Genomic DNA, 57,671 nt, shown 5'->3' on the forward strand with positions numbered 1-57,671 from the left:
TTTATTTTCAAATTTCATGGTAACGTTAGCAATAGCGAACGACTTAGGAGTTTTCTTTCTGGCTATCTTGCGTTGCCACTTTGCCAATGCTTTCTCAGAAACTCCCAATATCTCTACTGCCATCTCTTTGGATACAAATATAGTTCCGTCACCTTGTGTAGGAGTGTCTTTATATTTCAGAATTAAACGGGGATTGGTCAGATAACCTCTGTAGTTCGCAATGAATGTACCTACCTTCATTTCATCAGGTTGTATTACTAGTACATATGCAGCCCCTTTTTGTCTTGCCAGCGTTACTTTCTTTCTCCAGTCGCTAGCCCACTCTGATGGTTTATCGCTATCAGTCACTAAGCTCTTTCCCTTTTTACTCTTAGGTTCACCACTCAAAATCAGAACCGCTTTATTTGTGACATCAATATTCTTGTAATCTGAATATTTCTCAGAGTCAATACCATATCCACCAAAAACTACTTCTACATTTTTTTCCTGTGGAATAGACAATGATCCAAGTAAGTAGAAATCTTTTAAAAACTCCCTTCTCTTTGTGCCTGTTTCTACGTATACCTCACCCCAACTTTTTCTTACCAGATCAAAATGCTGAAAATAGCTATCTTCACCCTCATGCTTCATTACTGGTTTTAAATGGTCATTAAAAAATTGCTCGGCGATATAATCTGCTGCCATCTTTTGACCAGGCTCTCCGGTTTCACGTCCCTGAAGACTATCAGAAGCCAGAATTTTCAGGTGTTTAGCCAGATCAGTAGCTGTAATGGTATTCGCGTATTCTACGGATTTATCTGTATTACTTTTTTGAGCAGCAACTGGCTTCATGATACTCATGAAGAAAGTTGTCAGAATAATAATTTTCTTCATCTGTTACTGTTGAGTGATAAATATTCGATTACCAAAATCTTAAAATCAGAACTGCAAGTTCTGTTTAAATTGACGGATTTCAAAGTTTTTCTATTTGGGGGGTGTCATTCTTTAAAACTATCACTTCTTCTCTACATATAGTATTAATGATAGAATGACTGTAACCACTGTTCACAATGGTATTTTATAAATACATTTTACAACTTTCTCAATAGGCTTGTAAAAACATAACTTCTTGAACCCTTCCACATTAGGAAACTGTTATATGTATAATTATTTTCTATGTATCTTTGCGCCACAAATCGCTCATCCTTATTTTATATAAAGCAGTTCTTCAAAAAAACACAAAACGGCAAGTATTATATTAAACTTCCCATCAACATTCCATGAAAATCAATTTGCGCCATTCTGAAGCCTTTGCTTCCCGGCACATCGGGCCAGACGATGTTCAAAAAGCAGAAATGTTAAAAACCATTGGAGTAGGCTCCGTAGAAGAACTTATTTCACAGACAGTTCCTGCCTCTATTCGTCTGCCTAAACCACTTCAGCTACCTGACCCTCAATCTGAATATCAGTTTTTGCAGGATTTTAAAAAATTAGCACAAAAGAACCAGATTAATAAGTCCTATATAGGTTTAGGCTATTACAATACCATCACTCCTCCGGTTGTTCTTCGTAACATTCTCGAGAATCCAGGTTGGTATACAGCCTATACTCCTTATCAGGCAGAGATAGCACAAGGTCGTCTGGAAGCACTGTTAAACTTTCAGACAGTAGTTGTAGATCTTACGGGTATGGAGATTGCCAATGCATCCCTACTGGATGAGGCAACAGCGGCTGCGGAATCTTTGCATATGTTGTACAGCATGCGTAAGGGTAGCCGTAAAAACGCAAAGACATTTGTAGTATCGACAGATGTTTTTCCACAAACAATAGATTTGTTGATTACCAGAGCTGAACCACTGGGTATTTCAATAGTGGTAGCAGACTATGCAACAATAGATTTGTCTAACCCTGATATCTTTGGTGTATTAGTACAATATCCAGCAGCCAATGGCTCTGTGTATGATTACACAAGCTTTATTGCAGCAGCTCACGAACTGGACATTTTTGTTACTGTTGCGGCAGATTTACTTTCGCTGACATTGTTAACGCCTCCAGGAGAAATGGGAGCTGATGTGGTAATAGGCTCTGCACAACGCTTTGGCGTTCCTATGGGATATGGAGGACCACATGCTGGCTTCTTCGCAACTCGTGAAGAATATAAACGACAAATACCAGGTCGGATTATTGGAGTATCTATTGATGCCCAAGGGAATCGTGCTTTACGGATGGCCCTACAGACTCGTGAACAACACATTCGTCGTGAAAAAGCAACTTCCAATATCTGTACTGCTCAGGTGTTATTATCGGTAATGGCTAGTAGTTATGCAGTGTATCATGGATCTGAAGGTCTTCGCCAAATTGCAGAACGTACTCATGGTTTAACTCAATTATTAGCAAAAGGGCTTGCAAAAGTTGGTATCACGATCACGAATGAACATTACTTCGATACTATTTCCTTCACTAGTCCTCAGCAGAGCAATATCCGCAAAGTAGCAGAAGCACACCATATTAACCTTCGTTACAGCGCGAACAATCAGGTTTCTATATCTCTTGACGAAACTACCACAGTTTCTGATGTGCAAACGCTTATATCTGTCCTGGCAGAAGGTACAGGTGCAACCAACCATATTGATCTCTCTCCCATTGCAGATTCAATTGTTTTACAATATCCAGAGAAATTAACCCGTAAATCAGCTTATCTGACACATCCTGTTTTCAATACTCATCATTCTGAACATGAGATGTTACGGTATTTGAAATATCTGGAGAATAAAGATTTATCTCTTACCCACTCCATGATTTCGCTGGGTAGCTGCACAATGAAACTAAATGCTACTACAGAAATGATCCCTGTAACATGGCCTGAGTTTGGAAATCTACATCCATTTGCGCCTGTTAATCAAACAGAAGGTTATCAGGAATTATTTAAAAACCTTAATGACTGGCTGTGTGCAGTAACAGGTTTTGCAGCAATGTCCTTGCAACCAAACTCTGGTGCTCAGGGAGAATATGCAGGTCTGTTGGTGATTCGTGCTTATCATTTGAGCCGTGGAGATGATCACAGAGATGTAGCCCTAATTCCTGCATCTGCACATGGAACCAACCCGGCAAGTGCGGTAATGGCAGGAATGAAGGTAGTAGTAGTGAAGACAGATGAGAAAGGATATATTGATTTTGCAGACCTTAAAGCCAAAACAGAACAATACAAAGACACATTATCAACTTTGATGGTGACGTACCCATCTACTCATGGGGTGTATGAAGAAAACATTCGTGAAATCTGCGATCTGATTCATCAATATGGAGGACAGGTTTATATGGATGGTGCGAATATGAATGCACAGGTAGGCTTGACAAGTCCTGCAACTATTGGTGCAGATGTATGCCATCTGAATCTGCATAAAACATTCTGTATTCCACATGGTGGTGGTGGTCCTGGTATGGGTCCTATTGGAGTTGCAACACACTTGGTTCCATTCCTTCCAGGACATGCCGTTGTCCCTGTGGGTGGAGACAAAGCTATTCATGCTGTATCAGCAGCCCCATGGGGTAGTGCCTCTATTCTGCCTATTTCCTATGCCTATATTGCCATGATGGGAGGAAAAGGACTTACCGAGGCAACAAGTGCAGCCATTCTGAATGCTAACTATATCAAAGCTCGTCTGGAAAAGCATTATCCTATTTTATATACTAACATCAATGGACGCTGTGCCCACGAGTTTATTCTTGATTGCAGAGCCTTCAAAAATGTAGGTATTGAAGTAGAGGATATTGCCAAACGATTGATGGATTATGGCTTCCATGCTCCTACAGTGTCTTTCCCTGTTGCCGGAACACTGATGATTGAACCTACAGAAAGCGAGCCTAAAGAAGAACTAGACCGCTTCTGTGATGCCATGATAGCCATTCGGGAAGAGATTAAAGAGGTGGAAGAAGGAAAAGCAGATAAGCAAAACAATGTACTGAAACATGCTCCACACACGGCAAGTGTTGTATTGGTAGAAAATTGGGATCGTCCATATAGCCGTGAAAAAGCTGTATATCCTCTACCTTACGTAAAAGCTGCCAAATTCTGGCCATCTGTAAGCCGTATTGATAGTGCCTATGGCGACCGGAATTTAGTTTGTGCCTGTGAGCCTATTGAAAGCTATCTGGATGAAACAGAAAAGCAAGCTGCTTTATAAGCATAATCTCAACATATAGTTTTATAACAAAAAAGCACCTCTTATGGAAGAGGTGCTTTTCTATTTATTGTTTCTCATCATTATTTCATCATCGCAGCTACCCAGTGTTCTTCTCCAGATAATCCGCGATTTGAAATCCAATTCTGCATCACTTTATCCAATGCAGCATTTAACTGCTGGACTGTCTTCTTACGCTTGAGGTTAAGAAATACACCATCCAGTTTTTCTTCATATATCTGCACATTGGCATCATTATAAAAATGAACAATGGTATATTGTTTTGTGTGAATATCCGACTCAGTCACCCAATATCCAGAACTTTGTCCGAGTGCAGGTGCGACTCCCACTACTCCAATACCAATTAGCAAGCTGATACTTACAATAATTTTTTTCATAGTTGTAATTGTTTAGTATGTAAAGATGATCTCCATCTGATTTATAGATCTAAGATACTTTCCACCTAAAAACGAAACAGGAATATTCTCTCAACAACAGACTTACATACAGACATAACTTTCTCAGACCTTTCAAGACCGTTTATCCATAAAAAATGTCATTCAGAGACGTTTTTATGCTGTTTGTCGACTAATAGCTAACATACAGACCTAGTAAAGCCAGAAATTGTAATTTTAATAATGCGAACTAAATTCCTTGTCCATGTACATCTTTAATTATGACTTCGTTTTCTCTAATCAATGGAGATATCGGCTTGCTCGTCATATTCTATTCTGGATAGCATTCATCCTTTTTTGTACAGTGATCTATAGTTACATGCCTGTTATTCCGGAAGGAGTCTCATACTGGAAGATCGTGTTAATGGCCTTTACCAATGCCATTATATTTACATTTAACCATATTGCTCTGAGCTATTCTATCATTTACTGGCTTATCCCCTCCTATTTGCTAAAAGGAAAATATATACACCTGGCGATTGGACTATGCCTTTGTATATTGGGATCAGGTTTCTTTTCTTTTTTTTTATCGTCTTATATAGTAAATGGTTACTTAGCGATTTTAGGATGGCCGACCCATCGTTTTCCTTTATCAATTGGCCTGATGGCAGGATTACGAGGTGGTATCACGATAGCAGGATTTGCCGCGGCCATTAAGCTTTCCAAGTATTGGTATTTAAAACAAAGCGCATTCCAACAAGTAGAAAAAGAAAAGCTAACAGCAGAACTCCAACTACTTAAAGCCCAGTTGCATCCTCACTTTCTATTTAATACATTAAATAATCTTTATGCACTTACGCTTACCAAGTCAGATTATGCTCCAGAAGTAGTAGTAAAATTGTCCGGCTTATTACGATATATGTTATATGATTGTAATGTTGCGGAAGTCTCTCTGGAAAAAGAAATACAGATTATTCAAAATTATGTTGAACTGGAACAAATGCGTTATGGAGAACATGTAGATGTATCTCTCAACTTTACTGGAGATATAACAGGTAAAATGATAGCGCCTTTACTTCTTATGCCCTTTCTAGAGAATGCATTCAAACATGGCGTCAGTGAACAAATAGATCAGGCATGGATTAGTTTAGACTTATCTGTTGACAAAAATCAAATGCGTCTAAAGTTAATTAATAGCAAGAGTGAAGAAAATCAGGTAAGTTCCTATACAGGAGGCATTGGATTACAAAATGTAAAAAAAAGGATGGAACTGATCTATCCTAAACAATATGACCTTAAAATAGTAGAACAGGATGAAATCTTTGTAGTGATACTCAATCTGGAATTACAAAATGATATAACCAAACAAACAGAAAACAGTCAACAGTACAAAACGATACAAACCCAATGGGCATGAATCTAAAATGTTTATTAGTAGATGATGAACCACCAGCACTGGAAGTATTGGAATCACATATAGGAAATGTAGATGGTCTTGAAGTTATCGCTAAATGTCATAATGCAATTCAGGCATTTAGTGTATTGCAGGAAAAAAATATAGATTTGATGTTTCTGGATATCAAAATGCCTAAGTTATTAGGTACAGACTTTCTACGTACCCTGCGAAATCCACCCAAGGTTATTTTTACTACTGCATATCGTGATTATGCTGTAGAAGGTTTTGAACTGGATGCTGTGGATTATTTGATGAAACCTATTTCACTAGAACGATTTCTGAAAGCAATAGCTAAGGTTACTAAAGTGGAAAGTAATCTTTCTTCAGAAGAAAAGAAATATCAACCCAATAAAGATGCCTTTCTCTATTTTCGTGTAGACAGGAAAATGGTTAAAGTTCTCACAGAGGATATTCTTTATATAGAAAGCTTGAAGGATTATATCAAAATTTTTACAACCAATGACTCCAAACCGTTGGTTGTGAAACAAAGCATGAATGCACTGGAAGAGATGCTTTCCGAAACAAATTTTCTTCGTATCCATCGTTCGTTTATTGTATCTCTGAGTAAAATCAAAGCCTTTACAGCTAATCATATTACTATAGGCTCTGAAGAGTTACCAATTGGCAGACTTTATAGTCATCAAATTTCAAAGGCTCTAAAAACACAAATTTAGTTGTGAATCTACAACTACCCTTTCCAAAATTCGAGAAAGCAAGTATCTTTGACAAAAATAGGTATTACTCAATGACAGTCCCAACCCTCTCCCTAGCTTATCGACCTGAGATATTTACTAAATTTCCTCATCTTATTGCAGCTCAGAGTCTAAGACATGGAGGTGTCAGCCCTGCACCCTTCACTTCTCTTAACTTAGGGCTTTCTTCAGGTGATGAAAGGGAAAATGTACTTGAAAACAGAAATCGTTTTTTCAATAGCCTGGGCTTCCAACCCGAAGACATAGCCTTATCCTATCAGGTTCATGATGACAAAGTATTGGTGGCGACCCAACCTGGCAATTACGAAGGCTATGATGCCATTGTGACAAACTCATCAGGTATATTTGTTGGCGTCTCCATAGCTGACTGCACACCTATCCTAATTTACGACTCTAGTAGTAATGCAGTTGCAGCCATTCATGCAGGATGGAAAGGAACTATGAAACAAATAGTGTCAAAAACACTGCAAACAATGACACAACACTTTGGGACAAATCCGGTGAATTGTTTTGCATATATTGGTACCTGTATTAGTGAATGTGCCTTTGAAGTGGATGCAGATGTTGCAGATTATTTTACATCTGATTACAAAAGATGGGATTCTGAGAAAAATAAGTTTTTTGTAGATCTGAAACAAGCAAATTACTCTCAGCTACTCAACGCTGGTATTCCACAAGAACAAGTTGAGGTTTCCCCCTTCTGTACTGTCGAGCATAATGATCATTATTTCTCTTATCGTAAAGAAGGTAAAAAGTCAGGTAGGATGTTTGTTGTAATTGGCTTGGCAAAATAAAGATAAACTATCGCTTTAAAAGCCCAAGAAGGGAATATTTAACAATAGCCATTGAACGCCTTTCGAATAGAGATAGCGGATATTCAAGAATGGAAGTAAACCAAAATGATAAGCCTTTCCGATATTGATGTCCTAATACCAAATGTAATGCGATATACGAATCACAGTATGAGTTGATCTTTTTCCAATAGGGAGAAAATATCTTCTTAACAGCCTCATCTTCAAATGCATACCGAAGAGCAAGTTCTTTTCTTTCAACAAGATTTCTTTCAGCGAAGTGTTTCACGCTTCTGGAATCGTGATCTATCAATGCAGCCGAAATTCTATTATCTACTTTAATACCTACATTAGCCACTACACGTAGCCATAATTCCCAATCTTCAGAACCGGCTAAAGCCCGGTCTTCTGTAAATTTGTATGTATTTGCAATATCTCTTCGAAGAAATACCCCCATACAACTTAAAGGATTTCCTTTTACCAGTACATAGATATCATCTGAGACAAGATTATTTACTTTCACTTTAGATTTCAGATTACTATCTGTCACTTCATAGGCAACATGCAATAATGGGGGATTCTCAAATTTTAAGATGCTTTCATATGCATTTGAAAGGCATTGCTCATAAAAAATATCATCAGAATCCAGAAACGTTATATACTGTCCTCTCGCCTGTTTAATCCCAAAATTTCTGGCAGCGGCCCTTTCTCCATTTTCTTTTTTATAATAACGAATATGAACATTGGCAAGTCCTTTCATCAACTCTTCTGTGTTATCAGTGCTACCATCATCAACTACTATGACTTCGTAATCTTTAAAAGTTTGCTTCAGTAATGACTGTAGTGTTACGGGTAAAAAACTCGCACGATTGTAAGTGGGTATAATTATAGAAAAGAAAATAGTGTTTTGAAATTCCATTTTATAAAGAATAGATTATCTCACGGTGTCTTGATAACCTAAAAATAAGCATTATATCAGAAAACGAGTTACCACTCCTTAGCTTCATAGGCAATCGAAGCATTTAATAAACTCAGAGACTACTTAGTTGTCCATATCTCCCACGACTTTTCTGCTTGTGCATATAACATAGGTAACCCTCCAAATATCTTTGCACCTTGTTTAGCTCCTTTTTGTAAAAAGATAGTTTGTTCTGGATTATATACAAGATCATACAAAAGGTGATCACCTGTTAGCCATTCATAGGGTAATGGAGGAAAGACATCAACTTCAGGATACATCCCAAGAGGTGTAGTATTAATAATGAGTAGATATTTGCTCAAGATTTTTTCTGTAAGATCATCATAACCAAATATATTTTCACCTGCTCGTCTCGATATGTACACATTTTCAATATCCATATCATCCAGCGCGATCTTGACAGCTTTGCTTGCCCCTCCCGTTCCTAAAATAAGTGCTTTTAATTTACGGAGGCTCTTTCCTTCTGAAATATAATTTCCGTTAAGAAAACCTTCCAATGTGGACTTAAAACCAAAATAATCTGAATTATAACCTGTAGTTGATCCATCAGGTGCGATTTTAATCACATTCACAGCCCCAATGCGTTTAGCAGCCGGATCTACATATGTTAGATAGGGAATTACCTGCTCTTTATAGGGTATAGTGACATTCAGTCCTCGTAAGTTAGGCTGGGATGAGATAAGTCCAGGCAAAAGTTTAATATCTTCCAAAGGAAATAGTTCATAAGAAGCATCTGTAATATGCTCTTTGGCAAACTTTTCTGTAAAGTATTTCTTAGAAAATGAGTGGCCTAACGGATAACCAATAAGTCCGAAAATACGCATGTATCTTTAATTATGAAGTTATGCAGCTTTTTTAACAAACCGATGTCTTACATATTCTATTACAGGAGGCAGGATCGAAATTAGAATAATCAGAATAATTACCTTTTCGAAGTTATCTTTAATAATAGAAATACCACCAAAGAAATACCCTGCTAATGTCAAACCAATCACCCAGATTAATCCGCCTATAATATTATATGAAATAAATTTACCATAGTTCATGCTACCTACACCCGCAACAAATGGAGCAAACGTACGAACAATGGGAACAAAGCGTGCGTAAATAATAGATTTCCCACCATGCTTATCAAAAAAAGCCTGTGTTTGATCCAAATATTCTTTCTTCAGGAATTTTATTTTCCCGCTAAAAGCTTTTGGACCAATGTATTTACCTATTATATAATTCACTGTATCTCCTAAGAATGCAGCAGTGAATAACAAAGGCAATAGATAGTAGATATTAAGGTCCTCATTGTTAGAAAACGCTGCAAATGCACCTGCTGCAAACAATAAGGAATCACCTGGTAGAAAGGGCATTACGACTAATCCTGTTTCTACAAATATGATAACGAAGAGGATAATATAGGTAAGGGTACCATAGTCAGAAATAAGTTCAGCAAGGTGTTTATCTATATGTAAAATAAAGTCAATGAGTTGTTTTATGATTTCCATAAGAGAAAATTTGTAGAAGGATGCCACAAAAATAAGAAAAGCCCTGAAAGAGAAGTATTCCAGAGCATTCTTTCTTTAAAAAGTCCTTTATAGAGTTATCTTCCTGAAATTTTTTTATTCTCCAGCCATACCACAGGATAATTCAACGTATCCCACTTTCGAGTATATTTCTCTGGAACAGGATAAATGGAGAGTACACAAGAGCCTAAAAGAATGTCTATATCTCCATCCTTATCTATATCACCTGTATCCATTACTTGCCAGCGACCAAAATCAAATTCAGGAAAAGTGAAAGGCTCAAACTGAAAGCTTCCCTTATTCTCTAAGTATACGAAGCTCTCTTCCGGATGTTTTTCATAATCTGGAAAATAGGCAATGGTAGCAATATCTAAATCTCCATCTTGGTCAAAGTCTACCGGGACAGCTTTCGTGATGCCATTAACAGGATAAAAATACTTTTCGGTAAAGTGATTCTCTCCATCGTTTAAATAAATCCTTACTCCATGATATGGTTTTAAAATTTGCCTGTAATCACCATTATCTCCATTGGTAGCCATAATGTCTAGTTTCCCATCATTATTAAAATCAGCTAGGGAGAATGAATTAGATCCAAATGATGGATGAAACTGAAGAATTCTCTCAGGAGATGAAAAAACACCATTCCCATTATTTGTATAGAGGTCAAAACCCTCATTACCCTGAGCCATCAGGACTAATATATCAGGTTTTCCATCTTTGTTAAAATCACTTATAGCAGATTGAATAGCTCCAGCAGAAGGATTTAAAATATGTTCCATATATTTATGCCTGACTTTTTCATACCAGTTCAAAGAACCTGTATAGTAGCCAAATCCTGATATGACAATATCTTCTTTACCATCCGCATTCAAATCATGGTAGGCAACATGTGTTGGACGACTTAAACCAGTAATAATAGCATCGGCAACTGATGAGTCTGATTGGAGATAGGTTAGTTCACCGTTTCTAAAATCAGAAGGATGAAAAGATCCCATTAATAAGATCCTATTCCCCTCCCTTCTACTATCCATTTGTACAGGGCCAGTACTTAATCTTTTAAACGCAACTATTTTCAGGAACCTGTCAGTATGAAACAACATCCCTTTTTCTCCATCTCCGAAATACAGTTTATTATGAAGAGTATCTATCTTTACCAATGACAATACAGGATTTTCAAAAGGAAATTCTGGCGTATGAACCTGAAAAAGAGGAAGTTTTTTTTGAATAGGCACGTGTGGAATCTGAGGAGGCATTTTTTCAGGTGCCAAGGTAGTGAAGTAGCGCATAACTGATCGCCATTCCTCATCTGATAAAATAGGTTTATCAGGAAATAAATAGGAGTTAAGAAACCCTTTCTCTTGCTTATAAGTAGTTCCCTCAAAACCAGTAATACCTAGTAACGGTCCCATTTTGGGAAAAACCGCTTCTTTCCATGTTTTCTTATCTACTAAATCAGGCGTGGGTAATTGATGACATGACTGGCAATATTTTTCTGCCAATCTACGATCCGCGGCTTCCCCTGGATAAGTTTCAGGTGTACTACAGGAATAAAAAAAGATACTATAGCTTAGTAGAAAGATATAAAGGGAAAGAGTAAATAGATAACGCATGAAAGTGACTTTTTTATGTAAAAATATCACTTTTTAAAGTATGATTCCAAAATATCTTTGCCCTGATAGGTACCATATGTAGCTACAGGAATAAACCGTGCAAATAGCTCTTCTTTATACCAGTTCCGGGTACGGGTCTTGTGTACAACTTCTTTGTGAAAAGTTTTCTTATAGGCAAAATTCTTTATAGCATCCGAATTTTCCCAAATACTTATAGTGGCCTGCTGAATCAATGGTAACTCCCCTACTCCAATAGAAAATAACATTCCTGGAGCACTGTGAATAACTGCCTGTACACGAGGAACATTTTGCCAGAACTCTGGTAATCGATACCAATAGATAGTAGCCCTTGTAAGAACTACCACTGGAAGCGTATTATCTGTAGTATTATATGTTTCTTCAAAAGGATTTATATGATTCCAATACCCATGTGTATGTGTTGGCAATAATACAAGGTGGTATGTTTCGTTGGCATATGTAGAATACTTCTTCGATAAATCAGAATTGAAAAACCAAGTAGCATCTTCTATAGTGTTCCATACTGTTAACAAAGCGTACCGTGTAAAGTCTGGTATCATGCTAAATCCGCCTTTTCCACTACCAAGCATCTTTCCAAAACGTAATCCTTTAGGAGTTGGATTTAGCAAAGCGGACTTTCCCATTTGTCCCAATGCCCACCAGCCTTTATTTGCAGGAAACTGAAAAATAGATAGAACTGCTACTGATTGATAAGTATCTACAGGCATTAGAAAACGAAAGTTCATAGAATCCGAAAGGGTTATTGTTATGTTTCTTTCCCCTAAAAGTGTATGCCTATTCTATCATTAAATCTTATGTCTTTCCCCATTTTTAGCTAGTGACTCATCTTTCTCCAATATGTAATCAATTAGGATGAGAAAACTTTGTGGTAAGAATTCTGCTCAGATTTTTTTGTAGTGAGTATGCACAAGACAAAATAGTGAACAGAATTATACTCAAACACAAAAACACTATTCGAATAGTTGCACAAAGTGATCAGCATTTAGGTCAAAAAAAGAGATGATCTATATTCTGATCAAAACAAAAAGTGATCGGAATTTTAGTCAAAAGCAAAACTACTATGAATAATACTCAATCTTTAGACCAATCAGTGAGGCTACCTTGTCTTTCTGAAAAGACTTTTGCCTTGTATTATGCATAGATAGGAAATCTGCTTGAATAAAAACGCATGCTTAAATTTATGATAACTTATATATAGTATAAAACAAAAGACCTTCCCGTTTGGAAAGGTCTTTTGTTTTATATAACCAAGTATCGATTATGCTTCCATCAGTACTTCATCGTGTTGGCTCACATCCAATCCTAAACGTTCTTCCTCTTCTGATACTCGTAGTGGAACGATTGCATTTGTTACAACCAACAATATATAAGATACAACGAATGCGAAAACAGATACAATTACCAATGCCAGCATATGTTTTAAGAATAGCGCTGTTTCACCAAATGCCAATCCATTTTCTACAACAGCAGAATTTACTGCGCTAGTTGCAAAAATACCTGTCATAACCATACCAACCATACCACCAACACCATGACAAGGGAACACATCCAACGTATCATCAATTTTTCCTGACTTAGCCTTCCAATGTGCAATGATGTTACTGATAATACCAGCAGCAGTACCAATAAAGATACTAGTAGGAATTGTTACAAAACCAGCAGCAGGGGTAATTGCAACCAGACCAACAACAGCACCAATACAAAAACCAAGAGCTGATAACTTTTTACCTTTAGCTACATCAAACAATACCCAAGACAGTCCAGCAGCAGCAGCAGCAATATTTGTAGTTGCAAATGCACTAACAGCTAAAGTACCTGCTCCTACAGCAGATCCAGCGTTAAAACCAAACCATCCAAACCAAAGCAAACCAGTACCTAAAAGGACAAATGGAATATTCGCAGGAGGATGAACTTCATTTTCAACCATAGATTTACGTTTCTTTAGGAAAATAGCAGCAGCCAATGCAGCCCAACCAGCAGACATATGTACAACCGTTCCACCAGCAAAGTCTAACACACCTAGTTTAAACAAAAATCCTTCCGGATGCCAAGTCCAGTGTGCAAGTGGGGAATATACAATCAAGCTAAATAATACAATAAAGAGTACATATCCTTTAAAGTTTACACGTTCTGCAAAAGAACCAGTAATAAGTGCAGGCGTGATAATGGCAAACTTTAATTGGAAGAAAGCAAATAATGCTAATGGAATAGTAGGAGCCAGAGACCAGGGAGCTTTTGCATCCAAAACGTTTCTAAACATAAAAAAAGTAGTAGGATCACCAATAAAACCTCCAATAGAATCTCCAAAGGCTAAACTAAAACCAACTACAATCCATAAAACACTGATTACACCCATGGACACAAAGCTTTGGAGCATAGTAGAGATAACGTTACGCATATTTACCATACCACCATAGAAATAGGCCAAGCCAGGAGTCATCAACAAAACGAAAGCTGTGGCTGTAAGCATCCAGGCAGTATCACCAGCACTTATTTCCCAAGGCTTTCCATCAGGGAAAGTCCCTTTTGTAAGGATTTCAGTAGGGACAGCAGGCAGGAAAACTGCTGCGAAACTCACCACAAGTAGAATAATGAGCGGCAAATAGGACTTTTGGTTCATGCAAGTAAGTGTTTAATTGACAAACAGTTAACGGTTTTAAGTTTAGAATTGGTTTTCTGTAGCTGACTATTATTACTTAAATAAGATTAGGGGCAGGATTGTTTTTTCAGGATATACTTAACAAATATACTATGTTTTAGATAAATTACCAACGAAAATAAGGCTTGTACAGATAAATTTACACTTATTTTTCGATAAACACCTAAAAAACAAAGGCTAAATTTCAAAAACACACCAATCAATATAGTAATTAAAGTAGCTTGGTCTATACAGTATAAGGACATCTACTTATAACTACCATTCTTTTACTGGACCTTTTGCCACTTTCTCCTGAACTGGATTGTATATCATGGCTTTCTTAAGGTCTGCAACTAGATTATTGACTAAAACATATGTTGCTTTTTTATTAGACTCCCAGTTTTTTTGCCATCCCGAAGCTTTTGCATCTTCTAAAGGCTTTATCTTTCCTGTAGGTACGACCTGATAATTTCTATTTTCGTGGTAATAGTGAAAAACAAAGTCTGTGAAGCGATACCGATATTTGTTTTCTTTTACTTCAATCTGAATCCTATAAGAGATTGAGCCATTTTGTCTTTTAGTTAAATACCCGGTTGCATAAACGGGGTATTCACTTATAGCAGTAAGTTTATGGCCATCGGCAGTTAATGAATCAACTATTGAGGTAAACTTCTGAGCAACCAGCCAGTTATAAGCATTTTGATGCAGCAGTTCTTTTGGAATCGAATCAGTTGAGTTAACCTCGTAAAAAACAATCTTGTTATTTTCGACAGGAAGTAGGCTTTGAGCATAAGACCAGCCAAGGATCATATTTAATCCAGCGATCAAAAGAATACGACTCCAAAAGAAACGTACTGATATCAATTTCATACTAAATAACTATTAGAACTTGTAGATGAATGCCAGAGTGAGAGTTGACTGAGTATTTTTGCTAAATACACCATCACTATCTTCAAATTTCTGATGTTGTTCATTTCCTCCACCAGATAGCTTAGGATAACTATCTAATCTGTACTCAGGCTTGATTAACAAGTGGCCATCTGCTAATGTAAAGTTTCCTGTTACTGTTACGGAATTTACGGTAGTACCGGCACCTAATCCATTTCGTACTCCTCTAACACCACTGGTGTTATCGAAATATTCATAACGAGCACCTAACCCAAACACATCCGAAATAGCAACATTACTATATAATGCTACACCTCCCCAAGTACTGGCATCTTGACCAGAGCCACCTTTTTCACTTCCCATGGCAGCATTTAATCCCATGAAGAATTTTTCTGTTATCTGGTAAGATGTAGTAAGGTCAAATAAAGAGTAATAAGCGCCATCAATGCTAGTCGATGAAGGAGCTTCGTTACTACCGATCCAGTTCAGATAGACATTCCAACCAGAAACAGGTTGCACATACAATTGGCTTATGATTGCTTTCGCACGATTATTATCATTTAGATTATCTATGTTATTGACTATCCCAGCCATTAAAGCAACTTTATCGGAGAAAGCATAGGTACCTTTTAAGCCTATGTGGTAGAAAGGCCCATTATTGAATAAGTTGGATAAGGAATAGTTGTAATTGATAGGAGCATCAATCACTTCATATCCTATATGAGTACCAAACTGTCCGGCAGTGAATGACAATTTGTCTGTTGCCTTATAAGTAAAATAAGCTTGTTTGATACCAAGCGCAGTAGAGCCTCCTCCTAAAGGACCAACATAATTTCCATAGTTACCCATATCTGCATTGGGACCAAATGTCAGATCAATAACGGCTTCAGACTTCTTGTTACTGTAAACAGCTTTTGTTTGTACTAATCCCAATGAGAATTGTCCCGCCACATAATCAAAAGCACGGGCATTTCCTCCTCCAACAGTAACTCCTTCATCTAAACCAGATGCTCCTGTATTGCGTCGTGAAAGAGGTTTATTAAAGTTACTCAGATAATAGGAATCTAAATAGCCAGAAAAAGTAAACTTTCCTTTATCCTCCTCTGTAGTTGCAGGTGTAGAATCTTGTGCGTTTGCATTAAAGAACAGAGCGGTGGCGGCCAAGGCCAGAAGTACAACTTTTCTCATAATGATAAAAGGTTCGATTTGATTACTTAATAAGGGTTAAGGGTGTAAATCATTTATGGGTTTGTATGATGAAGGAAAGGCAGGATCAAAAAGTAGATGTAAGATCTATTATGTAATAAGAGTATTCATGCTATTAAATTTTGAAAGAACTTTTAGGAGTTTATACTTAACTATTTCTCACAGCGGGAATGCTAAACTCAGAATATCTTATCAAAAAAACAAATTATATGTTAATTTTTTACCCAAAAACAATGTAAAATACTATTTTTCTAAAGAAACACCATATAAAAATGAGGCACAATCGCAGTTTTACATACATAAATTCGGATTTATACCTAAAAATTTAACTTCATATCCTCACTTTCACACAACTATCTGTCTGTTTGTTTCAAACCAGCAAAATATGTCTAAAAAATAACCTATTTAAAGAAAAAACATATAACATTCTATTTTTACAGTAGAAAATCAGTAGCAAAAATGAAAATATAAGACGTTTTTATTTCTAATAACCTTTATCATTCAGCTGATCTAGTAGGAGAAATAACTAGAAAAATCGGAGACCAATCAACACAAACCACACATTAATAAGTTTTTTTACTTATATCATTATTTTAGCAAAATATTATTCCAACAATCAGTTATTAAAAAAAAAATTATTAATCATTTTGTTGATAATCAATAAATATGAATAATTTAAGGAAGTCAAAAGTGACATCCATTAAGTATATACACCCAAGATTCACTATCAATACAGGCTAATACTACCCAAACTGCAAGAATAAAATTGAACTTTTTTTATTTTAAATTATCAAAATCAAATAATCTGATCAAAAAAAAGGCTACTCACATTGCATAACAAAATATTATATGTAATTTTCTAAACTATTTCATCAATAAATTTTATTCCGAATTAGAGTTTAACATCAAAATATAGCACCTACCCTAATGGAATCATTCAGAATTAAAGTTGGTTAACTATTTATAACCCAACTTTCGTTTGGTTTCCACTTTCCAGAGGATACTTTTTTAACAAAGAATTGTATTTTAATAAGTCAAATCATGATGAACGATCAGCACGAACAACTTCAGCCGGAGGGGCTCTATCATCCTAGTTTTGAACATGATGCCTGCGGTATTGGCTTTATTGCTAATATCAAGGGTCGCAAATCTCACCAGATTGTAGAAGATGGCATAAAAATGCTAACCCGTATGGAACATAGGGGTGCATGTGGATGTGAAGCCAATACAGGTGATGGAGCAGGAATTCTGATTCAGGTTCCACACGAATTCTTTCTGGATGAATGTACAAAACTTGGCCTGGCACTTCCTCCTTATGGAGAATATGGAGTAGGAATGGTCTTTTTTCCGAAGGATGAAAAACTACGTGAAGAATGCCGTACTATTCTAAACAGAAAGATTAAACAATTAAAGCTTGAGCTGATCGGTTATCGTGTTGTTCCAACCATGAATGGTGACATTGGAGAGAGTGCATTAGCTGTAGAACCACAGATGGAACAAGTCTTTATCAAAAGACCTCCACATATTACAAATCCAGATGAGTTTGAACGTAAACTATTTGTATTGCGTAACTACTCTACACGCGTTATTAATGAATCTGTTCAGGGACTGAAAGGTGATTTTTACTTTGCGTCCCTTTCTTATAAAACTATAGTATATAAAGGACAACTTACAACTGGCCAGGTTCGCCCTTATTTCCCGGATCTGCATAATGAAAATGTAGTGTCTGCCCTTACTGTGCTTCACTCTCGTTTTTCAACTAATACATTTCCATCCTGGAAACTGGCTCAGCCATTCCGTTATATTGCCCATAATGGTGAGATCAATACCGTTCGTGGTAACGTAACCTGGTTTACAGCAGCAGAAACTGAATTTTTCTCGGAGTTCTTTACAAAAGAAGAACTGGATATGTTGCGCCCTATCTGTAATCCAACTTTCTCAGATTCTGCCAACCTGGACAATGTAATTGAGATGTTGGTATTAACAGGTCGCTCATTACCTCATGTAATGATGATGCTTATACCTGAAGCTTGGGATGGTAATGAGCAAATGGACCCTGTACGTAAAGCATTCTACGAGTACCATGCATCATTAATGGAACCTTGGGATGGTCCTGCATCTATTACCTTCACAGATGGAAAGATTGTAGGAGCTACATTAGACCGTAATGGTCTTCGCCCTTCCCGTTTCTGTGTGACCAACGATGATATGGTTATCATGGCATCTGAAACAGGTGTTCTGGAAGTGGATGAATCTAAAGTAATTAAGAAAGGACGCCTTCAACCAGGCCGTATGTTTATTGTAGATATGGAACAAGGCCGTATCTTATCAGATGAAGAAGTAAAAGATCAGATTTCTTCACGTAAACCATACGGAGAATGGTTGAAACAGAATAAGATTAAACTGGCTGATGTGCCTGAACCAGGTGGAAAATTCCGTCCACTGGATGAGAAGACGCTTTTAAAAAGACAAATTGCTGCTGGCTATACATCTGAAGATCTTAAGTTTGTTATTGGCCCAATGGCTATGACCGGACTAGAGGCTTTAGGTTCTATGGGGCTGGATACACCTCTGGCTGTTTTATCTGATCAAAGCCAGCATTTGTCCAGTTATTTCAAACAATTGTTTGCTCAGGTAACTAACCCTCCTATTGATCCAATCCGGGAGAGAATGGTTATGTCCCTGATTTCATTCGTAGGTGTTTCCAGAAATCTATTAACAGAGACACCAGAACATTGCCATACACTGGAGCTACCTCAACCTGTACTAACCAATCAAGATCTGGAGAAGATTCGTTATATAGATCATAAAGGCTTCCAGACTAAAACTATCTATACCTATTTCAAAGCAGATGGTCAGCCGGATGCATTGGAAAGAGGTCTGGAAAGATTGTGCCGTTATGCAGAAGATGCAGTAGTAGATGGATTCGCTATTATTATATTATCAGATCGTAGTTTTGATAGCAGTCATGCTCAGATTCCGTCTTTATTAGCAACTGCAGCTGTGCATCATCACCTGATTCGTAAAGGACTTCGTGATAATGTCGGAATCATTGTAGAAGCTGGAGATGTATGGGAAACACATCACTTTGCTACGCTGATTGGGTATGGAGCCTCTGGTATCAACCCATATCTTGCTTTTGAGACTATCTCTGATATGAAACGCAAAGGCAGACTGGAAACCGAACTGGAAGAAGATTATTTGCATAAAAATTATATTAAATCTGTTGGTAAAGAATTGCTGAAAATCTTTGCCAAAATGGGTATATCTACGTTACAATCTTATCAGGGAGCTCAGATTTTTGAAGCGCTTGGTATTCATAAAGAAGTAATAGATACTTATTTCACTCGCACAGTTTCACGTATTGGAGGCTTAAAACTGGATGATATTGCACGTGAAGTATTGATTCGTCATCAACTGGCATTCCCAACAGACCCGATACCAACACAACGTTTGGAAGTTGGTGGCGTGTATCAATGGAAACAACGTGGAGAGCAACATATTTTCAATCCACAAACAATCCATTTATTACAGGAATCCTCAAAACGCAATGACTATCAATTGTTTAAGAAATACTCAAAACTAATTGATGATCAAACACAAAAGGCACTGACTTTGCGCGGTATGCTGAAATTCAAGCCTGGCAAGTCTATTCCTATTGAAGAAGTTGAACCAATCGAAAGCATCTTTAAGCGATTTGCTACAGGGGCTATGTCTTTTGGCTCTATCTCATGGGAAGCTCATACAACATTAGCTATTGCGATGAACCGGATTGGAGGAAAGAGCAATAGCGGTGAAGGAGGAGAAGACGAGCGTCGTTTTGATAAACAACCAAATGGAGACTGGTTAAACTCTGCGATTAAACAGGTAGCATCAGGCCGTTTTGGTGTAACAAGCTATTATCTAAGCAATGCACAAGAATTGCAGATCAAAATGGCTCAGGGCGCAAAACCAGGAGAAGGTGGTCAGCTACCAGGACATAAAGTAGATGAGTGGATAGGACGTACACGTCACTCTACTCCAGGAGTAGGTCTAATTTCACCACCACCACACCACGATATTTACTCAATTGAAGATTTGGCCCAGCTGATCTTTGATTTAAAGAATTCGAATCGTGATGCCCGTATCAGTGTTAAACTGGTATCTGAGGCAGGTGTCGGAACTATCGCTGCGGGTGTTGCTAAAGCACATGCAGATGTGGTACTGATTGCAGGACACGATGGAGGAACAGGAGCATCTCCACTAAGTTCTATCCGTCATGCTGGTTTGCCATGGGAGCTTGGATTAGCGGAGACACATCAGACACTGGTAAAAAATAAACTTAGAAGCCGTATCGTAGTTCAGGCTGACGGACAAATTCGTACAGGTCGAGATCTGGCTATTGCAGCATTGCTTGGAGCAGAAGAGTTTGGTGTAGCCACAGCAGCATTAGTAACTGCCGGATGTATCATGATGCGTAAGTGTCACTTAAATACATGTCCGGTTGGTGTAGCTACCCAAAATGAAGAATTACGCGCTTTATTTACTGGTAAGCCTGAGCATGTAGTGAATATGTTTACATTCCTGGCAATGGAACTACGTGAGATCATGGCAGAGCTTGGTTTTCGTACAGTAAATGAAATGGTAGGGCAGGTAGATCGTCTGGAGCCACGTGATAATATCAATCATTGGAAACACAAAAACCTGGATTTCGCCGCAATCCTGCATAAAGCACCTGTAAGTCTGGAAGTAGGTTTGTACAAACAGGAAGAACAAGATCATGGCATTGATGCCATTCTGGATCTTGAACTGATTCGTCAGGCTAAAGTTGCCATAGAAGACAAAGTTTCAGTAAAAGGCGAATTTGAAATTCAAAACATAGATCGTGCAGTAGGTACTATGCTTTCCAATGAAATTTCTAAGAAATATCTGGGAGAAGGATTACCAAACGAAACCATCCATTATAAGTTTACAGGCCACGCCGGACAAAGTTTTGGTGCTTTTGGAGCCAAAGGACTGACTCTGGAACTGGAAGGAGATGCTAATGACTATGTGGGGAAAGGATTGTCCGGAGCAAGACTTGTTATCTACCCTGATCGTAAAGCAACCTTTGTTCCATCTGAAAACAGTATTATCGGAAACGTAGCATTTTACGGAGCTACAGCTGGTGAAGCCTATATTAAAGGGATGGCTGGTGAACGCTTCTGTGTACGTAACTCAGGTGTGAAAGCAATAGTAGAAGGTGTTGGAGATCATGGCTGTGAATATATGACAGGTGGGGTTGCAATTATCCTAGGTAGTACTGGACGTAACTTTGCAGCAGGAATGAGTGGTGGTGTAGCCTATGTTTGGGATAAGGCCGGAGATTTTGAAAGTAAGGTGAATAAAGAGATGGTAAATCTGGAAAGGCTTACACCAGAAGATGAAACTATCATCCGGATGTATGTAGAAAATCATGCAACATTTACCAAATCAGAAGTTGCCAAAGATGTATTAACAAGCTGGAATGATGTTATCAAGCAGTTTGTAAAAGTAATGCCTGCTGACTTCAAAAAAGCACTGGAAAAGAAAAACATCAGCCTTTCCGAACAAATCCAGAACAAGGAAATTGTATACGGGAACTTTTTGGCAAAAGTCTGATAGTTTACCAGAATCAACTATCTGTCTTTATAACAATATGTTGTAAAGACAGATATACCCCAAACATTCAATAATTCTATTAATCAGTCATTTATTCACACAGATAAGCGATAGATATGGGAAAACCGACCGGATTCCTGGAGTTTACAAGAGAGCTGCCAGAAAAACGCAAGAAAGAAGAGCGTGTAAAAGATTATAATGAGATTGAAAAAACGTTTTCGACTGAATTAGCCGAAAAACAAGCTGCCCGTTGTATGAATTGCGGAGTTCCATTTTGTCATAATGGATGTCCGCTAGGAAATATTATTCCCGAATTTAATGATGCCGTATATGCACAAGATTGGGCTCTAGCCTATGAAATTTTAGCATCAACAAACAATTTTCCTGAATTTACAGGACGCATTTGTCCTGCACCTTGCGAATCATCCTGTGTATTGGGAATTAATAAACCTCCTGTTACAATTGAGGCAATTGAACGCTACATTATTGAAACAGCTTTTGAAAAAGGATATGTTCAGCCAAATCTTCCTAAATTCCGTACAGGCAAAAAAGTAGCCGTTATAGGTTCTGGCCCTGCAGGTTTGGCAGCAGCAGCCCAACTGAACAAAGCAGGTCATCTGGTAACCGTATTTGAAAGAGCAGATGCAGTAGGAGGCTTATTACGATACGGTATCCCTGATTTTAAATTAGATAAAAAAGTGATTGATCGCCGTGTGGAAGTAATGGAGGCAGAAGGAATCACTTTTAAAACCAATGCCAATGTAGGCGTAAACGTACGTACAAAAGCTTTACTGGAAGAGTTTGATGCAGTAGTGCTTTCTGGTGGATCTACTGTAGCCAGAGATCTTCCAATCCCTGGACGTAATCTGAAAGGTATTTATCCGGCAATGGAATTCCTTAGCCAGCAAAACAAACGAGTAGCTAATCGTCCGGTAGCAGTAGATCATCGGGGTGTTAATTACGAAAATGGAGAATTGTTAGCAACTGGTAAAAATGTAATTGTAATAGGTGGTGGTGATACAGGTTCTGACTGTGTAGGTACATCCAACAGACATGGAGCTAACTCTGTTACACAAATCGAATTGATGCCAATGCCTCCTAAAGAACGGGCAGAAAGCACACCTTGGCCACACTGGCCGATGATGTTGCGTACTTCTACTTCACATGAAGAAGGTTGTAACCGGCACTGGGCTATTCAGACAAAAGAATTTGTAGGTGATGAGAATGGCAATCTGAAAGCAATCAAACTAGTAGATCTTGAGTGGAAAGTAGAAAACGGCCGTTCTATATTTGTTGAAGTAGCAGGTAGTGAACGTGAGATTCCTTGTGAACTGGCATTGCTTGCCATGGGCTTTTTACATCCACAACAAGAAGGTATGTTAAATGAACTGGGTGTTGAATACGATGAAAGAGGCAATGTGAAAGCACAAAACTATCAAACCAATAATGTAAAAGTATTTGCAGCTGGCGATATGCGTCGTGGACAGAGTCTGGTAGTTTGGGCAATCTCTGAAGGCCGTGAGGCTGCTCGTGCCGTTGACGAATACCTGATGGGTCACAGTGAACTGGAAGCTAAAGCCGTTTCAATGCTTAATGCACAGAAATTTGACTTTGCTTAATGTATAAGTCTTCTCAAATAAAAAGAGCCATCCTACGATAGGATGGCTCTTTTTATTTGAGAATGTTGGTATCAGGATTTTTCCAGTGGGGCTACAGTCACTCTACTCTTCTTACCATATCGACGATATAATATCCAGGCTATGCTACCTATCACAAATAGAAACCATAATCGGGAGAAGAAAATTACTATCTCTTCAAAGATATACCACCCATCGACTAAAGATTCTTTGAGCCGGACAAATAAACCAGGTTTATAGCTTTCTATATTGTTAGGGTTCACAATAATTTCTCTAAAAACAGTCTCCCGCTGATAGATTTGTAAATGAACAGTACTATATGCAATCTGATCCTCCAAGCCCAAAGTATGAACTCTTGACTGATCGAGTCGATTTTGCCTATCTAACAGGTTTTCCTCAGCCGTCGTACTTTCACCCAGTTTTTTTCCTCGTTTATCGATATTCTGAGTCATCCGATTTTCATAACTTTCCAAGCGTTTCTGTTGCAACTGATTGGATAATAAATCAAATCCTGCATCTTCTGCTTTCACTACCCTATAATCCAGAAAATCGACCAGGCTATTCAAACTACGCATCAGGCTATCAAGCTTGGCATTAGGTATACGCAAAGTTATATTATTGGTAACGGTATAGGTCTTTACTTCCAGAGTAGAATCAGAACTGACAGGAACTGACTCAGTTCGATCAACAGATGACTGAAGATTGGAATTGGTAATGAAGCCGTCGAATTTGGCAGTCAGATCTTCTATCTGATTTGTCGCACTTCTAACATTTTTCACTTTACACTTTACATCTGCAGTACGGATAAATTTTCGTCCCGTTTTTTCCAGATTATTTTTGCTATCAAGTGTAAAGTTTGCATTTTCTTCTGGTTGAGGAGATGCATTTGCAGCTACAGCTACGGTATCCGTCATGGCAGCGGATTCTGAGACATAAGAATCATCTCTTTCTTTTTTAGAGGAACAGGCGGTAAACCCAATAGAAAGAAAGATAGTTAAATAAGCGAAATACAGTGGTTGTTTCATAGGTAGTGAATAAAAGTTAATTAAAACTCAAACACTTACATAATACCATTGAGTACTATGCAGATGAAAAACATGTATATCGCGAAATACGATTTTAATACAGAGGCAATAGAAAGGTAACCTCAGAAAGGATCACAATATTTCTACTTACCAGCATCTTTTCGAAAAATGCAGTTTCTGTTTTTTATTCATAAGGAGAAGGACTTAGAGCTGACCATCCACCATCAATAACAAGACATTGACCTGTAATCTGCCCAGCAATAGGAGAGGTCAGAAACAAAGCTGCCTCAGCTATATCCTGTACAGTTCCCGGTCGTCCCATAGGTGTGATTCGGGACCATGTATTTATATACTCTTTGTCTTCGAGCGTACGTTCGGTCAAAGTAGCACCAGGCGCTATACAATTGATGGTAATCTGATGTGGAGAAAGATCCACAACCAGGTTTTTGGCTAACATCTCTATCCCCGCCTTGGTCATTCCATAAGCTGCCAGATTTTTGTGTGACTGATGAGCCGTAACAGAGGACATCAGTAAAATACGTCCACCCAAGCCTTGAGCTATCATTTGAGTAGTTGCCTTCTGAGTCAGAAAAAATGTTCCAAATAAATTTACTTCCAGTAATCGTTTCAAAGAACTCGGTTGATATTCCAGGAAGTCCCCAAAGGTGGTAATACCCGCATTGGCTATCAGAATATTTAATTGACCAAATTCTTTACTAGCTGTTTGTACCAGTCGTTCAATTGTTTCCAGTTGACTCGAATCACCTCCACATGGCTTACAAATCCCTCCAGCATCCTGAATAGCATCTGATGCTTTTGTACATAGATGCTCATCAATATCATTTAAAATAACTTTTGCGCCGTTAGAGGCTAGCTGTCGGGCTATTTCGAATCCAATACCTACTCCTGCTCCAGTAACAATGGCAACCTGATTACTAAAATCGTGCATAAAATATTATTTTAATCTATTGACCAGATTTCTGATACAAGTTTTTTACTCATTACAATAGTTAAAGATACCCTGCTCCCCAATAACTTATATACCCAATCCATTCATGCCACAGTGTAGACCATTTCCCCAAAGCACTTTCAGAAGGCAATAGCCAATAATCAGGAGTCCACTTACGTCCTGAACTATAGAAATCAGTAGTAAATACAGTTACAGGAACATTGGCTTTCTCAAAACAACCTTTAGCACGTCTCATATGAAAAGCGGATGTTACCAGTAAATATGATTTACCAGGGAAGCGTTTTTCCAGCACTTTTGCAGAAAACAATGCATTTTCATGTGTATTACGAGATTTATTTTCAAGTACAATAACGCTGTCTGGCACACCGGCTAATTTTAGTATGGAAGCCAATTCTTCTGCTTCACTTTCATTCTTGTTCCGGTTTACCAATTGACCAGAGCCGCCACTAATAAGGAAATATTTTATTTTTCCGATCTTGTACAATTGCAAAGGATGCAAAATACGATCTGCTCCTTTGGCAAAATAGACCCGATCCTGAGGCTCACGCTCTGTATCAGTTACGCCTGTAAGAACAACAGCTACATCATGAGGCGCCAAATCTGCTATTGGTGTAACAGAAATTTCCCAGGCACGTATAGCTTCATTAACGATCAGGTTGTTGGTAAATAGGATTAATAAAATAAACGCTATTTTTATGGCTCGATTTTTTAGCCGGGGTACCTTTGTCCAAAAACTGTAGAGGAACAAACCTACAATCCAGGTGATGGGCATTAAAATATAGAATAAACTTTTGGATAGAACGAAGAACATGTATAACCTTTCAGATGGAAATATAGATTTTCTGGCAAAATACTATATTTTTAATTGTAAAAACGTGTATCTATCTATTTCTCAGCCTGTATCTTAATAATCAAACATCTGCTTTAATTTACCGTATACTATTCCATACATACTTCAGTAGCTATGACCACATCTGTTACCGTTTCTGCCAATCGCAAAAGAATCATAAGTTTGGATGTAAGCCAATTATCTTATGATGAAACAACCCGGGAAATTCTGGACCTGGGAAGCAGTCATACACCTTCCTATGTATGCTATGCCAATGTGCATATGACCATTGAAGGGCATTGGTCACCTGCGTTTGCAGAGATAGTAAATAATGCAAACATCGTAGCTCCTGATGGAGTACCTCTGGCTAAAGCATTCAAATCATTATATGGTGTGTCTCAGGAAAGAGTAGCAGGTATGGACATGTTACCCTCTTTGATTGCTGATTGTGAAAAAGAAGGATTGTCTATTTATTTTTTTGGAACAACCAATGAAACATTGGACGCGATGAGAAAACGAATCGAGAAAGATCACCCCAATTTACGTATTGCAGGTATGTTCTCTCCTCCTTTCGGTTCTCTTAATGCAGCTAATAATGAGAAATATGCTCAGATGATCAACGACTCTGGCGCTAATCTGGTTATGGTAGCACTAGGTTGTCCCAAACAGGAAACCTGGATGTCTCAAAACTACAAGAAGATCAATGCCGTATTGCTGGGTGTGGGAGGCGCTTTTGATGTATATGCAGGGGTACGGAAACGGGCTCCTTCCTGGATGCAAAAACTAGCACTTGAATGGTTATACAGACTGGCCCAGGAACCGAAACGAATGTTTAAACGCTACTTTGTCACAAACAGTACCTATATATGGCTTCTGAGTAAACAAATTATGGCTAAAAAATAAATAATTTGGCTCTAAGCTCTATTGTCTTTTGCACCAGAAAATAAATCTGTGAGTGCACTAATTTTTTGACATTAAATTCTAGATCAGTGTTTTCGATTCATACGGATACTTTTGCCGGATATACGCGCTATTTGTTAAAGAATGAGCAAACAAACGAAACCATTGCTGTACTTCCTGAATATGGAGGACTTATTCAGGAACTCGTACTGTCATTAAATAACCATGCTTATTCTATTATTGATGGTGTTACAGAAGAAGACCTTCCCGGAAATATGTGGTATAAGAGTTCTCTTCTGTTTCCTTTTCCAGGCAGAATCAAAGATGGTATCTATACATTTGAAGGAAAAGACTATCAGCTACCCATTAATGAACTGATGCGCAAGAGTGCCTTACATGGTCTGATAGCAGATAAGTCCTTTCAGATTATACGTACGGATATAAAAAATGACAGAGCCATTCTGGAACTTGCATACACTTATACAGGACAACTTACAGGCTATCCATTCCCTTATACATTAACTGTAAAGTATACACTTCTTTCTAATCATGTATTCCGGATGGACATTCGTGTCCAGAATACAGGAGCAACCAATATGCCTATGGGATTTGGATGGCATCCTTATTTCAAAACCGGATCACGAGTAGATCAGTTACGAATTATTTTACCTTCTAAAAAATACTATGAATTAGATGCGTTTGTTGTTCCTACAGGCAAAATCAAACAAATGCAGGGATTTACCGCAGCAGCATTTCAGAAAGGAGGAAACCAGATAGCGGGCAAACAGTTTGATCATGGGTTCACAGGAGGTCAATACAAAGGATCGGCAAAGACGTTGCTCCATGATGAATTACAAAATCTGACAATCTGCCTTACTCAATCCCGTCATCACGGATTTAATTATACACAAGTATTCACTCCTTCACATCGCAACAGCATTGCTATAGAGCCACAAACCTGTATGGCAAATGTATTCAATAACGAAATTGGCTTACTGGTGCTAGAACCGGGTAAAGAGTGGATAGGTGATATTACGGTTCATCTACAATAAATACATAGGTTATCCAAAAGAGGTCTTAGGCTCCAGAAAAATATTATCCTCCTCTGCTCCGTAAGCATTGTAATAATCCAGTGCTTCTTTCATCTGGCTATAAACTCTTTCTTTTAAGACAGCCACGTCCTTCATTGTTAGTCCCTCAACAGGCACAGGTTCCAGAAAAACAGTTGTAATAGTACCTGGACGAAGTTCAAATTTTATTCGTGGTAATAAGTTCCGGCTATTCAGAATTACCATTGGAAGTACTGGCGTCTGTGTTTCTATTGCCAGCCGGAAAGCACCATCATAAAAAGGAAGCATAGGCTGGTCTGTAGTGTTCATACTTCCTTCCGGAAATATAAAGACAGAAATTCCCTGTCTCAGCTTATCCTTCAGAGCATTCATACTTTTAATGCGACTGGCAACACTACTTCGATCTACTACAACTACCACATACGGATAAAGCCATCCAAAAACAGGAATCTTCTTCATTTCTACCTTCCCTAAAGGACGGCATTGTCCTGGTATGGCAGTTACAAATGCAGGTGAATCCAAATAAGAATTATGATTGGCTACATATATATATGGCTGTGACTGATCTATTTTATGGCGATTAATGGTCTTAAAACGGATAAAGCTGGTAAGACCGAACCCATATCCCCAGAGTTTTAGAAAAATATAAGATATACGTCCTCCCAGCTTCTCTCCCAAAACAAATGGCAATACAACCAGTGGTAGTGAGAGTGTCATAATAATACAGAATGTGGCAACTGCCCAGAAAAGATATATTTTCAATACTGCTCTTTTGAGAAAATCCATAGTATGCTATTAGAGGAAAAATGGTTACAGAGCCTGTACCCCATTAAAGAGACGATCGGTGACACATCTGATAAATTTAACAAACGGTTTATACTATCTATCAAAAAGCTAAAGTTGTTTAGTTAACTATTGACTTCCTGCTTTTCTGATTCTACAGGATGCCGCTGGTGATTAAATGGTGAGTTATAATTATGCAAACGAATGGCACGAATGGATAACCAGATTCCAATAAGCAGAGAAATTATTCCTCCAAAAGCCATGATCGGATAGCTTTCGACAAAGAAGAAAAAGTCATACGAAGCATGTAATAACGTTGCACTAGCTAAACCTATCATTTTATATAACCCGATGTTATAATTATGCTTGAATTTTGCAGCGCCTACAAAATAGCCCATAGCAACAGCAAAAGTAGCGTGAGCAGGTACAGCGGTAAACATTCTGAGAATGGCAACTTCAAAACCACCTTCTATTACGTAAAATATATTCTCAAATGTAGCAAAACCCATTGCAATCATTACTCCATAAGTAATTCCATCAAAAGGTTCATTGAACTCTTTTTTGCGATAGGCAAAAAACACCAGGCACATATATTTACACCACTCTTCTGTAAAACCTACTAAAAGCGCTTTAGAGAAGGTATCCGGAATATCTTTTATATCATCTATATTCCAACCCAGCAGTTGCCCCAGAAAAGCTTGAATGAAAGTAGCTGCCAGTGCGCTAACAACACCCAGAATAAATGTTTTTACCAATAAATGTAGCGGTTCCTTATCCAGCTTATCCTTCTCATAAATAAAGATCGCAATTGCCAATCCGGGCGCTATGGCTAATGCCAGCAAAATAAATGTCATGTGAGTAGAAAGTAACTTCTGCAAATGTACACAGGAATACCATATTAGCGTACTAAAGATTTGTTCTTGTATGTCAGGACAAAAGACTTCCTGTTTTTTTAGGTAAATTACATGAAAATAATAAAATTTCCGCAAACTACTTCTGAGAACCAAGTCTTTTTGAATATATCCACTTGAATAATCTGACTTTGATTATACAATACATCTTATGAATCAGGAAGAAAAGATAGCACAACTACTATCACGACTGGAAAAACTAACCCAGGTAGCTACACAACAACAGATAGAAATTGCACTTTTAAAGAAAGATATTTCCAGCCTTATCAGTCAAAGTCTACAAGATGGAACAAAGCCAATTTCTCATGTAGAGGACAAAACGCCTGTTTTAGAGATCTCTCAGGAGAACCTGGAAGAAGAACCACGCTTTACTCAAAAAGAAACCGAGCCTGAACCGATTCCATTAATGCAGATCACGGCACCACACAACAGACCCCGTATCACACCGGAACAATCTCAGAGCTCACCCAAACAATCAAAAGAAAGTCTGGAAGCATTTATTGGTGGGAACCTCATCAATAAAATTGGGATACTGATCCTGGTTATCGGATTGGGTATTTTTGTAAAATATGCCATTGACAATAACATGGTTGGTCCTATTGGACGCATTACAGGTGGCTATCTCGCCGGATTAGCCCTTTTAGGATTGTCATATCGCCTAAAAAACAAATACTCAGCTTATAGTGCAGTTTTATTAAGTGGAGGCGTAGCTACGCTGTATTTCACTACCTATTTTGCCTACGATTTTTATGCACTGCTTCCACATGCGCTAGCATTTGCCCTGATGGTAGCCATTACATTTTTCACTGTATATGCTGCCACTCTATATAATCAGCAGGTAATAGGTGTTATTGGTCTGGTAGGTGCCTATGCCGTACCTATGCTCCTCAGTCAGAACTCAGGCAAGGTGGCGATTTTGTTTACGTATATGGGTATGGTTAATATTGGTGTAGCATTTGTGGCCTATTTCAAGAAGTGGTCCTGGATGAATACAACCGCCTTTGCCATCACATGGATTATAGTGATTACCTGGTTTGCCGTTTCCTTTACACCTGACAGACATCTGGCTATAGCGCTTGGATTTCCAGGCATGTTCTTTCTTATATTCTATGCAATCTTTGTATTTTATCAACTACCTTATCAGAATATACCACAGTCTAATTCTTTCTTCATCGTCACAAATACGATAATCTTCTTTCTCATTGGATATTCTGCTCTGGAACAAGCACATTATACTCATCAAACTGCATATTTTAGCCTGGGTATCTCTTTGGTGCATGCTATCGTAGCCTGGCTTATGCACCAGAAAAAGCTTTCTGCTATCTTATTTTATCTGGCAGTAGGTTTATCGTTGTTGTTTTTTACAATGTCTATAGACCTTTACTTTAATGGTTTATCAGTCTCTCTACTATGGGCTTTAGAAGCACTGGTTCTGTGTTGGGTAGCCATCAAAAGCAGAGCAGCTTTCTATATTTATTCATCCGTTATTCTTGTTGTTATCAGTACTTTGAGTCTCTTTCAGTTATGGGAAACAGCCTACGTAGAATCGAATGAATTAGGTTTCTTTACCAATCGGTATTTCTGGTCTGGAATGGGTGTCGTTTTTTCTCAGGCTGGAATGCTCTGGTTGACTAAAAAAGATACATCAGACAATAATCCCTTACTTCCACTCCCTATTTATTCTATTTTTTCTAATGGACTGGCAGGTTGGGCAATACTTCTGCTTTATGGAGTTATGTCGCTGGAGATAAACCACTGGTTTAATTATAAGATATTCCTGGTATCTAAAACACAAGATATCTTTGCAGGTATTACTCTCTTATCAGATGAAAAGTCCATCTGGCAACTTATTTTCTCTGCTGTATATGTCAGCGCTCTTCTATGGATAAGTAAACGATATTTGAAAGAAAAAGGATGGAAGATAGTATCTCTGCTGTTGGGCTATGTAATTGTGTTCGCTTGGTTTATTGTACATTTGTCATCTGCAGAAGAGATCCGGTCATTGTTTTTAAAGAACAATGCTACAGGTTCAGCATTAAGTTTGCGGTATGTGTCCTACCTGGCTACAGGACTTTGTCTTTACCTGATGTATCTTCAGGGACAGGAGATCTATACCCGAAAAGATTTTGGGCGAAAAGCACTATCGGTCCTGATCCATTTCTTTTTTATCAGCGTATTAAGCTTTGAACTACGTAACATAGTAATGCTTCTTAGTGATAATCCTGTAAAAGCAGGGGAACGCATTCTGAAAGCAGGAACAAGCATTTTGTGGGGATGTTATGCTCTGGGACTAGTAGCTGCAGGTATCCGTATGAAAGATAGAACTACCCGATTTATTGGTATTTTGCTATTGGCAGTTACCTTGATTAAACTTTTTGCAATGGATATTTCTTTAATCTCAAGATTGAGCCAGATTATTGCTTTATTGGGATTGGGTATATTGCTTATGATTATTTCATTTTTATATGTACGCTTCAAAGATGTTATTATGTCTGAAGATGAATAATGCGATAGTACATTGAGAATCAATTCCGAAACGAAAAATAGTTTACTATACATGCAACAACACGAAGAAACACTAAAACGCTGGAGACTGATGTTGGGTGGAGAAGATGCAGATGGTACAGGAGCCCAGTTGGAAGGAGAATTAGCACAGATGGATGCTGCACTAGGTGCCTTATATGAGTTTGAGCGGAAAGGGAAATTCCAATATGGTGAAAAAAGTAAGCAGGGTGGCTCTGAAGGCTCTAATCCAAGTGTAGCCCGCTGGCTTGGAGACATTCGCAAATATTTTCCTCAATCGGTAGTTCAGGTAATGCAGAATGATGCCTTAAAAAATGAGAGCCTTAAACAAAAAATGATGCTTGAGCCTGAAATTCTGGAACAGGCTAATCCTGATGTGCATCTGGTTGCAACCCTGATGGAGCTTGGTAAACTCATACCTAGTAAAACCAAAGATACAGCCCGCCGCGTAGTACAGAAAGTAGTAGATGAATTGCTTGAGAAGCTAGCTCAAAATACAATTCAGGCCATTCAGGGAGCTATCAATCGTTCTGTAAAGAACCGCAGACCCCGCTACAATGAGATTGACTGGAATACGACTATTCGTAAAAATCTGAAACACTATCAGGAAGATTACAAGACCATTATTCCGGAAGTTCGTATTGGATATGGACGCAAAACCAAAAAATCACTGAGAGACATTGTATTATGTATTGACCAGTCTGGTTCTATGGGTACCTCTGTAGTATACTCAGGCATTTTTGGTGCTGTTATGGCATCATTACCCAGTGTTTCTACCAAAATGGTTGTTTTTGATACTGCTGTAGCCGATTTGACAGAAGATTTAAAAGACCCGGTAGATTTATTATTTGGTGTGCAGCTGGGAGGCGGAACAGATATTAATAAAGCATTAGGTTATTGTCAGGAGATTATTACCAAACCCAATGATACAATTCTGGTATTGATAACCGACTTGTATGAAGGAGGTAATGAGCAACAAATGCGAAGAAAGATAGAAGAGATTGTCAGTTCAGGTGTACAGGTAGTATGTTTGCTGGCACTGGATGACCAGGGAGCTCCTTCGTATGATCATGGCAATGCTAAGTTTCTGGCAACTCATGAGGTTCCTGTATTTGCCTGTACTCCGGATATGTTTCCGGATCTGATGGCTGCAGCCATTTCCAAGCAAGACTTAAATCAATGGGCGGGAGATCGGGATATTGTACTTAAAGGAACCAAAGGTCAGTGATAGTACTCCTATAAAACAAAACAGGCGAAACTTAGAGTTCTCTAGTTTCGCCTGTGTGTTCTACCAGAACAGCCTTCCCAAATATCCGCTTCGTCCAGCCATTTTCAAATCCATGATTGTTAGCAATCATAAATCCTTTGTTGGGGTCTTTCTTGGTGATTTTGTGAGCATCAATGTATCGACCTTTTACTTTACAAAAAACGATATCACCAATTTGATAGTCGCTCTGTCGCTTAAAGGTTAACAATGAGCCTGATTTTAAAATTGGAAGCATCGAATCACCAAATGCTTTCATTTTACCTTCACCATTAGTCTCAAGTTCTACCTTGAGCCTTTCGTACTTGTTCATAGAATAATAGAGTAAGTTTTATAAATTAATCCGGCATACTTACAAAGTACACCTTACTATAATATACAACTTTTTTCTAAGAAAAACAAATTATCTTTCTGTAAGGCACAGAATTTTATAAACTGAATATTCACACTTAAAAAAGTTTATAGTATCTATGCACGGATCATTAATACGATAGCATAGATCATAGCATAACATTCCTGGTATCATTATCCGATTATTTACCTCTTTAAGCCATCAGCCGTGTTTTTACAGAACTTACGCACTCAAACTGCCGATTGCCACAAAGCATTGGAAGAGAACTCCTATTCAGTAGCCTTGCTGAGTAATAATGTATCAATGGAAGATTATAAAATATATCTGCAAAAGCTATATGGGGTTGTATCCGGGTTTGAAAAAAATGTTTTTCCACTGTTAGAACGTAGTTTACCTACTATTTCAGAGAGACGTAAGGCTCATTTGCTTCTCCAAGACATTTCAGCAGAAAATACAACAGACACTATTGCTGTATTACCAGATAAAGACTTTACAACATTTTATACTACAGAAGCCGCCGCCTGGGGAGGTATGTATGTATTAGAAGGCTCTACCCTAGGTGGACAGGTAATTCAAAAGCACCTGGTAAAATCTCTGCCTGATTTTGAAGGCTCAAGCTATTTTTCTGCGTATGGTTTACAAATAGGGTCACAATGGAAAGATTTTCTACAACAACTTTCCATTGCAGCCCAAACACCTGGTTGGGAACAAGAGATCATTGATAGTGCTATACACACGTTTACAATGATTGATAACTGGATGAGAACAGAATCCTCCACATTAGTGCAACACAAAAACCTATAAAACAGAGGCATCTCAACTATTAGATTTTACCAGACCGACCTTGTCTCACTTAAATAGTATGATCAGAATTCACAACAAGAAAAACTTTGCGGTGAATTCTGATCAGATTTTGTTTTTGCAGTGAATGATGCGCAAGACGAAAAAGTGATCGGAGTTCCGTTCAAAAAAGTTTTTGCGGTGAGTTATGCGCAGCAAAGAAAATGATCGGAACTCTGACCAAACTCAAAAGTGATTGGAGTTATATACAATCTCTTCAGTAATTGAATAGCTTGCCTTGCCTTTTCAAAAAAAGTTTTCGCAGTGAACTATGCGCAATCAGAAACTGTATTCAAAAAACATAGTCATTTACTTACAGTTGAGACGAATCCTGTTTTAATAGATCAACAAGACCTATTGCGACCACTCTGTCGGAGTACGATCCCAACGATGATCTTTCAATTTTACCTGTAGAGCCTTTTCTAGTTTCTTCCCATCACTTGTTCCTATGTTTGCTTCCACATTGCGAATTTTTCTCATGCCAGGAATAATAGTATGCACATCATCATTACCCAAAATAAAACGCAGTGCCAATTCGGGCATGGTCATTCCTTCTGGAATTAAAGGCTTTAAAGCCTCTGCATGATCTACACTTGCATTCAGATTTTCAGGAACAAAATAAGTTGAACGCCAGTCATCTTTTGGAAATACAGTGTCTTTCGTCAATGTACCTGTAAGTGTTCCTTCATCAAATGGAACTCTGGCAATTACTCCAATATCCAGTTTACGACACAGAGGAAACAGATTATCTTCAGGAGCCTGGTCAAAAATATTATATATAACCTGTACAGCATCAATCAACCCAGTTTCTAACGTTTTCAATACATTATCTGGCTCCCAGCGATTTACACTCACACCAAAGTGCTTTACTTTGCCTTCTCTTTTTAGCTTCTCTACCGCATTTTTCCATTCATCTTTATCATACCATGCATCTTCCCATACATGAAACTGCTGTAAATCAATACACTCTACGTTTAGGTTCTTCAGGCTTTTTTCAGTGTATTCAATGATATGACTGGCAGGAAAACATTCTTCCAATGTATATTCAGGCTTGGATGGCCATTTAAAATTCATAGGAGGAATTTTAGTAGCAAAATACAATCTCTTTGATGCATGACGTTTCATTAAGTCTCCCAGAATTTCTTCACTTTTTCCTGCTCCATATCCCCAGGCTGTGTCAAAAAAAGTACAACCTAGCTCAACAGAACGATCCAAAGCAGTCTCCATTTCTTTCTGATCTGTACCTGTCCAGCCAGCTAGTCCCCACATGCCGTAGCCAATTTCACTTACATTCCAGTTTGTTTTTCCAAATCTTCTGTATTGCATAACTATGTTCAGGGGGTTTGTTAAAAAATATTTTTTCTGCACCCAAGTTAAATTCATTTTTCTGATTGAGGAAATAATCTGCTGACACTATCTCCTCATTTAATAATGAGTCCTCTCAAACAAAGAAAATGCTACAGTTTATCCTACACTCAGAGTATTACAAGTAAGATATACTCTATTAGTGAGTATTACCACTCATGTAATTATTACAGTATCACCCTTCTAATTCATTAACTTAGAACCTGTGCCTTTGTTTATGCAAACAAAAAACGCTTTCCCAAGTCTCTGGTATGAAAATACTGTACTATCTCATAGGAGTGTTCTTTATCTCAAAGGCACTTGCTGTTCCCAATAACCATCTGGATCAAATCTCATTGAATGATGGACTCAGTCAAAGTGAGGTTAGAGCTATTCTACAAGATAGTCAGGGATACATGTGGTTTGGCACTCAGGATGGACTTAATCGATATGATGGTTTTCATATAAAGCAGTTTCACAATGATCCATTTGATAAAAACACACTACCTAGTGATGAGATTACGTATTTGTATGAAGACTCACGACAACAATTATGGATAGGCACTACTCATGGCATCTGTGTATATGACCGTTTGCATAATTCTTTCACACAATATACCTACCTATTTGGCCAGGGAAAGCCTTCATGGTCGTATACGGTGACAAGTATTGTCGAAGATCGATGGAGAGCTATATGGGTTGGAACAAAAAACGGACTATGGAGACTCATACCACAAGAAAAACAAGATACTCCTTATGTAGCAACGCTGTATACTATAGGTCAGGGATTAAACTATGATTTAGTCAATTCTATTTACAAGGACAACCTTGAAAATATATGGGTAGCTACTCCTACAGGATTAAACAGAATACTTATAAGTCCTCATACCTCTTCACAACAACACATTTCTTTTGAAAATGCATCTACTTTTAATAGCACTCTCTACAAAAAACTACAATTTCCCATACAACGGATCACAGGCACCAGTGACTATATTTTACTTTCCTCTGATAACCATCTGCTTACTATTTCTCTGAAAGATTTTTCTGTAAAGACCCTATGCTGGCAACCATGTGATTCAGAACTAACCATTACAGCGTTGCGTATAGATCGCTTTGGAATTATATGGATTGGGACCTTCGGGGCTGGATTATTTCGTTATCAGAAATTAGTAGACGACCAACTAATGCTACTGGAACATATTCAGGAAGAACGTTTTCAACCAAATGGATTGAAAAGTGGGACTATTTATGCTTTGTATGAAGGTCACGACACAAATGAAGATATTGTATGGATTGGTACCCGGGAAGCGGGAGTACACTCCTATAGTCGCTCAAAAAACAGTTTTTATCAATGGAGTAATGTATTATCTGATGATAAGAGGGCAATGGAATCTTCTATCTTTTCTATTTGTACAGATAGCTTCGGCTATGTATGGGTCGGAACTCTACAAGGACTTTTTCAGATAGAACGAAAAACACAGAAGCATAAAAAATTACTACTGGATAGAACATCTAGTGATAATAATTACTATTCAACAATCAAGGAAGACAGCAGAAAGAACCTATGGGTTGGAAGTAATAACGGACTATATTTATATGACAGATCTCATGATCACTTTGAAAAAGTCAGGCTGCCGTCCACAAAGAATAACACCCAGCCTTTGGTAAAAGATATCTTTGAAGATAAGCATGGAGATATATGGATTGCAACATATGAATATCTGGTAAAACTAGACAAAGAACTGGGCTGTAAAGACCTAAAAAGAGATTTGAGACACAATACAGATACACTGTCATTATCTGGTATTAGTGTGATAACTGAAGATGCTTCTGGAAACTTCTGGTTTGGAACAAATCATGGGCTCATCAAGTGGAATCCTTCTTCTGGAACCTTTCTTCATCTAACAAACCATCCGGAAAATCCTGGCAGCCTTATAGGAAATATGGTCCTTGATATTTATCAAGATACAGGTCATAATCTCTGGATATGTTCATCAAAAGGATTAAGCCGACTTGTAGAAACTGACTCAACCACACACTTTATACACTATACCCGGAAACACGGCTTGCCTAATTCATTTGTGTATGGAGCGTTAGGTGATAAACAAGGTAGAATTTGGGTTAGCACCAATGCAGGTTTATCCTGTTTTGATCCTGTCACAGATAGTTTTAAAAATTATGATACCAACGACGGATTAACAAGCCGGGAATTTAATTCGGGTGCATTTCATCGAAGTCAGGATGGCGAGTTGTTTTTTGGTGGACATGGTGTTATGGTAAGCTTTTATCCAGATCAGTTGGTGGAAAACAAGCATCTGCCCAAAGTAAATATATCTTCTTTTCAATTGTTTCAGCAGGAAATAAACCTGGATAGTATTTTACATACCAAAGGACTGTTAACAGTTCATTATAAAGACTTCGTTTCTTTTTTCTTTTCTGCCACAGATTACAATAACCCTTCAAAAAACTTATTTGCCTATAAGCTGGAAGGATTACAGGATGAGTGGATGTATTCAGAGAATAGATTTTTAGGTATAGCAGACATCAAACCAGGACATTATACACTAAAAGTTAAAAGCTCAAACAGTCAAGGATACTGGAATGAGAAAGATATATTAAGTATTCCTATTTATGTTGTCCCACCTTTCTGGCTAAGTAGTGGCTTCTATGTACTCGTGGCCCTCACTACTATCGCACTTATTTTCATCATCTATCGGTATAGAGTCCGCTTAAAAGTGGAACGGGCGCTGGCTGTACAACAAATTAAAATCGAAGAGAATGAACGTGTACGAAAGCTGGCTGCCCAGGACTTACACGACGAATTTGGAAATGGCCTTACCCGTATTGCAGTATTAACTGAACTGACCAGAAACAACCTGAATAGAGACATTTCCGAAGCTCATTACCTTCTGGAAAAGATTAATGATAATGCCCAACGTCTCTACCAGGGAACTAAAGATTTTATATGGACTATTAATCCTGAAAATGATAATTTCTATGAAATAGCTCTTCGACTCAAAGATTTTGGTGATGATATTTTCGAAAAAACGCCTACAGAATTTGATATAACAGGACTTTCAGATCATTTTCAACAGATTAGCTTTCCTATGGGAATGAGTCGGCATCTGATTCTGATTTTTAAAGAGGCAATGAGCAATACACTCAAATATGCAGGGGCAACAAAAACTCTTCTTTCCTTTAATTCTACTCCAGACTGGATTTCAGTTTGCTGGAAGGACAATGGAAAAGGCTTTGATCTCCAAATGTCTAATCACTCCAATGGTTTAATCAATATGCAAACCAGAGCTCATAAGATTGGTGGAAGTATAGAAATTATTTCAGAAATATATATGGGTACGGAAATCCGTTTCTCCGTAAAATCCCCCAAAATGGGTGACTTTGGCAATCCAGTCTTTTAATAGATTAAAATATAAGTTCATCATCCATTCGCATACTTTTATTACCTTTTATACAAACATCAAACCGCTCGTACAAGCCATGAGACTTTTTTAATCAATATGTATCTTTTATTCGATCAACTATGTTTACGCTACCTACACCTATAATCTCTATGCAAAATATAAAAAGTACTACCCCAATTAAGGTATGTATTGTAGAAGATGATACTATTATCCGTAATGGTTTCTCGATGCTTATTGATGGCACACCAGGCTTTCGGATTGTTAATACCTACAATCGCTGTGAGGAGGCTATCAAAAACTTGTGCGAGGATTCTCCAGATGTTGTCCTGATTGATATCGAACTACCAAGTGGAATGAATGGGATTGAAGGAATCGAAAAAATTAAAAAAAGCCGCCCCAAAACCAATGTCATTGTAATTACAGTATACGAAAATGACGAACTGATTTTTAAGGCTTTATGTGCAGGCGCAGGAGGCTATTTAACCAAGAGTGTACAACCTGCCAAGCTTCTTGAAGCCATTAAAGACATTCAGGAAGGTGGCGCACCTATGAGCACCAGTATTGCCCGAAGAGTGGTAGCGTCGTTTCACAAAAATCAAAACACCCCACTTACACAACGTGAAACGGAGGTACTGGAACTGCTGGCTAAAGGCAAAAGCTATACACACATTGCAGAAGAATTATTTGTAAACAAAGAAACCATCCGTACTCATATCAAAAATATCTACTGGAAACTTGAGGTGCACACCAAAGCAGAGGCTATCGAGAAAGCTGTACAGGAACGTCTTATCTAAATTACCACAGCTATATATCCTGTTCACAAACCCGGAATTATCCGGGTTTATTATTTCTATATAGTATGGATTTCCCCATTTGATTTCCTGTGATATAACAAGCTGTTAACCACGCATTCTCCTCTCTCAAAAATCACCCAATCTGTGTGATTTTTTCCCTTTTCATAGTGTCTATATTTGATAATCACGCTCTGTAAGCGTGCATACTTCATGTACACAAACCCAATTTTTTGCCTATGAAAAAGATCTTACTCATGTTTTGCTTCGGGATTCTAATCAATAGTTCAATATGGGCACAAAACACTACGGTAACAGGAAAAGTAGTCAGCGAAGACAAATCTGCTCTACCAGGTGTAAGTGTATCCGTAAAGGGAACTACTACAGGAACAATCACTGATGTAGAAGGCAGGTTCAGTATCAGTGTTCCCCGTGATGCCACATTGTTATTCAGCTTTGTTGGTTATCTGAATCAAGAAATACAGGTAGGTAACCGATCTACTATTGATGTATCGCTGATACCAGATGTTCAGGCATTAAGCGAAGTAGTTGTAACAGCAGTTGGTATTGAGCGTAATCAGAAATCATTGGGATATTCTGTTGAGAAAGTAGATGCATCTAAAGTGCAACAAGTATCTGAACCTGATGTACTTAGAGGTTTACAAGGAAAAGTCCCAGGTGTTAACATTATAGGTTCCAGTGGTGTGCCAGGTAGTGCAACCCGCCTCACAATCAGAGGTACCCGATCCTTTTTTGGAAATAACCAGCCTCTGTTTATAGTTGATGGCATTCCGTATGATAATTCAACCAATGGAGCAAATTCAGGTGGCAATTCGCAACTATCAGGAGGTGGTGCATATTCAAGCCGTATAGCAGATCTGGACCCTAACAACATTCAATCCATGACTGTATTGAAAGGAGGAGCAGCTGCTGCATTGTATGGCATACGCGCTGCCAATGGGGTTGTGGTCATTACAACCAAGACTGGCGCAGGAAAAAGCTCAAAGAAAGGACTAGAAGTCACATTCTCTTCCTCTTATTCTATTGAAAACATAGCCAACCTACCTAAATACCAAAATAGTTATGGTACAGGAACTGGCTTTGTCTATGCTGCCTCCAATGGTTCCTGGGGTGCTCCTTTCAAAGGTGCAGTTCCTTATCCTACTATTGACTCTATACCTATCTGGCCATCTGTCTCTGCTGCCTTTCCTGAACTTGCGGGAACGAAAGTCCCATATCAGGCTTATCCTAATAATGTAAAGGACTTTTTCAAAACCGGAAGGGTATTTGAGAATTCTATTACGGTGGCAGGTAGTACAGGTAAAGGAAACCTAACGGCAACCCTATCAAAAATGAATCAGGATGGCTATATACCTAATTCAAAATTTGAACGTACCAATTTAAGCCTGGGAGGTGGTACCACTCTTGAAAACGGTCTGACTATAGGAGGTAACTTTGCCTATACCAATAGCCTGCAATCCGGGCCTGCAGGTGGAGCAAACAATGCGATTGGAAATGCGTCGGCATTTGGTCGTACTATGTTTCTTGGACGAAATTGGGATCTTCAGGGCCAACCTTTTGAAAATCCGATTACACATGCGAATATATTTTTTGTATCCACCGGACAATCTACTAATCCATACTGGAGTACCAAATACGATGGATTTAATGCAAACATCAACCGTGTATTAGCCAGTATCAATGCAAGTTATGACATTTTTAACTGGCTTACTGCATCCTACAAAATTGGTATCAATACATATAGCCAACGGGATTTGGAATGGTATCGCCCTGGCTCAAGAGGTGGTGGCGGAATCGGAGAAATTACAGAGACAAATACAACTTTCACAGAAATAGAATCTAATTTCTTGCTATCTGCCAGTCGCAAACTATCTGATGACCTTGGCCTGAAAGTAGTAGTAGGGCATAATGTGAATCAACGTACTACACAAAATCAAAGTTTTCAGGGGTCAGGCATGATTGATTTTGACATTCTTGACCTTGATAATACCAATAGTGTGATTCCGTTTGGTGGTACCTATCAGAGACGTCGGTTATATGGTATTTTTGCGGATGCAACGCTGAGTTATCGTGATTATGCTTTCTTGACAGTAACAGGACGTAATGATTGGTCGTCAACCTTACCGAAGTCTAACCGAAGCTTCTTTTACCCAGCAGTAAATGGATCTTTTGTATTTACAGAAGCCTTCGGTATACAATCCAAGATTCTGAATTCAGGTAAAATACGAGCCAGTTGGGCAAAAGTAGGAAATGACGCACCACCTTATTCACTTTTCCCAACCTATCAGTTAAATCTGGGAGCCAGCTCAAACCTCATAGGTGCACTTCCTGACAATGATTTTCCATTCAAAGGGATTCCGGCAGCTACTCTTTCCAATACAGATTATAACCCTAACCTAAAACCGGAATTCACCCGATCTGTTGAGTTAGGTACAGAGTTACGATTATTAGACAATCGGGTGGGTATAGATTTCACGTTCTATCATACTAAAACTACTGAACAGATTGGCTTTCTTTCACTCCCTCGTGCCTCCGGGTTTAATTTCCTGCTTACCAACTTTGGAACGATGACTAACAAAGGGGTTGAAATTGGGCTTGATGTGACTCCAATCTCTTTAAACAATGGATTCCGATGGAATATTTATGGCACCTTTACCAAAAACGTAAATCGGGTAGATGAGTTAGTAAGTGGTCTGCAGGAAATAGAAATCCAGGGACTATTTGGTGGTAGCGTAGTTCCAGTATTACGACCAGGCCTACCTTATGGTGTAATTCGAGGTAGTGTCTCTGCACGAGATGAGAATGGAAACTTACTGATTGATCCATCCAATGGACAACTAATCAGATCATCCACTCCAGAGATTATAGGAGATCCCAATCCTGATTTTATCATCGGACTTACGAACTCATTTACATGGAAAGGAATCACTTTGGGAGCTGTATTTGACTATCGCCACGGAGGTGACTTGTATTCTACTACTGTACAGGCAATGTTAGGTCGCGGTGTAACCAAAGATACAGAGAAAAGAGAAATGAATTATGTAATTCCAGGCGTCTTGGGAGATCCGAACACCCAAAAACCTCTGCTTGATAGTGACGGTAAGACTATTCCTAACAACATCCAGGTGGAAATGAATGATCTATACTTTGGTGATACGTTTGCTGTAAATGGAGCAGATGAATGGAGTGTCTTTGATGCTACTACCATCCGTTTGAGAGAGGTTAGCTTAGGTTACGAACTTCCCAAACAACTTATGCAGAAAACGCCATTTGGTTCAGCAAAAATTTCTTTCACTGGACGTAATATCTGGTATAAAGCTCCCAACTTTCCGAAATACACTCGATTTGATCCTGAGACCAGCACCTTTGGAAGCTTAAACATACAAGGATTTGAATACAATACAGCACCGTCTGTGCGTCGCTTTGGAGTCAATCTAAGATTAACTTTCTAGACACAATTATTTTCTCTATATGAAAAAGATCATTCGATATATACAAATCCTATTGTTTTCGACAGTAATATTTTTGGGAACTGGTTGTGAAAGCAACTTTTTGGATATTAATAAGGATCCTAATAATCCAACCATAGTTCCATTACGTCAGCTATTGCCTTATGCTCAGCTTAATATAACCAACTCATTAGGCATGGGCCCATCGGGACTTTCAGAGCCCCTTTCCAGCTTCTCTCATCAAATTGTGGTTAGAGACAACTGGAATAGTTACTTCATTGTAGGAGATGATTTTCCTATTCAACAAGCCTGGGACAATTTATATGCAGGTGCATTTACCGACCTTCGTCAGATTATAAACCTCGGCACAGAACAGGAAGCCTGGCAGTTTGTGGGCATTGCACAAATACTAAAGGCCTATGCAGCAAGTGCTATGGTGGATGTCTGGGGAGATATTCCGTATACCAATGCAACGCTTGGAGCAGAAAACCCTTATCCGGAATTTGACAAAGGTCAGGAAATCTATCCCAAGTTATTTGCTTTACTTGATGAAGGTATTGCCAATTTGGCAAAAACATCCTCTCTATCGACAGGTACCAGTGACTTATTTTTCAGTGGAAATGTAGATCGCTGGCGAAAACTAGCCAAAACACTAAAACTCAAGTTATACAATCAGATACAACTAACCAGTCTCTATGATGATGCCGCAGTCAAAGCATTGATTGCAGAAGGAGATTTGATGAGTGCAGCCTCCAATGATTTTGAATTGCGGTATGGTAGCACTACAGCTCCTGAAAACAGGCATCCTTCATTTATTCAGGAATATGTACAGGGTCCTCAGTATAATATAAGTCCTTACTTTTATCAGATTATGCAGGGGAAAAGCACACTCAACCCAATCTTATTTGGTATTGAAGATCCTCGTATCCCCTATTATTTCTTTAATCAGCTCACTCCTGATCAAGATGCACAAAATCCTGTGTCCTATCGGGATGGAGCCTTTTTATCTATATGGTTTGCCTCTTTAAATATTGACCCCAATGAAGGTTTTGATCAGGATCAATCACAAACCATGCTGGGTTTATATCCCGTAGGAGGAAAATATGATGATGGAGAAGGAGGTGTGGTGAATCAAAGTAGCGGATTACAGGGGGCTGGTTACCAACGCCTGTTTACGTATGCCAATAGCCTCTATGTAAGAGCTGAGCTGGCTCTCACCAAGAATACCGGAGAGGATGCAGAGGAGCTGTTTGAACAGGCCATAACAGAATCATTCAAAGAGGTAAATCAGATTGCAGACCTGGCAGGTGCGCCTACATTGTCGACTACAGAGATCAGTAGCTATGCATCAAAAGTATTGGCATTGTATACTGCTGCAAATACAGAAAAGAAACTTGAGTTAATTTTGACAGAAAAATGGATTGCCAACTTTGGATTTGGATTAGAAGCCTATAATGATATTCGCAGAACAGGTTATCCCAAACCTTTTGATCCCAATACGGATAACAACCCTTTTACAGTTCTTAACCGAAGCTTTATACTCTCGCTTCCGTATTCAGTTACAGACTTACAAATCAACCCAAATGCCCCTGCACCAAGAAATATTGCAACAGATAAAGTTTTCTGGGATGTAGATTAACCTTTCTCACAATCTAACTTTGATACTATGAAATCAACATTTGCTTTCTATATAATTCTATTCGTAACCTTAGTATTCACTTTCTCTTGTCGGGATGATGACCGTATTCGCATACCTCAAGTTGAAGAAGGTGTCAACATGCGGATTATTGTTGATGAAGATAAAAGTGACTTCAGTAGTGATGATCTCAGTAATTCAGCCATTGAGTTTGACGCTTATTCTATCAATCAGAATCTAAGTACTGTACAATTTATCGGAGATTACATTGATGCCAGCACAGAAGATACCATTACAGGCAAACTAGTGCTTTCTTTATCTCAGACTGACTTTACGAATGGGAAAGCCAGAGGTGTAATCACAGCTACTCAGGTTGCTACAGCATTTGGTTTACCAAATGGCATTGCCGATATGGGTGAAGATGACGAACTGATCTTATACCCTACTGTCACTCTTACAGATGGCCGGGTTTTCAATATAGATAATTCTGCTCCCAGCATTGGTGGTGGAAATAATGCAAGTTTTACAGTAATCTTTGGTGCTGTCGTAAAATAAGCCAGCATCTTAGCGTATAGTTCTAAAAAAAGGTTAGGAGATCATTCCTAACCTTTTTCATTTTTTATTAGCTAAAACACCTTTATCGATCTGAATTTGGCGTATTTCATTAGAATTCTCTTTTCAAAATCATACTCTTACAGCCCAATAAGCAAATATCCATTTATCCAGTCCTGTATCCATTCCTCCAAATCACGCATTTTGGGTTAGATGTGCCTTTTACTCAGTCCTTAACTTTCCCCTATTATCCACTTTAACTTTTCCTGAACTATGAAAACTCTTCTGAATGTATGCATCGCTATCTTAGTAAGCGTTGTTGCTATCGCAATTCCACAAAATGATGATCCTGAACCAGAAAAATTTAATGAAAATAATCACTATCAAACCAAAACCCGAAGCTTTGGAGTAGGTATGTATCCCAAAAAAGATGCTCTTGTGATGAACGTTATGGTAGATAACTATTCCAGCAAAAGCATCATCGTTCAACTCAAAGATGAAAAAGGGGAATTGTACTTTAGCACATCTCTTGGTAAACGACAACGCAGAAGCTGGTTAAAACTCAATATGGGAGATCTTAAAGACGCAGTTTATCAGCTTGTTATTTTCAATGGCAAAGATAAAGTAGTAAAAGAGATTAATCTAAAGACACTTAAAGTGCCACTTCCTGAACCTAAAATGGAAGAACAACGCCTGATTAGTATGCTTTAATAAGTACTTAAAAATCAAGAACATGATATGTGCCTTTATGAATAAATCACCCAATATGCAGGATTCCAGATAACTCTAACAAGTATATTTTTATGACTAAGTTTTCTTCATAAACTTAAGGTACATCTAAAAAAACTTCATCTCTGGTGGAGTTTTTTTATTTCTTTTTATGGCTAATCGAGTGGTATAAACTTTGGTATCGTCCAGCAACATGTTCTTCTGTAAAACGTTGCAACACTGATTGTCTGGCATTCTGCAAAAGAGACTCCTGTCTTTTTTCTTCCAGTACAAATAAGATCCCTTTTGATAAATCTTCAGCAGATTTGTATACAGCAAGATAGCCGTTTTGTCTGTGATCAATCATCTCTGGTAAACCACCTGTATCAAAAGCTACGACTGGTGTACCACATGCTAGTGCTTCCATTACAGTGTTGGGCAAATTATCTTCTAATGAGGGTAATACCATAGCATCGCAGACATTGTATAATTCTACCAATGCAGTATCTCCTTTTACTGATCCATAGTCATGTACATGAAATGGTAAGCGTCGCAAAACCTCTTCTTCTGCCTTTCCAAAAATTACAAGTTCAATTTGCTCTTTTAGATTTTTATCAGCTTCATAGAGTTGATTAAGCGCTTTTTCCAGATAAGCAAAACCTTTACGAGGATCTTGTGTATTCATAGCTCCAAACAAAAGCAACTTCTTATCTACTGGCAAGCCTAACTTTTCCCGTAAAGCCAATACATCCATAGGTTGATACAATTCTGTATCTATAGGATTAGGAATAGCTGTTACAGGAAATTGTCGTAGTAAAGCGCTCTGCCTTGCCTTATCCGCCAGCCATTGACTACAGGTTACAAAATGAATAGGAGCATTCTGTAACAGAGCCTTCTTTTTCTCAAAAATCCGATAGGACAAATCCTTCTCAGACGGATGCTTCAAAAACGGGCATTCATGGCAATGGGATAAATAATGAGCACAGGTTCCGCTATAATGACAGCCACCTGTCATAGCCCACATATCATGCAATGTCCACACTATTGGTTTATTCAGTGATAAGAGCCTTTTTAAAGATCCTAATGACAAAAATCCAAAATGAATCCAGTGCAGATGCAAAACATCTGCTTGTAAAATAGCGGGATGAGTACTGATATCAATACCAGCAACTCCGGGAGAGAAAGCAAATCGTACCTGTTTTGACTTTTCAAAAAAATAGAAATACAATCGTTCTGCTACAAAACGCCCGAAAACAGCTTTCTTCTGTAGATAAGAGGTTGCTACAGGAGTTACAAAGTCTTCTGGAAAGGCTTGTTCCTGTACCAGTAAAGTTGCATTTGTATAACTCTTTCGTAAAGCCAGTGCCAATCTACGACAGGCTACAGCAGCACCTCCGCTGGACTGGTAGGTATTGATTAACGTGACGTTCAACCGATTCAGGATTTTGTTGAAAGGGGAAATATGCTTTTATATGCAAGTACTTAGTCCTTATAGGCAAATATATTCAATTGCAAATCCATCACAGGTGTCTTGTGATTAGTACGATTAACAAATGGCTGTTTACGATCTGCTTCTGAACGGATAAAATACCGGAAACCACTATCTGTCAGAATTTGAAGAATTTCACCCAATGCCTGTGGCTCGCCCAGATAAGCATGATACTCAATAAAAAGATGCCGAATCCTTCCCAGACTATTTTTGCAATCCCGTATTACTGCAACCTCTGCCCCTTCAATGTCCATTTTAAGCAGGTCTATCATCGTTTCTTTTTCCAGCCAGTCTTTCAAACGTGTGGCAGGTACCTGTGTAGTCTTGGCTCCTACAATCACAGAGCCACCATCTGCACCTTCAGCAGAAAATGAAATAGTAGTATTCTCATTCCATACTGCCTGATTAATGATTTCTATATTTTGCAGATTATTCTTCTGAATATTACGGGATAAATATCCGGCAATTGTCGGATCAGCTTCAAACGCTTTGATATGTGCGTCTGGATACAGATGTTTAAAATACAAAGTATCTATACCTATATTAGCACCACAATTATAAATCAAAGGAGAAGAAGTGTTTGAAAGAAACCGATAGTTCTCATCTGCGAAGATCTCTTTAAACTGCCACAAAAAAGATTGACAATCGGGAACCACTATTTCAAAATTCAGGAAATTTATCTCTCTTGGCTTATACCGTCCTACATCTCCGTATTGAAAAGCCAGTCGCAGAAACGTACGACTATATCGTGTACGCCATAAATGATAAATATCTTTGAAAAGTATTTTGAAGAATAAGATCAAGCGTATGAAAATTAAAAGGCGAAGAATTGGATTTGTGAGACAAAGGAAAAGATAGGAAAGCGAAAAGACAAGTAAAACAGATCGCAAATGAAAGAATATGCGTTATTACAATGCCTTTATGTCCACAAATACATTTTTAGTCAGACTTAAACAGTCTGTTTATTCTTCTGCATTTCAGCCTCTATCTTTTTAAAGTCGATAGTAGAGCAAGCACCTCCACAACCTTTGGCGCACCCAGTGCTTTTCGTTGAAAACTGTTTACGAACAACAGTAAACAGATACGCTAATGCACTGAAAAAGATGATTCCGATGATAATATTCTCTGCCATACTCCCTGAACACTAAAATGTATAAGTTGGTTTCTATCTCAACAGAATGCTTGAATGTTTTTACAGTTCCACATTCTTCCAGTAAGACGCAATCAAATTACGCATAGGTTCATGAACGTTTGCAGCTCCAGCTACCAGTTGACCTCCGAACAAATAAGTATCTCCACCATTAAAATCAGAAACCTTTCCACCTGCTTCTGTCACTAATAGTACTCCTGCTGCCATATCCCATGCTTTCAGATTGTATTCATAAAACCCTTCAACACGGCCACAAGCTACATAGGCCAGATCTACAGCTGCTGCACCTAACCGGCGAATGCCATGTGATTGTAATACAAACTCCTGTAATATGGTAAGATGGTCTGTAATTTTACCAGCTAGCGAATAAGGAAATCCTGTAGAGATAAGGCTATCTTGCAAGGACTCTGCATTAGATGTTTTGATCGGTTGGCCATTACAAAAAGCCCCACCACCCTGCCAGGCAGAAAAACACTCATCTAAATTAGGTTCATATACAATGCCTACCAATGGTTCCTTGCCTTTTACTAAAGCCACACTTACACAGAATATGCGCAATCCATGAATAAAATTGGTTGTACCATCCAGAGGATCTATAATCCAATTTAGTGTATCAGAATGTTTGTCAATTGTTCCCTCTTCCGTAATAAAACCTGCTTCTGGTACCAACAAGCTTAACTTAGCAACCAGTTGTTTTTCAGCTTCTTTGTCTACATAGGATACCAGATTGTTAGCAGCACCTTTATACTCTATATTTGACTTGTCAAATGCTTCTACTTCTCGTTTCAAAAATGCGCCGGTTTCTTTTACAATGGCAATAGCATCCTGGCAAATCTGAGATAGGTTCATAGTATATAGAATTAAGGTAAAACAATCTGAACAACAAATAAACTTAAGAAGCTTGTTTCAAGGAAAGGCGTAACCGATACACCAGAAATCCTGAACGCAAAGCCAATAATAAAACTAAAGGTATTAATTCATAATCCAATTCTTGAGGAACTAATTTCCAGCCTAACAAAAGCAGAATCAAGACTCCCAGATATGTTAAGAAATAAAGACGTAACCAATGTGGCTTATTTTTCTTTAACAACCACATAGCGATGGGCAAATGTAAAGGCCATGCCCAGACCAAATGCCAGTTTTTAATGGTCGCCTGATGATCCGTACCCACCCATAATAGCAATAAAATCCACCCTAATAGTCCAATGATAGAGAAGAAAATAGCATCTACCCAAAACTGGCGTCCGGTGCCACGCCATTGCCACAAGGTAAGTAAGATACCTAAGCCGAATAATATCCAGAACAAAACAGCAGGAGTAAGAAAGGTTTGTTCTACAGGTACCTCAGTAGCCTGAAATAATACCATGTTTGCTGTCTCAAACTTTTCTATCTTTCCATTACGTACAATGGTTGCCTGAGCAACCAGCTTCATTAGATTATCAGGCAGAAACATACTTTCATAAGGGGTTGCCACATGGTCTCCCGGTAATGCTACACCAAGATCCATCCCCATATCGGCATAAGGTAGTTGTCCTGCATACCGATCAAACCACTGACGGTATGTCAGCGTTTCGATATTTGTACCATATCTTAAATCATCACCACATACCTTTTGCAACATATCCCGTACACGTGTGGTACAGTTGTCATAAAAGAAGTCGTATCGGTAAAAACGGTTTTCAGGTTTGTAATTTTCCTGTAGTAAATCAAAAAGCTTGTTTTTTTGATCGTCTGAAAGATTCAGACGTTGAGCTATTACGGAACGGTTATCGCGTTGGGAGGAATAAACCAGGGGTTCCATACCATGAATAGACAACATATAAGGGAGTTTGCCACGTGCAAACTTCACACCAAAAGAGAGTTGTCCTACCAATGTAGGCTCTCCAAAACTAAATGTACCATAGTTATATACATTATCTATTCTTAGTTCGGGATCTTGAATCCATAGAGCGGTATGGCCAAAGGTAGAGTACAGATCACTTCCCGGAGCTATTGTCAAAAGATATACTGTAGCTTTAGGCGATAAAGTGACAGCATGAACGTATGAGGCTTTTATACATAGAAGCATTCCCAGCAGAAAGCTTCGCAGGATCATTTTTTGCATGTAATTTAAGCAAAGGTTTGCGCAAATATAGAAATTTACACGTTATAGGATACTCTTTTGTCATTATCCTTCGGATGACTTTTGTCAGCAAACTTTCTACCGTTTATATCTTCCTTTCAAAGGAATAAACTATTCTTTCTTCCCTGCAATCACAATGACAATCTCCCCTTTCGCAGGCTTTTGCTGATAATAAGCTAATACTTCTGGTAACAAACCATTGGTTGTCTCTTCAAAAAGCTTTGTTAGCTCACGAGACACTGAAACCTGACGCTCTGCTCCAAAATATTCTATAAACTGCTCTAATGTTTTTAGCAACCGATGGGGAGATTCATAAAAAATCATAGTTCGTTCTTCTTCAGCAAGCTCTTTCAAGCGTGTTTGACGACCTTTCTTCTGCGGTAGAAAACCCTCAAAAACAAACCGCTCTGTTGGCAAGCCAGATTTTACCAAAGCTGGGACAAAGGCCGTTGGACCAGGCAAACATTCCACAGTCAGATCATTTTGCAAGCATGCTCGTACCAGCAAAAACCCTGGATCACTAATACCAGGTGTACCTGCATCAGTAACAAGTGCCATCCGTTCCCCTTTTTGCATGCGTTCAATAAGCTTTGTTACAGTCTGATGCTCATTAAATGCATGATGGCTTTGTAAAGGTTTCTGTATTTGCAGATGTTTTAGTAAATGGCCTGTTACACGGGTATCTTCCGCCAGAATTACATCTACTTCTTTCAGGATTCGTATAGAACGAAGGGTTATATCTTCGAGATTACCAATGGGAGTAGGAACAAGAGTGAGGGCAGTCATGAAAATAAATACGTGAGCAAATGAGTATAGCTTCTATTTCCTGCAAAGATAGTATTCTTTGGCAGGGATCATTACTCATTTGCTCATGTATATTCTTAACTGGTAGCCAGTTTATCGATAATATCAGCCAGTTTGCGGTCTTTGTCTGTTACGATATTTCCTGCATCATGCGTATTTAATTCTATGTCAACGCGATTATATACATTAGCCCACCAGGGATGGTGGTTCATACGTTCTGCTTCAATAGCTACTTTAGTCATGAAGCCAAAGGCCTCTACGAAATTTTTAAACTGAAATGTTTTCTTCAGTTTATTGTCTTCTTCTTTCCACATAGATGAACAAAGGTTGATTTATACATGCATATTCTTTCAAAAAAGATACCCTATACTATATTCCTCGGCCAAACTACACTATTTTCTGAAAGAATACGTATTCTTATTTTTTCCTTATTCATTATGTGATACAAATCTATTGTCTTTCCAGCATTCTTAACCGCTCTTCCAGATCCCGTTCCTTACGATACATTTCTTCCTGAGTAGCAGCCAGTTCTTCCATATTCTGACGCAACTCTTCTTCCTGAGATTTCAGCATTTCTGCCTGTTCCTGAGAGTCCTGTAGGAGTCGGGCCGTGTGTTCTGCTGTTTTTACAGTCAGAATAGCTGAAGCGACAAATTCACCTGCCTTTTCAAGAAAGCGAATCTGATAGTCTTCAAATCGTTCAAAGCTAGCTAACTCAATAATCGCCTCTACCATATCATTGTATTTCATCGGAACTATTGCCAGACAACCAGGTGTAGCATCACCCAATCCCGATGTAATCTCCATATACCCTTTGGGCACATCTGTGAGTAAAATAGTATCTGCTTCCAGATAAGCCTGCCCTACTAAACCTGATCCAGCAGAGATTTGCTTCTGTATAAACTTTTTACGATCAAATGCATAACAGGCCAACATTTCCAGAACTACATCTTTTCTATCACCTTGTACTACAAAAAGGCTACCTTGTTGTGCTTTCAGATATTTGGTCAGAAAAGAAATTGCTTCATTTGATAATTTCTCCAGATTATTCTGGTTATTTCTTACAATTTCTGAAAAACGGGCTAGCCCTTCATTGGTCCAGTTTCGTCTTTCATCTTCTGCCTTTACAAGTTTCATTTGCTCTCTCATCTGAAGTAACTCACCTGCCAGCGTCTCTTTATTTAATGCCTTATTTGCATCCGTTAATCCTTTCCAGTTCACTTCAAAGTTTCCGGCAGACATAGCTTTTACCAACGTAGATGCTTCTTTAAAGTTCTGAATAGATGTGGCAACTACCTGCTCATAACTTTCATCCCGATCAGAATTACCTGGGTTAAAAAGGTATTTTTCATTATTCTCTTCCAGATCAGACAATAACTTTTTCCGGCTTGCAGCATCTATAGTTAACTTTCTGACTACTAAACCCAGTATGGGCAGCCCAATTAACAGGAGAATTGCCTGTACAATCAGATTACGGCTCATCGCAGCTTCATAATCTGCCTGAGCTTTCTGAATTATAGTATCAACATATTTCCGGTGCCGGGATGCAAATGGAGAATACACTTTCCACAAATCATATCCTTTATCCAGCTTTAATAAAGCAAGAAACTCTTCTGTATTTCCTTCTTTTGCCAAATCCCTCATATGATCACAATGTGAGATATAAGCATTAACAGCTTCTCTTATTTTACCAAACTGAACTCGAGAGGTATCCAGATTTTGTACATGTAGCAGACTGTCTACTTTGGCCATGGTACCTTTATTCATCTGGATAGAAGACGTGTAGGGTATTAACATCTGTTCATTCTGAGTTAGTCCATATCCTCTCAGACCAAGGTCCATTTTGGTAATGTGCTGAGTGAAGATGTCATCAATCCGTTTTCTCAACTCTTCAGCCTGCAGTTTTATAGCAGTTGTCCTAAGCATTTCCTGTTTATTATACCAGCTTAAAGCAGATGATACAATCATCAGTAAAACTGTAAGTGATATGCCTAACAGAATAAGATTTCTTTCAATAAACTGTTGTATACGGCTCATACGATTGCTCTCTAATGATTCATTAATACATAATAATACCTATTAAAGGTAAATGATAACCAACCATTAGAAAAACAAAAGCTTCACTCCATATTATTTATGTAATAAAATTGCACGAAATAATCTAATTTATTTTCTACGAGGTTTTCCAGGTGATTTTACATTCTTCTTTCCTGGCTTTGTATTTGTACCTTTCTGCCGTTTCTTTTCATGGAAAGCCCCTTGAAAATCAGGGTTCTCACGTCGTTTTTGATTATCAATTTCCCGATTCATTTCCTGATCTTCCTCAAAAGGAGTCTTAAAAATTTCAATTTCAGCAGGAAGAGTCTCTCTGGGAATTGTCATCCTGATCAATTTCTCAATCTTCTCTATGTGGTACTTTTCTGCCTTATTCATGAAAGTAATAGCTTCTCCTGTACGAAAAGCACGTCCTGTACGGCCAATGCGATGTACATAATCTTCATACACAATCGGCACATCAAAATTGATGACATGGCTTACCTCCTGTACATCTATTCCTCTGGCAGCTACATCAGTGGCCACTAGTACACGTACATTTCCTTCCTTAAAAGACTCCATAGAGTTAATACGGGTATTTTGTCCCTTGTTGGCATGAATTACCCGAACCTCATCTTCCTGCATTTTCCGGGTCAGAAACCGATATATATTTTCGGCAGTCTGCCTGGTTCTTGTAAATACAATGACTCTGCTTAATCCGGCATTTTGTAAGAGATACTCCAGGAAATGTGCCTTAGTCTTAACATTCGGTATTTCATACAAGCTTTGTTTTACTACTTCTGGTGTGGAAGCCTGAGGAGCCACTTCAATTCGGACTGGGTGTTCCAGAAATTCTTCTGAAAGTGTTTCTACACGAGGCAGAAACGTAGCTGAGAATAACAGATTCTGACGTTTTACAGGGATTACCTCCAGAATGCGTCTGATCTGGGGCATAAAACCCATATCCATCATCCGATCCGCTTCGTCTAAAACAAGTGTTCGAATCTCTTTCGTAATCAATTCCCCTTTCAGATAGAGGTCCATAAATCGCCCGGGAGTGGCTACAATTATATCAAGTCCTTTCTGAATGGTTTCGATTTGGGTTTTAGGTCCAATACCACCATAAATCCCAAGGTGTCTAATGTCTGTATATTTACCCAGTTCGGTAATAGCCTTGTCGATCTGCATAACCAGCTCCCTCGTTGGGGCTAATATTAGTGCACGTGGAGCCATTCCCTGGGCATATTTTACTTTCATAAGAATAGGTAAAAGATATGCTGCTGTCTTTCCGGTTCCTGTCTGAGCAATTCCCAACACATCATGTCCTCCCTGTACTATAGGAATGGCTTTCTGCTGAATTTCGGTAGGAGTTTCATAGCCCGCTTCTGCGACAGCAGTCAGAAGTTGTTTATTCAGTTTGAAACTTTCAAATGTTATAGGTTGTAAATCCGTAGTCATGAGTATAGCCAAAGGCGTTTTTTTCGGTAAGAAGAATAGATAAAGGTTTTCCTGATTTGTCACTTAAGCAGATACAACAATAAATCCCATACTTAGATCAGGAATGTATTTTATATAAACAGGTTGCTGAACAGGTATATTTTGCACAAAAATAGGAATACAAGCGCTGAATTGAAAAAAGATACTATTTTCGCGTCTTCTCAAATAAAGTCATAAATGCATTAGCTTTTCTGAAAACCAAGACATATTCAACAGAGATAGTACAATTTATGACTAATAAACTTATTTTATTCATACAAACAGACTGAACACCCTAAATAATAAGCCAAAAACAAGAGATGCACATTCTTTTAGTTCATCAATATTTTTTAGAAAAAGACGATCCAGGAGGGTCTCGCTTTAACGAGATGACGCGTGTCTGGGCAGAAAACGGACATCAGGTAACTGTTATCGGAGGTATGGTCCATTATGCCAGTGGCAAGAAACGGGATAAACACAAAGGTAAATTTATCGTTAGAGAGGAGTACGATCAAAATATTACCGTTTACAGATGCCATGTTTCAGAAGCATACAACACAAATTTTATTGGTCGGCTATGGGCTTATTTTTCTTTTGTTTTTTCCAGCATTATAGCAGGAATATTTTATGCCCGAAAAAAGTATAATGTGGTGCTTGTTACTTCTCCACCTCTGTTTGTTGGTATTACTGGTTACATTTTATCTCGCTGGAAACGTATTCCGCTGGTCTTTGAGATACGCGATTTATGGCCGGAATCAGCTATTGATACAGGAATACTAACGAACAAAACAATTATCCGGTTTGCCTATTGGTTTGAGAAGTTCATTTACAAAAAATCCAAACTAATCAACTGTCTTACTCCTGCCTTTCGGATCAAACTGATTGAAGATAAAAAGGTTCCTGCTCAAAAAACAGTAATGATACCCAATGCTGCAGACTTTTCCCTTTCTGAAGAGCTTCTTCATTCCTTTGATGCCAATGAATTTCGTAAAAAACTTAACTGGCAGGATAAGTTTGTCATTACCTATGTAGGGGCACATGGTGTTGCCAATCACCTGATTCAGCTTATTGATGTAGCGGAATCGCTGAAAGATACCAATACCCATATAGTACTCATTGGTGATGGTATGCAAAAACCTATGTTACGAGAAGAAACACAAAAACGCAAACTTACCAATGTTCAGTTTGTAGATTCGGTTCCAAAGAAAGAGGTATTTAAATATATCCTTGCCTCTGATCTGGGCACTTCTGTCCTAAAAAAGAATGATACATTCAAGACTGTATATTCAAACAAAACATTTGATTATATGTCTTGTCGCAAACCTATCCTGATGGTTATTGATGGAGTGTCCCGGCAACTGGTAGAAGAAGCCCGGTGTGGAGTATATGCAGAACCCGAAAATATTGCAGATATAGTAGCCAAAATCCGACTCTATCTCTCAGACAAAGAACGCCTCGCTACAGATGGCATGAATGGATATACCTATGCCCAAACACATTTTGACCGTGAAAATCTGGCAAAAGAATATCTGCGTGTACTGGATTCAATTGGTAAGAA

General features: G+C 38.4%; 44 protein-coding genes (2 of these 44 cut by a window edge). 18 read left to right on the plus strand and 26 right to left on the minus strand.

Translation table 11 applies throughout. The features are described from left to right. On the minus strand, positions 1-873 hold the 5' portion of the coding sequence (locus tag QNI15_RS10875; protein ID WP_314031750.1) for a M28 family peptidase. It extends 714 nt beyond the left edge of the window; the window shows 873 of its 1,587 coding nt (coding positions 1-873); the start codon lies at positions 871-873; its stop codon lies off the left edge, out of view. A gap of 386 nt (positions 874-1,259) precedes the next feature. Between QNI15_RS10875 and gcvP the strand changes: the two genes are divergently transcribed. Beyond that, positions 1,260-4,163, plus strand: coding sequence for an aminomethyl-transferring glycine dehydrogenase (gene gcvP / locus QNI15_RS10880; RefSeq protein ID WP_314031752.1), 2,904 nt, complete (start codon positions 1,260-1,262; stop codon positions 4,161-4,163). A gap of 80 nt (positions 4,164-4,243) precedes the next feature. Here the strand turns inward: gcvP and QNI15_RS10885 are convergent, their stop codons facing one another. After that, a complete protein-coding gene (locus QNI15_RS10885) occupies positions 4,244-4,558 on the minus strand; it encodes a hypothetical protein (protein ID WP_313995272.1) in 315 nt (104 codons plus the stop codon). Positions 4,559-4,820: 262 nt separating this feature from the next. On the opposite strand from QNI15_RS10885, the gene QNI15_RS10890 reads away from it, so the two are divergent. The 3 genes from QNI15_RS10890 (at position 4,821) to pgeF (ending at position 7,518) form a co-directional block, all read left to right on the plus strand. Next, positions 4,821-5,972, plus strand: coding sequence for a sensor histidine kinase (locus QNI15_RS10890; RefSeq protein ID WP_314031753.1), 1,152 nt, complete (start codon positions 4,821-4,823; stop codon positions 5,970-5,972). Next, complete coding sequence (locus QNI15_RS10895) at positions 5,969-6,685, plus strand: LytR/AlgR family response regulator transcription factor (RefSeq protein WP_314031754.1); 717 nt, start codon at positions 5,969-5,971, stop codon at positions 6,683-6,685. Before QNI15_RS10890 ends, QNI15_RS10895 begins: the two co-directional genes overlap by 4 nt. Before the next feature lie 71 nt (positions 6,686-6,756). Further along, the gene (gene pgeF / locus QNI15_RS10900; protein ID WP_314031755.1) at positions 6,757-7,518 is read left to right on the plus strand and encodes a peptidoglycan editing factor PgeF; all 762 of its coding nucleotides are present in this window, start codon (positions 6,757-6,759) and stop codon (positions 7,516-7,518) included. Positions 7,519-7,525: 7 nt separating this feature from the next. Here pgeF and QNI15_RS10905 read toward each other — a convergent pair whose 3' ends face one another. The 8 genes from QNI15_RS10905 to QNI15_RS10940 all read right to left on the minus strand — a co-directional run bounded on the left by QNI15_RS10905 (position 7,526) and on the right by QNI15_RS10940 (position 16,371). Then, positions 7,526-8,434, minus strand: a complete 909-nt coding sequence (locus QNI15_RS10905; protein ID WP_314031756.1) for a glycosyltransferase family 2 protein — start codon at positions 8,432-8,434, stop codon at positions 7,526-7,528. A 119-nt stretch (positions 8,435-8,553) separates the two neighbouring features. Next, entirely contained in the window at positions 8,554-9,318 is a 765-nt protein-coding gene (locus QNI15_RS10910) for a shikimate dehydrogenase family protein (RefSeq protein ID WP_314031757.1), read from the minus strand. Positions 9,319-9,336: 18 nt separating this feature from the next. After that, complete coding sequence (locus tag QNI15_RS10915; protein ID WP_313995288.1) at positions 9,337-9,990, minus strand: DedA family protein; 654 nt, start codon at positions 9,988-9,990, stop codon at positions 9,337-9,339. Between the two features lie 95 nt (positions 9,991-10,085). Further along, entirely contained in the window at positions 10,086-11,618 is a 1,533-nt protein-coding gene (locus QNI15_RS10920; RefSeq protein WP_314031758.1) for an FG-GAP repeat domain-containing protein, read from the minus strand. Between the two features lie 26 nt (positions 11,619-11,644). Continuing rightward, a complete protein-coding gene (locus tag QNI15_RS10925; protein ID WP_314031759.1) occupies positions 11,645-12,382 on the minus strand; it encodes a spheroidene monooxygenase in 738 nt (245 codons plus the stop codon). A 533-nt stretch (positions 12,383-12,915) separates the two neighbouring features. Next, entirely contained in the window at positions 12,916-14,277 is a 1,362-nt protein-coding gene (locus QNI15_RS10930) for an ammonium transporter (RefSeq protein WP_313977092.1), read from the minus strand. Between the two features lie 294 nt (positions 14,278-14,571). Continuing rightward, positions 14,572-15,165, minus strand: coding sequence for a DUF4468 domain-containing protein (locus QNI15_RS10935; RefSeq protein WP_314031761.1), 594 nt, complete (start codon positions 15,163-15,165; stop codon positions 14,572-14,574). 12 nt (positions 15,166-15,177) lie between these two features. Further along, entirely contained in the window at positions 15,178-16,371 is a 1,194-nt protein-coding gene (locus tag QNI15_RS10940) for an outer membrane beta-barrel protein (protein WP_314031763.1), read from the minus strand. Positions 16,372-17,433: 1,062 nt separating this feature from the next. Here QNI15_RS10940 and gltB point away from each other — a divergent pair. After that, entirely contained in the window at positions 17,434-22,008 is a 4,575-nt protein-coding gene (gene gltB, locus QNI15_RS10945; RefSeq protein WP_314031932.1) for a glutamate synthase large subunit, read from the plus strand. 116 nt (positions 22,009-22,124) lie between these two features. Then, entirely contained in the window at positions 22,125-23,627 is a 1,503-nt protein-coding gene (locus tag QNI15_RS10950) for a glutamate synthase subunit beta (RefSeq protein WP_313995304.1), read from the plus strand. A gap of 71 nt (positions 23,628-23,698) precedes the next feature. Here QNI15_RS10950 and QNI15_RS10955 read toward each other — a convergent pair whose 3' ends face one another. From QNI15_RS10955 to QNI15_RS10965, 3 genes are all read right to left on the minus strand, one after another. Next, the gene (locus tag QNI15_RS10955) at positions 23,699-24,670 is read right to left on the minus strand and encodes a DUF4349 domain-containing protein (RefSeq protein ID WP_314031764.1); all 972 of its coding nucleotides are present in this window, start codon (positions 24,668-24,670) and stop codon (positions 23,699-23,701) included. A 184-nt stretch (positions 24,671-24,854) separates the two neighbouring features. After that, positions 24,855-25,619, minus strand: a complete 765-nt coding sequence (locus QNI15_RS10960) for an SDR family NAD(P)-dependent oxidoreductase (protein ID WP_314031765.1) — start codon at positions 25,617-25,619, stop codon at positions 24,855-24,857. A 61-nt stretch (positions 25,620-25,680) separates the two neighbouring features. Beyond that, a complete protein-coding gene (locus tag QNI15_RS10965; protein ID WP_314031766.1) occupies positions 25,681-26,412 on the minus strand; it encodes a YdcF family protein in 732 nt (243 codons plus the stop codon). Positions 26,413-26,604: 192 nt separating this feature from the next. Here QNI15_RS10965 and QNI15_RS10970 point away from each other — a divergent pair, with 192 nt between their 5' ends. Then, on the plus strand, positions 26,605-27,372 hold the full coding sequence (locus QNI15_RS10970) for a WecB/TagA/CpsF family glycosyltransferase (protein ID WP_313977106.1): 768 nt from the start codon (positions 26,605-26,607) through the stop codon (positions 27,370-27,372). Between the two features lie 86 nt (positions 27,373-27,458). Next, complete coding sequence (locus QNI15_RS10975) at positions 27,459-28,421, plus strand: aldose 1-epimerase (RefSeq protein ID WP_314031767.1); 963 nt, start codon at positions 27,459-27,461, stop codon at positions 28,419-28,421. Positions 28,422-28,430: 9 nt separating this feature from the next. Here QNI15_RS10975 and QNI15_RS10980 read toward each other — a convergent pair whose 3' ends face one another. After that, complete coding sequence (locus tag QNI15_RS10980) at positions 28,431-29,225, minus strand: lysophospholipid acyltransferase family protein (RefSeq protein ID WP_314031768.1); 795 nt, start codon at positions 29,223-29,225, stop codon at positions 28,431-28,433. 122 nt (positions 29,226-29,347) lie between these two features. Beyond that, positions 29,348-30,076 (minus strand): PrsW family intramembrane metalloprotease, encoded by a 729-nt coding sequence (locus QNI15_RS10985; protein ID WP_314031769.1) that lies wholly within the window; start codon positions 30,074-30,076, stop codon positions 29,348-29,350. A 208-nt stretch (positions 30,077-30,284) separates the two neighbouring features. On the opposite strand from QNI15_RS10985, the gene QNI15_RS10990 reads away from it, so the two are divergent. Together QNI15_RS10990 and QNI15_RS10995 are read left to right on the plus strand one after the other, a co-directional pair. Beyond that, entirely contained in the window at positions 30,285-32,639 is a 2,355-nt protein-coding gene (locus QNI15_RS10990; RefSeq protein ID WP_314031770.1) for a DUF2339 domain-containing protein, read from the plus strand. 51 nt (positions 32,640-32,690) lie between these two features. Beyond that, positions 32,691-33,884, plus strand: a complete 1,194-nt coding sequence (locus tag QNI15_RS10995; RefSeq protein ID WP_313995328.1) for a VWA domain-containing protein — start codon at positions 32,691-32,693, stop codon at positions 33,882-33,884. 31 nt (positions 33,885-33,915) lie between these two features. Here QNI15_RS10995 and QNI15_RS11000 read toward each other — a convergent pair whose 3' ends face one another. Continuing rightward, positions 33,916-34,233 carry a S24 family peptidase gene (locus QNI15_RS11000; RefSeq protein WP_313977118.1) on the minus strand — a complete coding sequence of 106 codons (318 nt, stop codon included), beginning with the start codon at positions 34,231-34,233 and terminating at the stop codon, positions 33,916-33,918. Between the two features lie 246 nt (positions 34,234-34,479). Between QNI15_RS11000 and QNI15_RS11005 the strand changes: the two genes are divergently transcribed. Beyond that, positions 34,480-35,076 (plus strand): biliverdin-producing heme oxygenase, encoded by a 597-nt coding sequence (locus tag QNI15_RS11005; protein ID WP_314031771.1) that lies wholly within the window; start codon positions 34,480-34,482, stop codon positions 35,074-35,076. A gap of 390 nt (positions 35,077-35,466) precedes the next feature. Here the strand turns inward: QNI15_RS11005 and QNI15_RS11010 are convergent, their stop codons facing one another. Next, positions 35,467-36,438, minus strand: a complete 972-nt coding sequence (locus QNI15_RS11010) for an aldo/keto reductase (RefSeq protein WP_313977123.1) — start codon at positions 36,436-36,438, stop codon at positions 35,467-35,469. A 290-nt stretch (positions 36,439-36,728) separates the two neighbouring features. On the opposite strand from QNI15_RS11010, the gene QNI15_RS11015 reads away from it, so the two are divergent. The 6 genes from QNI15_RS11015 (at position 36,729) to QNI15_RS11040 (ending at position 47,041) form a co-directional block, all read left to right on the plus strand. Continuing rightward, the gene (locus tag QNI15_RS11015) at positions 36,729-39,878 is read left to right on the plus strand and encodes a sensor histidine kinase (RefSeq protein ID WP_314031773.1); all 3,150 of its coding nucleotides are present in this window, start codon (positions 36,729-36,731) and stop codon (positions 39,876-39,878) included. Between the two features lie 152 nt (positions 39,879-40,030). Continuing rightward, positions 40,031-40,675 (plus strand): response regulator transcription factor, encoded by a 645-nt coding sequence (locus QNI15_RS11020; protein WP_313995341.1) that lies wholly within the window; start codon positions 40,031-40,033, stop codon positions 40,673-40,675. Positions 40,676-40,911: 236 nt separating this feature from the next. Beyond that, positions 40,912-44,145, plus strand: coding sequence for a SusC/RagA family TonB-linked outer membrane protein (locus tag QNI15_RS11025; protein WP_314031775.1), 3,234 nt, complete (start codon positions 40,912-40,914; stop codon positions 44,143-44,145). 19 nt (positions 44,146-44,164) lie between these two features. Beyond that, positions 44,165-45,781 (plus strand): SusD/RagB family nutrient-binding outer membrane lipoprotein, encoded by a 1,617-nt coding sequence (locus QNI15_RS11030; RefSeq protein WP_314031776.1) that lies wholly within the window; start codon positions 44,165-44,167, stop codon positions 45,779-45,781. Between the two features lie 27 nt (positions 45,782-45,808). Further along, entirely contained in the window at positions 45,809-46,333 is a 525-nt protein-coding gene (locus tag QNI15_RS11035; RefSeq protein ID WP_314031777.1) for a hypothetical protein, read from the plus strand. A gap of 270 nt (positions 46,334-46,603) precedes the next feature. Next, positions 46,604-47,041 carry a hypothetical protein gene (locus tag QNI15_RS11040; RefSeq protein WP_313977134.1) on the plus strand — a complete coding sequence of 146 codons (438 nt, stop codon included), beginning with the start codon at positions 46,604-46,606 and terminating at the stop codon, positions 47,039-47,041. A 157-nt stretch (positions 47,042-47,198) separates the two neighbouring features. Here QNI15_RS11040 and QNI15_RS11045 read toward each other — a convergent pair whose 3' ends face one another. The 9 genes from QNI15_RS11045 to QNI15_RS11085 form a co-directional block, all read right to left on the minus strand. Next, positions 47,199-48,470 carry a glycosyltransferase family 4 protein gene (locus tag QNI15_RS11045; protein ID WP_314031779.1) on the minus strand — a complete coding sequence of 424 codons (1,272 nt, stop codon included), beginning with the start codon at positions 48,468-48,470 and terminating at the stop codon, positions 47,199-47,201. A 50-nt stretch (positions 48,471-48,520) separates the two neighbouring features. Further along, on the minus strand, positions 48,521-49,330 hold the full coding sequence (locus QNI15_RS11050; protein WP_314031781.1) for an FkbM family methyltransferase: 810 nt from the start codon (positions 49,328-49,330) through the stop codon (positions 48,521-48,523). 146 nt (positions 49,331-49,476) lie between these two features. Beyond that, on the minus strand, positions 49,477-49,659 hold the full coding sequence (locus tag QNI15_RS11055; protein ID WP_314031782.1) for a FeoB-associated Cys-rich membrane protein: 183 nt from the start codon (positions 49,657-49,659) through the stop codon (positions 49,477-49,479). A gap of 60 nt (positions 49,660-49,719) precedes the next feature. Further along, positions 49,720-50,526: an inositol monophosphatase family protein gene (locus QNI15_RS11060; protein WP_314031784.1), complete on the minus strand. Its 807-nt coding sequence runs from the start codon at positions 50,524-50,526 to the stop codon at positions 49,720-49,722. Between the two features lie 43 nt (positions 50,527-50,569). Next, positions 50,570-51,781, minus strand: coding sequence for an Lnb N-terminal periplasmic domain-containing protein (locus QNI15_RS11065; RefSeq protein WP_314031785.1), 1,212 nt, complete (start codon positions 51,779-51,781; stop codon positions 50,570-50,572). Positions 51,782-51,910: 129 nt separating this feature from the next. Further along, complete coding sequence (rsmI, locus tag QNI15_RS11070) at positions 51,911-52,585, minus strand: 16S rRNA (cytidine(1402)-2'-O)-methyltransferase (protein ID WP_314031787.1); 675 nt, start codon at positions 52,583-52,585, stop codon at positions 51,911-51,913. A gap of 95 nt (positions 52,586-52,680) precedes the next feature. Beyond that, positions 52,681-52,917: a 4a-hydroxytetrahydrobiopterin dehydratase gene (locus QNI15_RS11075; RefSeq protein ID WP_314031789.1), complete on the minus strand. Its 237-nt coding sequence runs from the start codon at positions 52,915-52,917 to the stop codon at positions 52,681-52,683. A gap of 136 nt (positions 52,918-53,053) precedes the next feature. Next, positions 53,054-54,640, minus strand: coding sequence for a GAF domain-containing protein (locus QNI15_RS11080; RefSeq protein WP_314031790.1), 1,587 nt, complete (start codon positions 54,638-54,640; stop codon positions 53,054-53,056). 129 nt (positions 54,641-54,769) lie between these two features. Continuing rightward, entirely contained in the window at positions 54,770-56,095 is a 1,326-nt protein-coding gene (locus QNI15_RS11085) for a DEAD/DEAH box helicase (RefSeq protein ID WP_314031791.1), read from the minus strand. Between the two features lie 338 nt (positions 56,096-56,433). On the opposite strand from QNI15_RS11085, the gene QNI15_RS11090 reads away from it, so the two are divergent. Continuing rightward, positions 56,434-57,671 carry the 5' portion of a glycosyltransferase family 4 protein gene (locus QNI15_RS11090; protein ID WP_314031792.1) on the plus strand. It continues 4 nt past the right edge of the window, so the window shows 1,238 of its 1,242 coding nt (coding positions 1-1,238); its start codon is at positions 56,434-56,436; its stop codon lies beyond the right edge, outside the window.

It is taken from the genome of Xanthocytophaga flava, from assembly GCF_030068545.1.
Lineage (GTDB): Bacteria > Bacteroidota > Bacteroidia > Cytophagales > 172606-1 > Xanthocytophaga > Xanthocytophaga flava.

What these genes read in the sequence shown, in the direction of transcription:
- QNI15_RS11055 (WP_314031782.1), bottom strand. Translation starts at nt 49,659, where the DNA reads ATGGCAGAGAATATTATCATCGGAATCATCTTTTTCAGTGCATTAGCG.
- QNI15_RS10930 (WP_313977092.1), bottom strand. Translation starts at nt 14,277, where the DNA reads ATGAACCAAAAGTCCTATTTGCCGCTCATTATTCTACTTGTGGTGAGT.
- rsmI (WP_314031787.1), bottom strand. Translation starts at nt 52,585, where the DNA reads ATGACTGCCCTCACTCTTGTTCCTACTCCCATTGGTAATCTCGAAGAT.
- QNI15_RS11030 (WP_314031776.1), top strand. Translation starts at nt 44,165, where the DNA reads ATGAAAAAGATCATTCGATATATACAAATCCTATTGTTTTCGACAGTA.
- QNI15_RS10995 (WP_313995328.1), top strand. Translation starts at nt 32,691, where the DNA reads ATGCAACAACACGAAGAAACACTAAAACGCTGGAGACTGATGTTGGGT.
- QNI15_RS11080 (WP_314031790.1), bottom strand. Translation starts at nt 54,640, where the DNA reads ATGAGCCGTATACAACAGTTTATTGAAAGAAATCTTATTCTGTTAGGC.
- QNI15_RS11065 (WP_314031785.1), bottom strand. Translation starts at nt 51,781, where the DNA reads ATGCAAAAAATGATCCTGCGAAGCTTTCTGCTGGGAATGCTTCTATGT.
- QNI15_RS10940 (WP_314031763.1), bottom strand. Translation starts at nt 16,371, where the DNA reads ATGAGAAAAGTTGTACTTCTGGCCTTGGCCGCCACCGCTCTGTTCTTT.
- QNI15_RS10895 (WP_314031754.1), top strand. Translation starts at nt 5,969, where the DNA reads ATGAATCTAAAATGTTTATTAGTAGATGATGAACCACCAGCACTGGAA.
- QNI15_RS10960 (WP_314031765.1), bottom strand. Translation starts at nt 25,619, where the DNA reads ATGCACGATTTTAGTAATCAGGTTGCCATTGTTACTGGAGCAGGAGTA.
- QNI15_RS11000 (WP_313977118.1), bottom strand. Translation starts at nt 34,233, where the DNA reads ATGAACAAGTACGAAAGGCTCAAGGTAGAACTTGAGACTAATGGTGAA.
- QNI15_RS11010 (WP_313977123.1), bottom strand. Translation starts at nt 36,438, where the DNA reads ATGCAATACAGAAGATTTGGAAAAACAAACTGGAATGTAAGTGAAATT.
- QNI15_RS10965 (WP_314031766.1), bottom strand. Translation starts at nt 26,412, where the DNA reads ATGCCCATCACCTGGATTGTAGGTTTGTTCCTCTACAGTTTTTGGACA.
- QNI15_RS10905 (WP_314031756.1), bottom strand. Translation starts at nt 8,434, where the DNA reads ATGGAATTTCAAAACACTATTTTCTTTTCTATAATTATACCCACTTAC.
- QNI15_RS11085 (WP_314031791.1), bottom strand. Translation starts at nt 56,095, where the DNA reads ATGACTACGGATTTACAACCTATAACATTTGAAAGTTTCAAACTGAAT.
- pgeF (WP_314031755.1), top strand. Translation starts at nt 6,757, where the DNA reads ATGACAGTCCCAACCCTCTCCCTAGCTTATCGACCTGAGATATTTACT.
- QNI15_RS10920 (WP_314031758.1), bottom strand. Translation starts at nt 11,618, where the DNA reads ATGCGTTATCTATTTACTCTTTCCCTTTATATCTTTCTACTAAGCTAT.
- QNI15_RS10955 (WP_314031764.1), bottom strand. Translation starts at nt 24,670, where the DNA reads ATGAAACAACCACTGTATTTCGCTTATTTAACTATCTTTCTTTCTATT.
- gcvP (WP_314031752.1), top strand. Translation starts at nt 1,260, where the DNA reads ATGAAAATCAATTTGCGCCATTCTGAAGCCTTTGCTTCCCGGCACATC.
- QNI15_RS11040 (WP_313977134.1), top strand. Translation starts at nt 46,604, where the DNA reads ATGAAAACTCTTCTGAATGTATGCATCGCTATCTTAGTAAGCGTTGTT.
- QNI15_RS11035 (WP_314031777.1), top strand. Translation starts at nt 45,809, where the DNA reads ATGAAATCAACATTTGCTTTCTATATAATTCTATTCGTAACCTTAGTA.
- QNI15_RS10985 (WP_314031769.1), bottom strand. Translation starts at nt 30,076, where the DNA reads ATGACATTTATTTTGCTGGCATTAGCCATAGCGCCCGGATTGGCAATT.
- QNI15_RS10915 (WP_313995288.1), bottom strand. Translation starts at nt 9,990, where the DNA reads ATGGAAATCATAAAACAACTCATTGACTTTATTTTACATATAGATAAA.
- QNI15_RS11060 (WP_314031784.1), bottom strand. Translation starts at nt 50,526, where the DNA reads ATGAACCTATCTCAGATTTGCCAGGATGCTATTGCCATTGTAAAAGAA.
- QNI15_RS11020 (WP_313995341.1), top strand. Translation starts at nt 40,031, where the DNA reads ATGCAAAATATAAAAAGTACTACCCCAATTAAGGTATGTATTGTAGAA.
- QNI15_RS10885 (WP_313995272.1), bottom strand. Translation starts at nt 4,558, where the DNA reads ATGAAAAAAATTATTGTAAGTATCAGCTTGCTAATTGGTATTGGAGTA.
- QNI15_RS10910 (WP_314031757.1), bottom strand. Translation starts at nt 9,318, where the DNA reads ATGCGTATTTTCGGACTTATTGGTTATCCGTTAGGCCACTCATTTTCT.
- gltB (WP_314031932.1), top strand. Translation starts at nt 17,434, where the DNA reads ATGAACGATCAGCACGAACAACTTCAGCCGGAGGGGCTCTATCATCCT.
- QNI15_RS10890 (WP_314031753.1), top strand. Translation starts at nt 4,821, where the DNA reads ATGTACATCTTTAATTATGACTTCGTTTTCTCTAATCAATGGAGATAT.
- QNI15_RS10950 (WP_313995304.1), top strand. Translation starts at nt 22,125, where the DNA reads ATGGGAAAACCGACCGGATTCCTGGAGTTTACAAGAGAGCTGCCAGAA.
- QNI15_RS11025 (WP_314031775.1), top strand. Translation starts at nt 40,912, where the DNA reads ATGAAAAAGATCTTACTCATGTTTTGCTTCGGGATTCTAATCAATAGT.
- QNI15_RS11075 (WP_314031789.1), bottom strand. Translation starts at nt 52,917, where the DNA reads ATGTGGAAAGAAGAAGACAATAAACTGAAGAAAACATTTCAGTTTAAA.
- QNI15_RS10970 (WP_313977106.1), top strand. Translation starts at nt 26,605, where the DNA reads ATGACCACATCTGTTACCGTTTCTGCCAATCGCAAAAGAATCATAAGT.
- QNI15_RS10925 (WP_314031759.1), bottom strand. Translation starts at nt 12,382, where the DNA reads ATGAACTTTCGTTTTCTAATGCCTGTAGATACTTATCAATCAGTAGCA.
- QNI15_RS10990 (WP_314031770.1), top strand. Translation starts at nt 30,285, where the DNA reads ATGAATCAGGAAGAAAAGATAGCACAACTACTATCACGACTGGAAAAA.
- QNI15_RS10980 (WP_314031768.1), bottom strand. Translation starts at nt 29,225, where the DNA reads ATGGATTTTCTCAAAAGAGCAGTATTGAAAATATATCTTTTCTGGGCA.
- QNI15_RS11015 (WP_314031773.1), top strand. Translation starts at nt 36,729, where the DNA reads ATGAAAATACTGTACTATCTCATAGGAGTGTTCTTTATCTCAAAGGCA.
- QNI15_RS10935 (WP_314031761.1), bottom strand. Translation starts at nt 15,165, where the DNA reads ATGAAATTGATATCAGTACGTTTCTTTTGGAGTCGTATTCTTTTGATC.